The following is a 43,437-nucleotide window of genomic DNA, read 5'->3' on the forward strand; positions in this document are numbered from 1 at the left end:
GAGGAAGAGAATAATCTGCACGAAGAGAAAGACGAGGATCGCAAATGAAACGACGTGACACCATCGTGCGCTACACCGCGCCGGAACGTATCAACCACTGGATCACCGCCTTCTGCTTCATCCTGGCGGCGGTGAGCGGCCTGGGCTTTTTGTTCCCTTCCTTCAACTGGTTGATGCAAATCATGGGCACACCGCAGCTGGCGCGCATTCTGCACCCGTTTATCGGCGTGGTTATGTTTGCCTCGTTCATCATCATGTTTTTCCGTTACTGGCATCACAACCTAATCAATCGGGATGATATCTTTTGGGCGAAGAATATTCGTAAGATCGTCGTCAACGAGGAAGTAGGTGACACCGGGCGTTATAACTTCGGTCAGAAATGCGTTTTCTGGGCGGCGATTATTTTCCTGGTCCTGCTGCTGGTGAGCGGTGTGATTATCTGGCGTCCTTATTTTGCGCCTGCTTTCTCAATCCCGGTGATCCGATTCGCGTTAATGCTGCATTCATTTGCCGCAGTGGCGTTAATTGTGGTTATCATGGTGCATATCTACGCCGCCCTTTGGGTGAAAGGCACGATTACCGCCATGGTGGAAGGATGGGTTACCAGCGCCTGGGCGAAGAAACATCACCCACGCTGGTACCGTGAGGTCCGCAAGACAACGGAAAAGAAAGCTGAATGAGTATTCGCATAATCCCGCAAGATGAGCTGGGTTCGAGCGAGAAACGTACGGCGGATATGATTCCGCCGTTATTGTTCCCTCGGCTCAAAAATTTATACAACCGCCGCGCCGAGCGTCTGCGCGAGCTGGCAGAAAATAATCCGCTGGGTGATTACCTGCGCTTTGCTGCGCTTATCGCCCACGCCCAGGAAGTGGTGCTGTACGACCATCCGCTGGAGATGGATCTGACCGCGCGCATTAAAGAAGCCAGCGCACAAGGCAAGCCACCGCTGGATATTCACGTTTTGTCGCGTGATAAGCACTGGCAAAAGCTGCTGATGGCAATGATTGCTGAGCTGAAACCTGAAATGAGCGGCCCGGCGCTGGCAGTGATTGAGAATCTGGAGAAGGCATCAAGCCAGGAGCTGGAAGATATGGCCAGCGCGCTGTTCGCCTCTGATTTCTCGTCCGTCAGCAGCGATAAAGCGCCGTTTATCTGGGCTGCACTGTCACTCTACTGGGCGCAGATGGCCAATCTGATCCCGGGCAAAGCCCGCGCTGAATACGGCGAGCAACGTCAATATTGCCCGGTTTGTGGTTCTATGCCGGTGTCCAGTATGGTGCAAATTGGCACCACTCAGGGTCTGCGTTACCTGCACTGCAACCTGTGTGAAACTGAATGGCACGTAGTGCGCGTAAAATGCAGCAACTGTGAACAGAGCGGCAAACTGCATTACTGGTCGCTGGATGACGAACAGGCCGCGATTAAAGCCGAAAGCTGCGATGACTGTGGCACTTACCTGAAGATTCTTTATCAGGAAAAAGAACCGAAAGTTGAAGCCGTGGCAGATGACCTCGCCTCTCTGGTACTGGATGCGCGAATGGAGCAAGAAGGCTACGCCCGCAGTTCCATTAACCCGTTCCTGTTTCCGGGTGAAGGGGAGTAATCTCTGACGTTTTCCGGGTGACGCTGGTCGCCCGGATTACAGTTCATAGGGTATGACGATACCTGCTATTCCCGCAAAATCTCTCGTATTTTGCGAGGCGTTTTCCAGATATGATGTAACAGTTGCAGTTATTATAAGTTCAAGTAAAACAGCCTTGTATTAATACCAGAATAAGGGCATCTGTTTTTTATATTCAAGAATGAAAAAATTTTTGTCATTCCTTATGCTCCTGACACTCATCATCAACACCAACTACCTCCTCCCTTTGCCTCCCGCCTTTTGCCTTACGCACCGGGAATTGCTGACGTTCCAGATATTGCTCTACCGCTTCGCGTAAAATTGCAGATCGTGAAACCTTACGCCAGCCCCTAAGCTTGTTCAGCCGTTTAATTGCCTCTTCTGATAAATGAAGAAAAACCGTATTCATCACCATTACCAATACCTTACATATATTACTCATTAATGTATGTGCGAAAATTACGCCGAAAAATCATTTAAAAAAAGCGGATTTTTGCATGCTGTTTTGTTTTTGCGAGACGTTTTCCAGAAATAATAAGAACGTTGCAGTTGTTTCATTTGTTAATCAAAAATGGTTTGGTTATCGCCCAGGATGAGATATGGGTGCTATAAATATATTATATTCAGGGATATTTATTTTTTGATTGGGTCTTCATTTGCATAATCTGAATGGTGTACCCGAAAAACGTCAGCATCCTAACAGCACCAGGATTTAAGGTGAAATTTAACATCCATCACAGACCGGTCAATGCTGCCGCCAACCGGTCTTTACTTGCTCGTCGTTATAATTTTGTGGGTAACAGTTCGGGAAACAAGGAATTCCTTCCGGAACACCCCGGTATCATCCGATAGCATTGACGTCAATCATCAGCGCGACGGTGAGTTTTTTTAATCGAATCATAGGATGGTAACGTTAAGCACGATTACGGGTCATAGTAAAACTCCTGAGCAGGCGGCACTATGCCGCTTTCACAGGAGTTCTGAATGCTGGTGCTTTCTGTATGGCATAACCATGCCCCTCGCGGCTAAGTGCCTGCACACTTCTCTCTTTGTATGTCATTTTTGCAATGCATTGGCCGAATTCTGGTAATTCTAATGAGTTTTACTCTTCAGACTCCCATCCCTACGGTATACGAGTTAGATTCATGAATGAAATCGACATTTTTAAAAAACGAATCTTGTAAAACATCCGTGTTGATATTACCTTGCAACCCAACATTAAATTTGTTAGAGAGATGAAGAACTCGAATATCAAAAAGGTCTTTTAACATCATTAATTCTTCAGCTGTTAATGACTCGCAACTAAAATATCCCTGTTGATCAAAAAGGTTTTCAATTTCTCCATCATAGGCGAGGCGTTTTTCAATGAGTGTTTGCAACATCGAGTTGCCAAGAACAATGGATATCGTGCGATCTTTCGCAGATTTACACCCCATCACAACGGCAACATTCGTATCCCCCTCAGGGGTTTCATTTAACGCTGTTGCTAAAATGGTGGTCAAACACGCAAACGGTACTGTATTTCTTTCGTGGTTTAACTTATCTACCAATTCATTCCATTTATCAAAAACCGGCCGATATTTTGTTTGTACAGAATTACCCATGTGGCTAAATAATCCAGCCATACGATTTTTTATCATCTCGATATCCGGAGAGTCAGAAATACTTTTCGCATAATACGGGCCTGATGATGTTGCATACATTAAAGCAGCGCCCACACCTGTCACCATGATAGGTGCAACCACGGTTTTGGCAAAGGCGACGCTGCGATGGCTATGCGCTTCACAGTCTAAAGGAATATATTCCACTGGCTGCGGTAAATCCTGGCATGCCTCCCTCATCATTGCGGTATGTTTTACAAACAACGGTTTTTCATTGCCAAAAAAAACTTTCTGCTTAATTGCACTAAGAAAACGCAAATCAAAAATGATTGTTTTTGGTTTATTATTTTTTGGCACATTTCCTATTATCCCGCTAAGAACCTTCCTTGCTGCATGGAGATTTTTTTGCACAGCACATAACACAATTGACGAAGCCTTCTCTACTTCGTTATTGATTTTAATTTTAAAATCTGCCCGATATACGTTGACGGGCAATGTAAGTATATCTGGACTTACATCTTTGGCTGAGTATTTATTGGTGATCGACGGTCGTGAATCCACGAGAAAACTTAGCTGCAAATTATGCTCTATATTATCAGCTGTTTTTGTGGTGTGGTTAAACATAGAGATGCCACCTCTCATTCTTTCACACATATCCTCAACTTTTTCACTTCGTTCTTGTGGCAATTTGGCTTTAACGTTAATTTGATGATTTTTACCGGTGCATTCCTTTACTACAAGAGGAACGTTATCTAAAGTGCCATATAGGCTAATAACGTCACCAGAGTTTTTATCATGTAAGTAAGTTTGATTAATACTCGAGGCATTCACAAAGAGGTCAATATTATAACTGTTTATAACTTCACCTACATCAAATGTGTAGTGCTTACTCTGGAGGCTGCCATCCTTATTTAATTGTATATCAATCAATATATCCCCTGACTTTGTCACCATATCTTTGCCATAAACCATTTGCATAGCCATTTCGAGGAGGTTTTTATCTAACTGATTGCGGGCGTTGAGTAAGCGACTACCAAATAATTTATATACTGTTCCCGTCATTGCCAGCGCTGCGCTTTCTGGTACTTTGCGTTTCCACAGTGAGGTTTCTCTATTTTTGAACAGGTCATATTCATTATTACTCGACAACCCGAGTTTCAGTTCGTTAACACAATCGCACAGTTGCTCCTCACCTTCCATTTTAAGGCAAAGTGAAAAATGATTTAATAGCGTTTGCTTCGGTGATTCATTACTCGTTAGTTGTTTTTCTAAATTAACAATAGAATAACTTTCTTGTTTAATGAGATTAATATTGGCAACCATTACAGCCTCCTTCCCACGGTTTAAGAGCAAACATGCAACATAATTATTTATAACATCCAGAGCAGTAAATGAATGATACTGACAATGATGCCAGTCCATTATCTTTGCATAATGTTTGTTAGCTATAGATTTTAAAAATATTTATGAGAAAAGTATGGCACCAGAGGGGGTTTTGGCTATCAAAAATCGCTCAAACCTGAAGTAAGATGATGAATTAAGCATTATCGGCGATAATTGCCACTCACCTCTACAAATAATATTTAAATGCTCCTGAACAGTGATGTAGCAAGACACGTATGGTGCCAACGAAGAATAAAAATTTATAGCGTTCTTATTCAATATAACCGGAATAGTCAGGGGCTGATGTAAATGACCTGAATGAGTGAGAGAGGCTACACCGCCCCTCTCCATCAGCTACTCTTCTTCGTTCCCGCCCTCTTCATACGGGCCAAATGGCTTCGCGGGGAGAACGATATACGTACCTTCAAACACTGCACCCGGCGTCTCGTCGCCAAAGATTTCGACCTGCATCTGCACCCGTGCTTTTCGTCCGCGCGCCAGACGGTCGAGATCGCCACTTAAGGCACCGAGGTCGGCTACCGCATGAGGTTTGCCGCTAATCGGCTTGCTGTAGCGGATATGCGCATCCGCCAGAATAATCGTTCCGCCGAGGTGGCGTTCACGCAGCATCAGCCAGATAAGCCCCCAACCGGTAAGCGTTGCCAGTGAGAATAAACTCCCGGCAAACAGCGTGTGGTGCGGATTCTGATTGCCGGTTTCCGGCATGGTGGTGATAAATTTTTGCCCGGTATATTGCTGAATGCGCACGCCCATTTTTTCGCTTAGCGGGATATGTTCGTACCACGCCTGTTGCAGCTGCGCGCACCAGTCGCCGCGATGCAGAATGTCATCCAGAGTGGCGACAGGTTTTATCATCAAAAAATGGCGAATCGGCGTGGTGGTTGGCGTGGTGATTTCTCCCTGATTAACAAACCCCAGCTTGGCGAAAAACTCCACCGCGTCTTCGCGGGCGCTACAGGTCACGCGCTTAACACCTTCCTGACGCGCCACCGACTCCAGGGTCATCGCCATCAGCGTTCCTAACCCTTTGTCCTGCACGTCGGGATGAACGGCCATAAAGCGAATGGACGCTTCATTGTCGGCATTAATATACAGTCGGCCTACCGCCACCAGATTACCCTGCTCGTCGACGACCATCTGGTGATGCGCCATCGCATCCCACGCGTCGCGTTCCGAACCTTTCGGTTGATGCAGGGGCTTACGCAACATTTCCCAGCGAAACTGATAGTAACGCTCTAATTCTTCTTCTGTTTGTGGAACCCGAAGGTGATACATAGCGATACTCTCTCTTGTTTCCCGTGACAACCCTGGAAGCTGGCTCATACCTGCAACCAGAATGTTACGGGGCCATCATTGACCAGCGATACCTGCATATCCGCAGCGAAGCGTCCTGTTTGCGTGTTCATCTCTTGCTGACGGCAGCGTTCGACGAAATAGTCATATAACGCCTCTGCGCGATCCGGTGATGCGCCTTTGGAGAAACTTGGGCGCATCCCCCGTTCGGTATCTGCGGCGAGGGTAAACTGGGAAACCACCAGCACACTGCCGCCCGCCTGTTGCACGTTGAGATTCATCTTGCCATCGGCATCGCTGAAGATGCGATAGCCAAGCACACGCTCGCACAGACGGTTTGCTTTCTGTTCGTCGTCATCCTTTTCGACACCCAATAACACCAAAAGTCCCGCGCCAATTTCGCCCGTCACTTCTCCCTCCACGGTGACGCTGGCACGGGTTACGCGTTGAATTAATGCAATCATGGTTCGTCGTCTTCTTCTTGTTCAGCTGCTTGTTTTAGTTTGCGGTATTCCCCGAGAGTGACAGTAATTTCCGCGCCAAGCAAGACGATACACCACGTCCAGTAGACCCAGACGAAGAGAATGGGGATCACCGCCAGCACACCGTAAATGAGCTGATATGAGGGGAACATGGTGATATAAAGCGCGAAACCTTTCTTTCCTGCTTCGAACAGGAGAGCGGCGACAAACGCGCCGACAATCGCGTCGCGATTAGGTACGCGGATAGTAGGAACAATGCTGTAGAGCAACCAAAAGGAGATCCACGACAACAACAGCGGAAAAATACGCAGCACATTGTCAATGACAGTATTGAGATCGCTTGCCCAACGCAGAGAGAGCAGATAGGAGCTGATCGCCAGACTGGCCCCTGCCAGCAGCGGCCCCAGCGTTAAAATCATCCAGTACACGGCAAACGAGTAAATTTTTGGTCGCGCTCGTTTACTGCGCCAGATGGTATTCAACGCGCTATCGATGGAGTACATCAGCAATAATGCTGTGACGATCAGCCCACACGCCCCAACGGCGGTCATCTTGTTGGAATTGGCAACAAATTGTTCGATGTATCGCTGAATAACATCGCCAGTTGCGGGCAGAAAGTTGGCAAAAATGAAGTGACGCAACTGAATACTGACGTCGGAAAACATGGGAAAAGCGGCGAAAAGCGCAAAAACAACGGCAACCAGCGGCACAAGAGAGAGCAACGACACATAGGCAAGATTACCTGCCAGGGTTGTCATGTTGTCCTCATCAATGCGTTGCCAGAGTAGTTTTAGCCAGGCCCATAGTGGACGGGTACGGTGCCTGGCTTTGTCCTGAATGGTTTTTAGCATAACACCTTCGCGAAATAGTCCGGGATGGTGGTTTTATCTTTCACCAGAATGCTGGTAATGCCTAGCTGATTAGCTCCTTCTATATTATCGGCGTTATCGTCGAAAAAGACCGTATCGCTGGGTGAAAAACCTTCCGCCTGCAAAACATGCTGGTAAATTCGTGCTTCAGGTTTGCGCATCCCCAGATCTTGCGACAGATAGATATGGTCAGCAGCATCACGAATTTCCGGGTATTCCTCCGGCCAGAAGGTGGTATGTAGGCGGTTAGTATTGGAAAGCACCACCACACGATGACCCTGCTCACGCAGTTTATGCATGATGGCGATCACTTCCGGGCGCAGCGCGACAAACACCGCCTGCCAACCGTGGGAGAACTGCTCATAGCTTAGCGGCAGGGCCATCTCATGACACAGTGCCTCTGCAAACGCTTCGTCGCTAATTTCCCCGCGCTCATGCTGATGAAACGCCTCGCCCATGTGGAAACTCTTCTTAAGCGTAGCCAGGGGAACCCGCGTTAAATCGCTCCAGGCTCCCAGCACGCGGTTAAAGTCGATATCGACAATCACATTACCTAAATCAAAGATATAGAGCATTTTTGCCTCCTTTCGCGCCACAAGAAATTAACTGTAGCGGGAAAGGATGGGTTTGGCTATGTGGTCAGCTATGAAGCAAGGTCAACGGTCACAAAATTCTACGCGTCTTCCTGGGGAAGGATGATTTCAATTTGGCTGTCTTGTAAACGTGATTTTAGCGCAGCGGGCGGCAGCTCGTCGGTAAAGAGCGCAGTGACCTGTGCCACATTACCAATTTCAACCGCCGCCGAAGCATGATACTTAGTGTGATCGGCGACCAGCAGAATATTTCTCGCGTGCGCCATCATCGTTTTCACCACGTTAGCTTCGTTAACATCAAACTCCATCAACGCGCCATCGCTCTCAATCGCCCCAACGCTTGTTACCAGATAATCAGCCCGAAAATCGGCCACAAAGGAAGCCGCTGAAGGGCCAATGATCCCGCTATTATGAGAGCGCAACGTACCGCCGGGCACCATCACTTCAAAGCGCGGGTTGTGGTACAGAATATGCGCCACACGCAGGCTGTTCGTGATTATCCGCAAATGATTATGGTTAAGTAACGCCCGGGCGACATGTTCGACAGTCGTACCGATGGTGATAAATATTGTCGATCCATCAGGAATATAGTCTGCCACCGCTTCGGCAATCGCTTTTTTCTCTTCAGTTTGCGAAACCTCACGCTGTTCGAACGCCGTATTAACGACGCTGGAGGCCCGACCCGCGCCACCGTGATGGCGCGTGATCAGCCCTTGCTCGCTTAATTTACGAATATCCCGGCGGACCGTCTGCGTGGAAACATCCAGCAGATTTGCCAGCTCATCAATATTCATATACCCACGCTCGGCGATCAGCATGAGGAGTTGGTCGTGCCGCGGGTTACCGGTTAGTTCGGTAAGGCTCATGAAAATTCCTCGAAAAACCATCACCCTGGCATTTTATACAAAAAGTGACAAAAAAGATCGGGTTTGATCACAGTCAGGGATCCCGGCACGCCCACCGGGACGCGTGCATTTTAACGCCGCCACACCGCTGGCAAAGCGGACGGAATCCGCTAAATCTCCACCTGTTGCCAGCGCCACCGCCAATGCGCCGTGAAAAACATCGCCCGCACCGGTAGTATCTACCACATCAACTTTGAAAGCTGGCTGATGCTGTCGCCCGCCATTCTCCAGCCAGTCACAGCCTGCACTGCCCTGAGTAACATAGACATGTCCATTTGTGAGCGTTTGTGCCTGTTTTAGGGCACTCGCCATCTCTTTCACGCCCGTTAGCCGCGCCAGACCCGGTTCTGAAAAAGCAGCATGATCGCTTAACGCCACCAGCTCACTGATATCCTGCGGCGTAATATCACCGTCCAGCACGGTCATCACGCCCACCTGCCGCGCCAGAGTGAAGGCTTTTTTTGCGCCGTCGTGCCAGCGTACATCTGCCAGCACCACGTCCCACTGAGAGAAATCAATTTCCTCCAACCACTCTGCGTCAGGCAGCAGGTCCGGGCTGGGATAGTTAATGATGATTCGCTCGCCTTTGGCATCCACCATGATGGCGGATTGCGAAGATTTCGCCTGGTTATACCGCTTGGTGTAACGGGTGTTAACGCCCCAGGATTCCAGCTCTGCCAGCAGGCTGTTTCCCGTGTCGTCGTCACCGACGCGACCAATAAAATCGACCTGCGCACCCAGTCTGGCCGCCGCAACTGCTGCTGTAGCCGCTGGCCCGCCGCCAACTTCCGTATAATTTTTCGCCACGTATTTACCGCTCTCCGTCGGCAACCCTTCCACGTAATAGATGCGATCCATCACGGTAATTCCTACACAAGCAACACGAATCATGGTCATTCCTTAAGCATTTTGGGATGCGTTCATTTTAATTTCACCAATTGTTTAAAAAGTGACGGCTGTCAATTTTTTGACGATAAATTACAAATACGATCAAAAACAGACAAGCAAGGCATGTCATAAATGACAAAAAGTGACATCACTGTATTCAGGAGAGGGTTATGGCAGCAATCGCGTTTATCGGTTTAGGACAAATGGGTTCGCCAATGGCGAGCAATTTATTGCAGCAAGGGCATCAACTTTGCGTCTTCGATGTGAATGCCGAAGCCGTACAGCATCTGGTAGACAAAGGGGCGACTCCCGCTGCTAACCCAGCGCAGGCCGCTAAAGATGCCGAATTTATCATTACCATGTTGCCGAATGGCGATCTGGTGCGCAGCGTGTTGTTCGGTGAAAACGGCATTTGCGAAAGCTTATCTACCGATGCGCTGGTCATTGATATGTCGACCATCCATCCGCTGCAAACCGATAAATTGATTGCCGATATGCAAGCCAAAGGCTTCAGCATGATGGATGTTCCGGTTGGCCGTACTTCCGCAAATGCCATTACCGGTACTCTGCTCCTGTTGGCTGGCGGCACTGCTGAACAAGTTGAACGCGCCACGCCGATCCTGATGGCGATGGGCAGCGAGTTGATCAACGCGGGCGGTCCGGGCATGGGGATCCGCGTTAAGCTTATCAACAACTACATGAGCATCGCGCTCAATGCGTTGTCGGCAGAAGCCGCCGTTTTGTGCGAAGCCCTGAATCTTCCCTTCGATGTTGCCGTCAAGGTAATGAGCGGTACTGCCGCCGGTAAAGGCCACTTCACCACTTCCTGGCCGAACAAAGTCCTCAGTGGAGATCTTTCTCCCGCCTTCATGATCGATCTTGCCCATAAGGATCTTGGCATCGCCCTCGATGTTGCCAACCAGTTGCATGTGCCGATGCCGCTGGGGGCCGCCTCACGGGAGGTTTATAGCCAGGCGCGCGCAGCAGGTCGCGGTCGCCAGGACTGGTCCGCCATTCTGGAGCAGGTCCGTGTCAGTGCCGGGATGACTGCCAAAGTAAAAATGTAACGACTGGATAAAGGAATAAATGAATGAATAAGTACACCATCAACGACATTACGCGCGCATCGGGCGGTTTTGCCATGCTGGCAGTCGATCAGCGCGAAGCCATGCGCATGATGTTTGCCGCGGCTGGCGCACCCGCTCCAGTAGCCGATAGCGTTTTAACTGATTTCAAAGTTAACGCCGCGAAGACGCTTTCACCTTATGCATCGGCGATTCTGGTAGATCAACAATTCTGCTACCGCCAGGTGGTTGAGCAAAACGCGATTGCCAAAAGTTGCGCCATGATTGTCGCCGCCGATGAGTTCATCCCTGGCAACGGTATTCCGGTAGATAGCGTAGTCATTGACCGCAAAATCAACCCGCTACAAATCAAACAAGACGGCGGTAAAGCCTTAAAACTGCTGGTGCTGTGGCGTAGCGATGAAGATGCGCAGCAACGCCTGAATATGGTGAAAGAGTTCAACGAACTGTGCCATTCAAACGGTCTGGTGAGCATCATTGAGCCGGTTGTTCGCCCGCCGCGTCGTGGCGATAAATTCGATCGCGAACAAGCGATCATCGATGCCGCTAAAGAGCTGGGCGACAGTGGCGCTGACCTCTACAAAGTTGAAATGCCGCTTTATGGCAAAGGTCCGCAACAAGAGCTTCTCAGTGCTTCACAACGTCTGAATGACCATATCAATATGCCGTGGGTGATCCTCTCATCCGGCGTCGACGAAAAACTGTTCCCGCGTGCCGTACGCGTGGCAATGACAGCGGGTGCATCGGGCTTCCTGGCTGGTCGTGCCGTCTGGGCATCGGTTGTCGGTTTACCGGACAACGAACTGATGCTGCGTGACGTTTGCGCACCGAAATTACAACAACTTGGCGATATCGTCGACGAAATGATGGCTAAACGCCGTTAACATGAGGATACAAAAATGAAATGGTTTAACACCTTAAGTCACAACCGTTGGCTGGAACAGGAAACCGATCGCATCTTTGATTTTGGTAAAAATTCCGTAGTACCGACTGGCTTTGGCTGGTTAGGCAATAAAGGGCAAATCAAAGAAGAGATGGGCACCCATCTGTGGATCACCGCCCGTATGTTGCACGTGTATTCCGTTGCTGCGGCGATGGGTCGACCTGGCGCTTACTCGTTGGTTGATCATGGTATCAAAGCCATGAACGGCGCACTGCGCGATAAAAAATATGGCGGCTGGTATGCCTGTGTCAATGACGAGGGCGTGGTGGATGCCTCCAAACAGGGCTATCAACACTTCTTTGCCCTGCTGGGTGCCGCCAGTGCCGTCACAACGGGTCACCCGGAAGCGCGTAAGCTGCTCGATTACACCATTGAAATTATCGAGAAATACTTCTGGAGCGAAGAAGAGCAGATGTGCCTGGAATCCTGGGACGAAGCCTTCAGCAAAACCGAAGAGTACCGCGGCGGCAATGCCAATATGCACGCGGTGGAAGCTTTCTTGATTGTTTATGACGTAACGCATGACAAAAAATGGCTGGATCGCGCGATTCGCGTGGCTTCCGTCATTATCCACGACGTCGCCAGAAATAATCATTATCGCGTTAACGAGCACTTCGATACCCAGTGGAATCCGCTGCCAGATTACAACAAAGATAACCCGGCGCACCGCTTCCGCGCATTCGGAGGCACGCCGGGCCACTGGATCGAATGGGGCCGTTTAATGCTGCACATTCACGCGGCCCTGGAAGCCCGTTGCGAACAACCGCCAGCATGGCTGCTAGAAGATGCCAAAGGTCTGTTCAACGCTACCGTGCGTGATGCCTGGGCACCCGATGGCGCGGACGGGATTGTTTATACCGTTGACTGGGAAGGAAAACCGGTGGTCCGCGAACGTGTGCGTTGGCCTATCGTCGAAGCGATGGGTACGGCCTACGCGCTCTACACCGTCACTGGCGATCGCCAGTACGAAACCTGGTATCAGACATGGTGGGACTACTGCATTAAGTACCTGATGGACTACGAAAACGGTTCCTGGTGGCAGGAGCTGGATGCGGACAACAAGGTCACCACCAAAGTCTGGGATGGTAAACAGGATATTTACCACCTGCTGCATTGCCTGGTGATCCCGCGTATCCCGTTAGCACCAGGCCTGGCTCCGGCAGTTGCGGCGGGTCTGCTGGACGTGAATGCCAAATAACTGACTGAAAACCCTAACCCTCTCCCCAAAGGGGAGAGGGGACCGCCCGGCGCAGTTTTTTGGTTTGACATCAGCCTCATGGGAGGCTGTATGCCGTTTTTTAATTAAGGTGCCTCGTATGCAAATCACCAACATGCATTGCAGTGGACAAACCGTTTCACTTGCCGCGGGGGATTATCACGCGACTATCGTGACGGTTGGTGCTGGTCTGGCTGAATTAACTTTTCAGGGTTGTCATTTAGTCATCCCGCACAAACCCGAAGAGATGCCGCTGGCGCATCTGGGTAAAGTGCTTATTCCGTGGCCGAACCGGATCGCCAACGGCTGTTACCGCTATCGGGGACAGGAATATCAGTTACCCATTAATGAACATAGTTCAAAAGCCGCTATTCACGGGCTGCTTGCCTGGCGAGACTGGCAAATTAGCGAATTAACCGCCACCAGCGTTACCCTGACAGCTTTTCTACCGCCCAGTTACGGCTATCCGTTTATGCTGGCTTCGCAGGTTGTTTATTCGCTCAATGCTCGCACGGGCCTTTCCGTTGAGATCGCAAGCCAGAATATTGGTACTGTGACCGCACCTTATGGTGTGGGTATTCATCCTTATTTAACCTGCAACTTAACATCTGTTGATGACTATCTTTTCCAGCTTCCGGCAGAACAGGTTTATGCCGTCGATGAGCACGCAAATCCGACAACGCTTCACCACGTTGATGAGCTGAATTTAAATTTCACGCGGGCGACAAAAATAGCCGCGACAAAAATAGACCATACCTTTAAAACCGCTAATGATCTGTGGGAAATGACCATTACCCATCCACAGCAGGCGCTGTCGGTGAGTCTCTGTTCCGATCAACCCTGGGTGCAGGTTTATAGCGGCGAAAAATTACAGCGTCAGGGACTGGCAGTTGAACCTATGAGTTGCCCGCCTAACGCCTTTAATTCCGGCACCGATTTATTATTACTGGAACCAGGAAAAACGCATCGCCTGTTTTTTAATATTCACGGGCAGCACAATTAATTTCATTAAGAAAAAAACGAGATCATTGTTTAGGGTTGTATTTACACAACAGGAAATATTATGGACTTTTTTACGTTATTTTCGCCAGATGGGGCCATGCTGGAAACAAACGTGGTATGTATCGTTATCGCGTTGATGTTTCTTTATACCTTTGTGGGGATATGCGCGGGATTTGGTGGCGGTTTAACCACCATGCCACTCGTCACGTTAATGCTCCCCGTAAAAATGGCAACACCACTTTCGGTAATTGTCGGCACCGCAACCGCCTTGTACGCCACCTGGCTATCACGCAAAGAAACGGATTGGCGCTCGGCAATGGTGCTGATTATTTTCTCGTTTCTGGGAATACCCGTCGGTTTATATGCGCTGTCATATTTACCCGACCATTTTATGAAAGTGGGCTTAGGTGGATTTCTTATCCTCTACTCCTTTTACAGCATGTTTATTCCTCGCTTGCCGATTTATGACCGTAACTGGATCGCCGCACCTATCGGCGCAGTAGCTGGCGCATTAGGCGCGGCGTTCTCAACCAACGGACCGCCGATGGTTATCTACGGTATGCTGCGTAACTTAGGCCCGGCGGCATTTCGCGGCACACTGAACGCCTTCTTCACCGCAAACAACATCGCGGTGATCGGCGGGCTGGCGACCAGCGGAATTTTGACTGTTTCTATCTTTAAACTGGTGCTGTTTTGTATTCCCACCATGATCCTCGGTTCACTGATTGGACAATATGTGCATAAACGCATTTCGGTCAAAGTGTTTCGTGTGATGGTCTTTTTATTGTTGATTGCCTCCGGTTCTATGTTGATAAAAGGTGCGTTGGGAATTCCCGCCGCTGCCGCACTTCTGCCTCCGTTTACCTTGTTAGTTATACTGCAACTGGCATTTGGTAAAAAAGTGGCGGCAATCCGCCGGGCTGAAGAAAGTAAATAATCACTTGCGCGGGTTTTAATTTATACCCGCACACATTCTTTGATTAATGAAACCTGTAATAACAGGATGGCATGAAATATTAGTTTTATACTCTATGGAGATTATTTATGGATACGCCACGCCCACAGTTATTAGATTTTCAATTTCATCAGAATAACGACAGTCTTACCCTACGTTTTCATGGCCGTCTTATTTTAACCCATAGTAAAGATAATCCTTGTTTATGGATTGGCTCAGGTATAGCGGATATCGATATGTTCCGCGGTAATTTCAGCATTAAAGATAAATTGCAGGAGAAGATTGCGCTCACCGACGCCATCGTCAGCCAGTCACCGGATGGCTGGTTAATCCATTTCAGCCGTGGTTCTGACATTAGCGCCACGCTGCGTATCTCTGCCGACGATCAGGGCCGTTTATTGCTGGAACTACAAAACGACAACCATCACCACAACCGCATCTGGCTGCGTCTTGCCGCACAACCAGAGGACCATATCTACGGCTGCGGCGAACAATTCTCCTACTTTGATCTGCGCGGCAAACCGTTCCCGCTATGGACCAGTGAACAAGGCGTTGGTCGCAACAAACAAACCTATGTCACCTGGCAGGCCGACTGCAAAGAGAACGCGGGCGGCGACTATTACTGGACTTTCTTCCCGCAGCCTACTTTTGTCAGCACGCAGAAGTATTACTGCCATGTTGATAACAGTTGCTACATGAACTTCGACTTTAGTGCCCCGGAATACCATGAACTGGCGCTGTGGGAAGACAAAGCAACGCTGCGTTTTGAATGTGCTGATACATACATCTCCCTGCTGGAAAAATTAACCGCACTGCTGGGACGCCAGCCAGAACTGCCCGACTGGATTTATGACGGAGTAACGCTCGGTATTCAGGGCGGGACGGAAGTGTGCCAGAAAAAACTGGACACCATGCGTAACGCGGGTGTGAAGGTTAACGGCATCTGGGCGCAGGACTGGTCCGGGATCCGTATGACCTCTTTTGGCAAACGCGTAATGTGGAACTGGAAGTGGAACAGTGAAAACTACCCACAGTTAGATTCCCGCATCAAGCAATGGAAAGAAGAAGGCGTGCAGTTCCTCGCCTACATCAACCCGTATGTTGCCAGCGATAAGGACCTCTGCGCCGAGGCGGCTTCACACGGCTATCTGGCAAAAGATGCCTGTGGCGGTGACTATCTGGTGGAGTTTGGTGAGTTCTATGGCGGCGTTGTCGATTTGACCAATCCTGAAGCCTATTCCTGGTTCAAAGAAGTCATCAAGAAAAACATGATCGAATTGGGCTGCGGCGGCTGGATGGCAGATTTTGGCGAATACTTGCCGACCGATACGTACCTGCATAACGGCGTTAGCGCCGAAATTATGCATAACGCCTGGCCCGCACTGTGGGCGAAATGTAACTACGAAGCCCTTGAAGAAACGGGCAAGCTTGGCGAGATCCTTTTCTTTATGCGCGCCGGTTCTACCGGTAGCCAGAAATACTCCACCATGATGTGGGCAGGCGACCAGAACGTCGACTGGAGTCTCGACGATGGCCTGGCGTCGGTTGTTCCGGCGGCGCTCTCGCTGGCGATGACCGGGCATGGCCTGCATCACAGTGACATTGGCGGTTACACCACCCTGTTTGAGATGAAGCGCAGCAAAGAGCTGCTGCTACGCTGGTGCGATTTCAGCGCCTTCACGCCGATGATGCGCACCCACGAAGGTAACCGTCCTGGCGACAACTGGCAGTTTGACGGCGACGCGGAAACCATCGCCCATTTTGCCCGTATGACCACCGTCTTCACCACCCTGAAACCTTACCTGAAAGAGGCCGTCGCACAGAACGCGAAGTCCGGCCTGCCGGTTATGCGCCCGCTGTTCCTGCATTACGAAGACGACGCGCAGACCTACACCCTGAAATATCAGTACCTGTTAGGTCGCGACATTCTGGTCGCTCCGGTGCATGAACAAGGCCGTAGCGACTGGACGCTCTATCTGCCGGAGGATAACTGGGTCCACGCCTGGACAGGTGAAGCGTTTCGGGGCGGGGAAGTTACCGTTAATGCGCCCATCGGTAAACCGCCGGTCTTTTATCGCGCCGATAGCGAATGGGCGGCACTGTTCGCGTCGTTAAAAAGCATCTAATCACGTCCGCCCGTGGGGAAACTCACGGGCAAAGGGAGAACAACGATGAGTCACATCACAACGGAAGATCCGGCTACTTTACGTCTGCCCTTTAAAGAGAAACTCTCTTACGGTATCGGCGATCTGGCCTCTAACATCCTGCTGGATATCGGCACGCTTTATCTTTTGAAGTTTTATACCGACGTTCTGGGGCTGCCCGGCACCTATGGCGGCATTATCTTTTTGATCTCGAAATTCTTTACCGCCTTTACCGACATGGGTACCGGCATCATGCTGGATTCCCGACGCAAGATCGGCCCAAAAGGCAAGTTCCGTCCTTTTATTCTGTATGCGTCATTCCCAGTCACTTTACTGGCGATCGCCAACTTTATCGGTACGCCGTTCGATGTCACCGGTAAAACGGTGATGGCCACTATTCTGTTTATGCTTTACGGACTGTTTTTCAGCATGATGAACTGCTCCTACGGCGCAATGGTCCCCGCTATCACCAAAAACCCCAACGAACGCGCATCGCTGGCAGCATGGCGTCAGGGTGGCGCTACATTGGGCCTGCTGCTGTGTACGGTGGGATTCGTGCCGGTTATGAATCTTATCGAAGGCAATCAGCAACTTGGCTATATCTTCGCCGCCACGCTGTTTTCACTGTTCGGCCTGCTGTTTATGTGGATCTGCTATTCGGGCGTGAAAGAGCGTTATGTCGAAACACAACCTGCAAATCCGGCGCAAAAGCCAGGCCTGCTGCAATCTTTCCGTGCGATTGCCGGTAACCGCCCACTGTTCATTTTGTGCATTGCCAACCTCTGTACCTTAGGGGCGTTTAACGTCAAGCTCTCCATTCAGGTCTATTACACCCAGTACGTGCTTAACGATCCCATCCTGTTGTCATATATGGGATTTTTCAGCATGGGCTGTATTTTCATCGGCGTGTTCCTGATGCCTGGCGCAGTCAGACGTTTTGGTAAGAAGAAGGTCTATATCGGCGGACTGCTGATCTGGGTGCTGGGCGATCTGCTCAACTATTTCTTCGGCGGCGGCTCGGTCAGCTTTGTGGCGTTCTCCTGCCTGGCGTTCTTCGGCTCAGCGTTTGTTAACAGCCTGAACTGGGCGCTGGTTTCTGACACCGTCGAGTACGGCGAGTGGCGCACCGGTGTGCGTTCGGAAGGAACGGTCTACACCGGCTTCACCTTCTTTCGCAAAGTGTCTCAGGCGCTGGCTGGTTTCTTCCCCGGCTGGATGCTGACGCAAATCGGCTATGTGCCAAACGTGGCGCAGGCTGACCATACCATCGAAGGTTTACGCCAGCTGATCTTCATCTACCCAAGCGCACTGGCGGTAGTCACCATTGTGGCGATGGGTTGCTTCTACAGTCTGAACGAGAAAATGTACGTCCGCATTGTTGAAGAGATAGAAGCCCGTAAACGCACGGCGTAATTATAATAAACAACGCCCTGCGGGGCGTTATAAGGAGTGATTATGTCTGACCATAATCCACTGACATTAAGACTGAATCTGCGGGAAAAAATCGCTTATGGTATGGGCGACGTCGGTTCGAATTTAATGCTTAGCATCGGCACTCTGTATCTCCTCAAATTTTATACCGATGAATTAGGGATGCCTGCTTACTATGGCGGGATTATCTTTCTGGTGGCAAAATTCTTTACCGCGTTTACCGATATGCTCACCGGATTTTTACTCGACTCGCGGAAAAATATTGGGCCTAAAGGCAAATTTCGTCCCTTTATTTTATATGCAGCGGTTCCGGCGGCGTTAATTGCAACGCTCCAGTTTATCGCCACCACTTTTAGTTTGCCGATTAAAACGACGATTGCCACCGCGCTGTTTATGATGTTTGGACTTTCATACAGTCTGATGAACTGCTCGTATGGCGCGATGATCCCAGCAATTACCAAAAACCCCAATGAGCGCGCGCAGCTTGCGGCTTACCGCCAGGGTGGTGCAACCATAGGGCTATTGATTTGTACCGTAGCATTTATTCCATTGCAGTCGCTTTTTTCTGACTCCACTGTCGGTTATGCCTGCGCGGCACTGATGTTCTCCATTGGTGGCTTTATTTTTATGATGCTGTGCTACAGAGGCGTCAAAGAGCATTATGTGGACACGACGCCAACCGGACATAAAGCCAGTATTCTCAAATCTTTTTGCGCGATATTTCGTAATCCGCCATTGCTGGTTTTATGCATTGCTAACCTGTGTACCCTGGCGGCATTTAATATCAAACTGGCGATTCAGGTCTATTACACCCAGTATGTGCTGAATGATATTAACTTATTGTCGTGGATGGGATTCTTCAGTATGGGATGCATCCTCATCGGCGTATTACTGGTGCCACTAACTGTAAAATATTTTGGTAAAAAACAGGTTTATTTGGCTGGCATGGTGCTGTGGGCGGTGGGCGATATCCTGAATTATTTCTGGGGCGGTAACTTTTTCACTTTCGTCATGTTCTCTTGTGTCGCTTTTTTTGGTACGGCCTTTGTAAACAGCCTGAACTGGGCGCTGGTACCGGATACCGTAGATTATGGTGAATGGAAAACAGGTATACGTGCCGAAGGTTCTGTTTATACCGGTTATACCTTCTTTCGTAAAATTTCAGCCGCACTTGCTGGCTTCTTGCCAGGCATTATGCTGACGCAAATCGGTTATGTTCCCAACATCGCGCAAAGCGATGCAACATTACAGGGTTTGCGTCAGCTCATTTTTATTTGGCCTTGTGCGCTGGCGATAATTGCTGCATTGACGATGGGATTCTTTTACACGCTCAATGAGAAACGTTTTGCGTTAATTATTGAGGACATCAACCAACGTAAAAATAAAGAGATTGAGACAAAAGAAAAAACTGCTTCCGTAACGTTATAAATGTCAATAGCCGCTATTTCCATCCTGATGGGTGGCGGCCCCCCTACGTTAAAAAAATGGACTTATTATGAAAAAGATTAATGCAATAATTTTATTATCTTCTCTGACCTCTGCATCGGTATTCGCTGGCGCATATGTTGAAAACAGGGAGGCATATAATCTCGCCTCCGATCAGGCAGAAATTATGCTACGTGTAGGTTATAACTTCGATATGGGCGCGGGTATCATGTTAACCAATACCTATAATTTTCAGAGAGAAGATGAGCTTAAACATGGATATAACGAAATCGAAGGCTGGTATCCGTTATTTAAACCAACCGATAAATTAACCATCCAGCCAGGTGGCTTAATTAATGATAAAAGCACCGGTTCCGGTGGTGCAGTATATCTGGACGTCAACTATAAATTTGTACCATGGTTTAATCTGACAGTGCGAAATCGCTATAACCATAATAACTACAGTTCAACAGATTTGAACGGGGAGCTGGATAATAATGACACCTATGAAATTGGTACCTACTGGAATTTCAAAATCACCGATAAATTCTCCTATACATTTGAGCCACATTATTTCATACGCATAAATGACTTCAATAGCAGCAATGGAAAAGATCATCATTGGGAAATCACTAATACCTTCCGTTACCGTATTAATGAACACTGGCTGCCTTATTTCGAATTACGCTGGTTAGATCGTAATATAGAACCATACCATCGCGAGCAAAACCAGATTCGTATCGGGACGAAGTATTTCTTCTGATGTGAAACTGCCGGATGCGGCGTAAACGCCTTATCCGGCCTACGGTTGATACGGTTTTCATTGGCCGGATTAAACACATCCGGCCATTAATCAAGCTTCAGCCGCCAGCATCTCTTTCTTACGTTGGCTAATACGCTTAACCAGCATTACGGAAACCACCGCACCACAGAATGCGAAGCAGGCCATAATGCCAAACACGATTTTGTAGCCAATAATCCCCGGATTTAAATCCAGAATGTAACCATACAGACTGAAGCAGAACATCGCCGGGGCGTAACCGATAAAGCTACCCAACGCCATCGCCGCGCCTGTTTTATTTTCAGCAATTTTTGCTTCGCCGATAGGTGCAAAAAATACGGCTCGCTGTGTAAAGACTATCGCGCCAAAGCCTAATGTACAGGCCATCCCTAAATAGACCGGCATACTTTCGTGCGGCAGCATAATCAACAGTACGAGCGCAGCGGTACTGATGATAAAGGTGTAGCATAGATATTTACTCGGCGATTTCAGGATCTTATCTGAAATCATGCCACCAATCGGTCCACCGATCATTTTCAGACAGTATTGGTTAATGATGCCGTAAGCACCCACCAGCGCAACGGGCAGCAGATAGATGTTTTTCAGGAATGGAATGAAGAATGTCAGGCCACAGTAAACCGCGTAAACGAAGAAGACGTTGAAAGCGATAAGCCAGATGGTTTTATCTCTCAGCACCGAAGTCATACTGGTGTTTTGCGATGCTTCGTCTTCTTTTTTCACCTCCACGGACGGTGCCTCTTCTTTGTCATTGAGTACAAAGAAAATGATAACGCCCACGGCAATCACAATAAGGGAATAGAACCAGATACCCGCTTTAAAGCCCAACAAGCCACTGCCAAACCAGGTAAATACTGCCAACGCAGAAAATGCCACCACAGTATCGACAATTCCACGCCCTGTTTCGAAGAAGCCAAACAAACGACCTTGTTGTTCGCTATTGCCCAGTCGACTTACCGACTTGAGCAAGACAGGCCAGTTCATCATGTCGCAGGTAACGCCAAATAGCGCCCAGACAAAGAGGATGCCCCAATACCCCGGCATTGTCGTCAAATAAACACCCAGTAATCCCGTCACAATGAGGGAGAATGACATGGTGTATCTGCGCGGTAGTTTATCGGCAAAATAAATAGACAGAAAAAAGCCCACTGTGGTGACAAATGAGTTTACCGACATAGCATTACCAATTTGACCATTGGTCAAATGGAAATATTCCTGCATCGGGATATAAAACGCATCTTTCAACGACGGTAATTTATAAATTGTACCGCCACACAGTGTTAATAGACTAAATAACGCCCATTTCTTTTTCGTGAGCATAACATCCCCTAAGCGATTTTGAAAATCACTGTTCTAAAGGCAATAAGATACCGGCCATTCTTATGGAATGGTTTTTATTAACAGCGGATGAGTTAAAGCTTATTAGTGGTTCAGAAGATGGCTTGCCTCTTGTTTGATTTGTTGTAGTACGTTACGCACATGATTTATCTGATTAATTGCATCTTCTTTTTCTTTACGTAACCGCGCATCCAGTAAATGATTTTGTGGTAGTGGTGTTTCACTCATCTGGCGATAAGGGATCCACGGATTATCATCTTCGTCTTCAAAGCGGAACGCCGGAGCATAATAATCAACCTCTTCTTCCAAGCCATATGCCGTCACCTGTGGCTCATCATCACCCAAGCAGATAAGGTGCGTTAATAATTCTTTAAATGGCATATCTCCCTGACCTGAAATACAGGCTTTATGTCCCAGACCACCTTGTTCTTTAACAATCAAGGCATCTTTGATATGCACCTGAGTAATATGTGGTGCCATCGTTTTTAAAGCGTCTATGGGATGCTCATTCGCATTGATCATATTCGCAAAATCAAACAGTAAGGAAAGTGATTTCATCTCACTGTCTTTGACCAGCGACACCAGTTCATGGCTTTTTAAATCTTCATGCTGTTCGATCGTAAAGGTCAGGCCGCTGTCCCTATATGTTTCCCGAACATAGGCAATATCGTTAGCAATGATCGATAATACGTCGCGTAAATTACCTTCATAACGCGGATAAAAACGCACGGACGATGCCCCGGTTTTCAACGCAATGGCGACGGCTTCGTCAATAGATGCCTTATCTGAAGCGCTGGTTTCAATATGAATATCAAGGTTCAGATGGCGGGCTTTATCGCCAAAGGCAGAGAGTTCTTTATCTGCCATATTGCCCAAAGAAAAACGTTCGCCATCCAGAACATGAATTTTTACGCCTCGCAGATTATTTTCACTCGCAATATCAAGTAAATCAGCTGGCAATACTCTTTCCAGCCGCATATTTAAATGAAAAGCGTAGGCATGCAAATAAAGAGGAAGAGTATCGACACGTTGTAGAATCTTTCTTGCGTTATTTATTGTCACCATAAAACACCTACAGATTAATGATGAGATCCACGGCCTCAAATCGCCAATATTCAATATCTATCTGGACAATATTGCCTTGCTGGTCGGCGCGATGTTTTTCAATTAAGATCGCAGGCATGCCCGCTGAACCGCCAAGAAACTTACTGATATCACCCGGCATTCTGACGGGTTTGAAAAGCAATTTTTTTACTACCGTCTCTTTTTGGTAGCATTTTTCCCAGACTGAAGAAAATGAGTGGTTTTCAAGTTGCTCTATAAAACCTGGGGCAACTTCAGGATTAATATATGTTTCGTGATAGAAAACTTTATGTCCTTCCAGCGCCCCCCAGCCGGTAATGCGATAGAGTTCAGTTGATGGCGTCACTGCAACCAGTGGCGCGAGCGTCTCGGGAATGTCGCTGGTACGGCTTTTCTCAGTAAAGCCCCAGGAAGGTTCCCGCCCTTGCTCAATTGCGGCCCGCTGAAAGCTCGCCGACAGCTCCGGACTGTAATTAAATCGCGGCTGAGTCACGAACCACCCTTTACGATCCTTACGGAAAATTTTGGATTCTGCCTCAAGGTTCAGCAACGCCTGGCGTAACGTCATACGTTTAATGCCCAGCAACTCTCCCAGCTCTCTTTCTGAAGGGAGTTTTCCACCCGGCGTGGTGATGCCATCTTTCAACCACCGATCCAGTTTCTCTTTTGCATTTTCTACGGTGGATTGATTCTCCGCCATTGTTTAATCCTTTTGGTTTAAACCAGATGAGGCATCTTACGCTTACGCCAAAAAAGAAAGCAATTAACAGCGTATGACTTTGCAGATAATTGTGACAAAGCTCTCTATTGACGTAACCACAAACTTATAAGGGAGATACTCGCACTGGTGAGAACTTACGACAGGCAAAAAAAAACCTGCCATCGCTGGCAGGTTTTTATGACTAAAAAACGAAATTAATCGTCTTTCGGTGCGCGGTTGGCACGACGACGATCGTTTTCCGTCAGGTGACGTTTACGAATACGGATAGAGGTCGGAGTCACTTCTACCAGTTCGTCATCATCGATGAACTCCAGCGCTTGTTCCAGCGTCATGCGGATAGGCGGAACCAGAACAACGGCTTCGTCAGTACCGGAAGCACGCATGTTGGTCAGTTTCTTACCGGTCAGGCAGTTTACAGTCAGGTCGTTAGAGCGGCTGTGAATACCGATAATCTGACCTTCGTAAACTTCTGCACCGTGACCGAGGAACAGCTTACCGCGATCCTGCAGACCGAACAACGCGAACGCTACCGCTTTACCCTGACCGTTAGAGATCAGTACACCGTTCTGACGCTGACCCACTTCACCCGGACGTACGTCGTCATAGTGGCTGAAGGTGGAGTACAACAGACCCGTACCAGAGGTCATGGTCATGAACTCAGAACGGAAGCCAATCAGACCACGGCTTGGGATCACGTAGTCGAGACGTACGCGGCCTTTACCGTCTGGATTCATGTTTTTCAGGTCGCCTTTACGTTCGCCCAGCGCCTGCATCACAGAACCCTGATGCTGTTCTTCAACGTCCAGAGTCACGTTTTCATACGGCTCTTGTTTACGACCGTCGATTTCACGGAAGATAACTTTCGGACGGGATACCGCCAGTTCGAAACCTTCACGACGCATGTTTTCGATAAGAACAGACAAGTGCAGTTCGCCACGACCAGAAACGCGGAACGCATCGGCGTCTTCAGTTTCTTCTACGCGCAGCGCAACGTTGTGTACCAGTTCTTTGTTCAGACGATCCAGGATCTGACGAGACGTTACGAACTTACCTTCTTTACCGCAGAACGGCGAGGTGTTAACGCAGAAGAACATAGAAACGGTCGGCTCATCAACGGAGAGTGCCGGCAGCGCTTCAACGTTTTGCGTGTCGCAAACGGTGTCAGAAATGTTCAGTTCGCCCAGGCCCGTGATCGCCACGATATCGCCAGCTTCCGCCAGATCGGTTTCGATACGTTCCAGACCGAGGTGGCCCAGCACTTTACCGACTTTCGCGTTGCGGGTTTTGCCTTCGCTATCGATGATAGTGACCTGCTGGTTCGGCTTCACTTTACCGCGCTTGATGCGGCCAATGCCGATAACGCCAACATAGCTGTTGTAATCGAGCTGAGAAATCTGCATCTGGAACGGACCGTCAAGGTCAACGTCCGGCGCAGGAACGTGGTCAACAATTGCCTGATACAGCGGGGTCATGTCTTCCGCCATATCTTCGTGGTCCAGACCGGCGATACCGTTCAGCGCAGAAGCGTAAACGATCGGGAAGTCCAGCTGCTCGTCGGTCGCGTCGAGGTTAACGAACAGGTCGAATACCTGATCCACAACCCAGTCAGGACGCGCGCCAGGGCGGTCAACTTTGTTGATAACAACAATCGGCTTCAGGCCATAAGCAAACGCTTTTTTGGTTACGAAGCGCGTTTGCGGCATCGGGCCGTCAAATGCGTCAACCACCAGCAGCACTGAGTCTACCATGGACATTACACGTTCAACTTCACCACCGAAGTCGGCGTGCCCCGGGGTATCAACGATGTTGATACGGTAATCATTCCATTTGATAGCGGTGTTTTTCGCGAGGATGGTAATCCCACGCTCTTTCTCCAAATCGTTGGAGTCCATCACGCGCTCTTGGGTTTCGGCACGAGAGTCGAACGTACCGGATTGTTGGAGCAGCTTGTCTACCAGGGTGGTTTTACCATGGTCTACGTGCGCGATGATGGCGATATTACGCAATTTTTCGATCACAACTTTGCCTCAGGCATTAGAAATAGCGCGTTATTGTACACGGATTAATCGCACTACAAAACAGGATCACAAACATCCTCCGCAAACAAGTATTGCAGAGTCCCTTTGTGATCGCTTTCACGGAGCATAAAAAGGGTTATCCAAAGGTCATTGCACCAATATGGTGCTTAATGTTTCCATTGAAGCACTATATTGGTGCAACATTCACATCATGGTGCAGCCCTTTTGCACGATGTTAAGCATGATAACGCCTTTTAGGGGCAATTTAAAAGTTGGCACAGTTTTCGCTTTATCTTTTTTACGGCGACACGGCCAAAATAATTGCAGATTTCGTTACCACGACGACCATGACCAATCCAGGAGAGTTAAAGTATGTCCGCTGAACACGTACTGACGATGCTGAACGAGCACGAAGTGAAGTTTGTTGATTTGCGCTTCACCGATACCAAAGGTAAAGAACAGCACGTCACTATCCCTGCTCATCAGGTGAATGCTGAATTCTTCGAAGAAGGCAAAATGTTTGACGGCTCCTCGATTGGCGGCTGGAAAGGCATTAACGAATCCGACATGGTGCTGATGCCAGACGCATCCACCGCAGTGATTGACCCGTTCTTCGCGGACTCTACCCTGATTATCCGTTGCGATATCCTTGAACCAGGCACCCTGCAAGGCTATGACCGTGACCCGCGTTCCATCGCGAAGCGCGCTGAAGATTACCTGCGTTCTACTGGCATTGCCGACACCGTACTGTTCGGGCCAGAACCTGAATTCTTCCTGTTCGATGACATCCGTTTCGGCGCGTCTATCTCCGGTTCTCATGTTGCCATCGACGATATCGAAGGTGCATGGAACTCCTCCACCAAATATGAAGGTGGTAACAAAGGTCACCGTCCGGCAGTGAAAGGCGGTTACTTCCCGGTTCCGCCGGTAGACTCTGCTCAGGATATCCGTTCTGAAATGTGTCTGGTGATGGAACAGATGGGCCTGGTAGTTGAAGCCCATCACCACGAAGTAGCGACTGCTGGTCAGAACGAAGTGGCAACCCGCTTCAATACCATGACCAAAAAAGCTGACGAAATTCAGATCTACAAATATGTTGTGCACAACGTGGCGCACCGCTTCGGTAAAACCGCGACCTTTATGCCAAAACCGATGTTCGGTGATAACGGCTCCGGTATGCACTGCCACATGTCACTGTCTAAAAACGGCGTCAACCTGTTCGCGGGCGACAAATATGCAGGTCTGTCTGAGCAGGCGTTGTACTACATTGGCGGCGTAATCAAACACGCTAAAGCAATTAACGCCCTGGCAAACCCGACCACCAACTCTTACAAGCGTCTGGTCCCGGGCTACGAAGCACCAGTAATGCTGGCTTACTCTGCGCGTAACCGTTCTGCGTCTATCCGTATTCCAGTGGTTTCTTCTCCGAAAGCACGTCGTATCGAAGTACGTTTCCCGGATCCGGCGGCTAACCCGTACCTGTGCTTTGCTGCCCTGCTGATGGCCGGTCTTGATGGTATCAAGAACAAGATCCACCCAGGCGAAGCCATGGACAAAAACCTGTATGACCTGCCGCCAGAAGAAGCGAAAGAGATCCCACAGGTTGCAGGCTCTCTGGAAGAAGCACTGAACGAACTGGATCTGGACCGCGAGTTCCTGAAAGCCGGTGGCGTGTTCACTGACGAAGCCATTGATGCGTACATCGCTCTGCGTCGCGAAGAAAATGACCGCGTGCGTATGACTCCGCATCCGGTAGAGTTTGAGCTGTACTACAGCGTCTAATAGTTGAAGTTGTACTACCCGGTGCAAAGAAGGCCGGGATTTAGTTGCCGTGGAAACTTTCAGCCCATCTCTGCATGGGCTTTTTTCTCCGTAACTTCTTTGATGCTTCGCGCTTTTTATCCGTAAAAAGCTATAATGCACTAAAATGGTGCAACCTGTTCAGGAGACTGCTTTATGGCAACAGGCACGCAGCCCGATGCTGGGCAGATCCTCAACTCGCTGATTAACAGTATTTTGTTAATTGATGACAACCTGGCAATCCATTACGCCAACCCCGCCGCGCAACAACTGCTCGCCCAAAGCTCCCGCAAATTGTTTGGTACGCCGTTACCGGAACTGTTGAGCTACTTCTCATTAAATATCGAGCTGATGCAAGAAAGTCTGGAGGCGGGGCAAGGTTTTACCGATAACGAAGTGACGCTGGTCATCGACGGGCGCTCGCATATCCTTTCTGTGACGGCCCAGCGTATGCCGGACGGCATGATCCTGCTGGAGATGGCACCGATGGATAACCAGCGCCGCTTAAGTCAGGAACAGCTACAGCACGCCCAGCAGGTTGCTGCCCGTGATTTAGTGCGCGGCCTGGCGCATGAGATTAAAAATCCGCTTGGCGGTTTACGTGGTGCAGCGCAGTTGCTCAGCAAAGCATTACCTGACCCGTCACTGCTGGAATATACCAAAGTGATTATCGAACAGGCGGACCGGCTGCGAAATCTGGTCGACCGTCTGTTGGGGCCGCAGCTGCCTGGTACGCGCGTTACCGAAAGTATTCACAAAGTGGCTGAACGCGTGGTGACGTTGGTGTCGATGGAACTGCCGGACAACGTGCGGTTGATTCGTGATTACGACCCCAGCCTGCCGGAACTGGCGCACGACCCGGATCAAATTGAACAGGTATTGCTGAATATTGTGCGCAATGCACTACAGGCGCTGGGGCCGGAAGGTGGTGAAATCATTCTGCGTACCCGCACCGCGTTTCAACTGACCTTACACGGCGAGCGCTATCGGCTGGCAGCGCGGATTGATGTGGAAGATAACGGGCCAGGCATTCCGCCTCATTTGCAGGATACGCTGTTTTACCCGATGGTCAGCGGCCGCGAAGGTGGCACCGGGCTTGGCTTATCCATCGCCCGTAATTTGATTGATCAGCATTCAGGCAAAATTGAATTTACCAGTTGGCCAGGTCATACCGAGTTCTCGGTTTACCTGCCTATCAGGAAATAAAGGTGACGTTTATGCAACGAGGGATAGTCTGGGTAGTCGATGACGATAGTTCCATCCGTTGGGTGCTTGAACGTGCGCTCGCTGGAGCGGGTTTAACCTGTACGACATTTGAGAACGGCGCGGAAGTACTGGAGGCGCTGGCGAGCAAAACGCCGGATGTGCTGCTTTCAGATATCCGTATGCCGGGAATGGACGGGCTTGCGCTGCTCAAGCAGATTAAACAGCGCCATCCGATGCTTCCGGTCATCATTATGACCGCACATTCCGATCTGGATGCTGCCGTCAGCGCCTATCAACAAGGGGCGTTTGATTATCTGCCCAAACCGTTTGATATCGACGAAGCCGTGGCGCTGGTTGAGCGCGCCATCAGCCATTATCAGGAACAGCAGCAACCGCGTAATGTTCAGCTTAACGGCCCGACGACCGATATCATCGGCGAAGCGCCAGCCATGCAGGACGTGTTCCGGATTATCGGTCGGCTTTCACGTTCTTCTATTAGCGTGCTGATTAACGGCGAATCCGGCACCGGTAAAGAACTGGTCGCTCATGCCCTGCATCGCCACAGTCCTCGAGCCAAAGCGCCGTTTATCGCGCTGAATATGGCGGCTATCCCGAAGGATTTGATCGAATCAGAACTGTTCGGTCACGAGAAAGGCGCGTTTACCGGCGCGAATACTATTCGTCAGGGGCGTTTTGAACAGGCCGATGGCGGCACGTTATTCCTCGATGAAATTGGCGATATGCCGCTCGATGTACAGACGCGTTTGCTGCGCGTGCTGGCAGACGGTCAGTTTTATCGCGTTGGCGGCTATGCGCCGGTGAAAGTGGATGTGCGGATTATCGCTGCGACCCATCAGAATCTCGAACAGCGGGTACAGGAAGGCAAGTTCCGTGAGGATTTGTTCCACCGCCTGAACGTTATCCGCGTTCATCTGCCGCCGCTGCGCGAGCGTCGGGAAGATATTCCCCGTCTGGCGCGCCATTTTTTACAGGTTGCCGCGCGCGAACTGGGCGTAGAAGCGAAGTTGCTGCACCCGGAAACCGAAGCCGCTTTGACGCGTCTGGCATGGCCGGGTAACGTGCGCCAGCTGGAAAACACCTGCCGTTGGTTAACGGTGATGGCCGCCGGGCAGGAAGTGTTGATTCAGGATTTGCCTGGCGAACTGTTTGAATCAACGGTTGCGGAGAGTACTTCGCAAATGCAACCGGACAGTTGGGCAACGCTGTTAGCGCAGTGGGCAGACAGAGCGCTGCGTTCCGGTCATCAAAATTTGCTTTCCGAAGCGCAGCCTGAGCTTGAACGGACGTTACTGACGACCGCGTTGCGACATACGCAGGGGCATAAACAGGAAGCTGCGCGGCTACTTGGCTGGGGGCGTAACACCCTGACGCGGAAGTTAAAAGAGCTGGGGATGGAGTGATTCACAGCTTGTGTGTAAAGATTGATTATTGAGCGCAAATTGCTTGTATTTTGCGCTTTACTGTTCCGATAAGTTCAGTATGATCTTGCCCGGAAAACGGGGAGAGTCATTATGCTGGAATCAATAATTAATCTGGTATCGAGTGGCGCAGTTGACAGCCACACACCACAAACTGCTGTTGCTGCCGTGCTGTGTGCCGCGATGATTGGGCTGTTTAGCTGAAGCTCGTTGTTTATGCCGGATGCGGAGAAAGTCGTAGGCCTGATAAGACGCGACCAGCGTCGCATCAGGCATCATGCTCAGATGCCGGATGCCGGATGCCGGATGCCGGATGCCGGATGCCGGATGCCGGATGCCGGATGCCGGATGCCGGATGCAGCGTAAACGCCTTATCCGGCCTACAAAAGCAATAATTTCAACAGGTTTTCTTAACCAGCGCATCAAGCAATCTTGTTCTCAGCACATTGATGGCGCTTTCGTTTTCTACTTTGTAAACGAAGCGCCATTCACCATTTAAATCACCCGTGAGAACTGCTGCATCCGCGCTTTCTGGCGCAGATAGGTATCAAAGCACATGCAAATATTGCGGATCAGCAGGCGACCTTTCGCCGTTACCTGAATCCCCTTCTCATCCACATCCACCAGCCCATCTTTTGCTAACGGGGCAAGCAGCTTGAGATCTTCTGCAAAGTAGTCAGCGAAGAGCAAATCCCACTGTTGCTCAATAGGGGCGTAATCCAGACGGAAGTTGCAGATGAGCGACTTAATCACATCGCGACGAATACAGTCATCACGCGTTAGCGCAATACCACGCCACAGCGCATTGCCTTGTTCATCCACTTGCTGATAGTACTGCTTCAACTCTTTCTGATTCTGCGCGTAGCAGTCGCCAATCATGCTGATGGCTGAAACGCCCATCCCCAGCAGATCGGTATCGCCCTGAGTGGTGTAGCCCTGGAAGTTACGATGCAGCACGCCTTCACGCTGGGCCACCGCCAGCTCGTCATCCGGGCGAGCAAAGTGATCCATCCCGATAAACTGATAGCCCGATTGCGTCAGGAAGGCGATGGTTTCCTGCAGGATATCGAGTTTTTGCTGCGGACTCGGCAGGTCAGCATCTTTGATTTTACGCTGAGCAGCAAAAATGGTCGGCAAATGCGCGTAGTTAAAGACACTCAGGCGATCGGGGTTAAGTTCCGCCACGCGTTTCAGGGTAAAGGCGAAACTCTCCGGCGTTTGTTTCGGCAGGCCGTAAATCAGGTCAATGTTGGTGGAAGTAAAGCCAATCTCACGCGCATGGTTAAGCAGTGCAAAGATGAACTCTTCATCCTGCTCGCGGTTAACCAGACGTTGCACTTCTTTGTTGAAGTCCTGCACGCCCATGCTCAGGCGATTAAAGCCTTCAGCGCGTAAATGATCGAGTACATCCAGTTCTATTTCGCGCGGATCGACTTCGATCGAAATCTCCGCATCGGCATTGAACTGGAAGTTTTCGCGCAGCAGCTTCATCAGGCGGCTGATTTGCGCTTTGTTCAGATATGTCGGCGTTCCACCGCCCCAGTGCAGCTGGCTCACCTTGCGCCCGGCAAAAAGCGGTGCACGATGGACGATTTCTTGCTCCAGTGCGTCCAGATACTGATCGGCCTTGTGCTGCTGGCGAGTAACAATCTTATTGCAACCGCAGAAGTAACAAAGCTTATGGCAGAACGGGATATGTACGTAGAGAGATAATGGACGCTCAGGATAGCGCGCCACGGCTTGTAAAAACGCCTGTTCGCCGAAGTCTTCTGAAAACTCCAGCGCGGTCGGGTACGAGGTGTATCGTGGCCCGGAATAGTTATATTTCTGGATCAGGGCCAGATCCCAGTCGATTTGCTGTACAGACATGCTCACTCCTTCCGATGGCGTCTCTGGCGGCTACGGCGTACCGGCGGATGCCCGTTTCGAGTCATCAGCCGGTTGCGCAGCCACTTTTGTCGCCGCGACAACCGCTGTAGTTTAACGAATAACCACACCAGATAACATATAACCAGAAGGGTTATCAGCAGAACGGGAAGGCCCACGGCGGCAATCCGTTAGTTGCCCCGCAGCAGACGCATCATGTCTTCTTGCTTCTCGTCTTCTTCCTCTTCTTCGTCATCGTCATAAGAGAGGCCGAGTTTCTGCATCAACTCATCAATACGATCCAGTTTAGCATCAACCCAGGATTGCTCTTCGGCGCTCAGGGTTTCGCCTGCCTCCAGACGTTCCAGCAGCGCATCCAGACGCTCATCCGTTTCCAGTAACTCCAACTCCGCCTGCGGTGAAAGCATAGGTTTCTCACTCTTCGGTTTGTGCTGTTTGGTGACTTTTTCAGTCACGCCCAATGGAATAGGGGTTTTACTGCCAATACGTGGATCTTTCGGTGCGTTCTGGCCTTTGCTGCCTGACGTGGTGTTACCGCCCGTTGCGCGGCTGCCCGGCGCATGACCACGACGTTTTTTCTGACGCTTGCGGTCACGAGCTTCCTGATCCAGCTCCTCGCGTGTTTTTCGACGCGCTTTTGCATGACCTTTGCTGCGTGAGTTTGAAGATGATGGTTTCATAATGGTTCGTCTTTTAGCCGTTTTATTCAGTATAGATTTGCGGCGGAATCTAACAGAAAGCAAGCAAAGAAAAAAGGCGACAGATTACTCTGTCGCCTTTTTTCCTGACTCATAACCCTTAACGGGTCTTACAATCCTTGCAGGCCGCCAACACACCCTGTTTTTCCATTAGCCGGAACAATCCGTGTTGATTCCATTTCCGTTTAATTACGTCTCCGGACGTTTGTCTTCCTGACAATCCTCTGTCTTCGCCTCCTGGCGCTCCTGACCCTCATCCTGAGTCATTGTTCCTGTTAGCGTCCTCGCTCTATGGGTGCTACTTTACGCCTTTGCTTTAAACAAACAATCAACCGCCATCAGTATTTGCACATTTTCAGAGTTTTATATAAAAGCAATTAACTGATTTATATGACTTATTTGACATGCATCGCAGAATTTTCTCTGCTATTTCGCATAAAGACTATCGGCAATGTCTCACAAAGCGTATGGCTTTTACTTACAACGCTCACGCCGAAAAATCCGCCTTTTATTATGGTTCAGGTATAATCGCCGCAAAGCTTTGACTGACGGAGACGACCGCTTTGACTAATTTGAATTATCAACAGACGCATTTTGTGATGAGTGCGCCTGATATTCGCCACCTACCTTCCGATACCGGAATTGAAGTGGCTTTTGCAGGCCGTTCCAACGCAGGTAAATCCAGCGCGCTGAACACGCTGACTAACCAGAAAAGCCTGGCGCGGACCTCAAAAACCCCAGGGCGCACCCAGCTTATCAACCTGTTTGAAGTGGCTGACGGCAAGCGTCTGGTTGACCTGCCCGGCTATGGCTACGCGGAAGTCCCGGAAGAGATGAAGCGCAAATGGCAACGCGCGCTCGGCGAGTACCTCGAAAAACGTCAGAGCCTGCAAGGCCTGGTGGTACTCATGGATATTCGCCATCCGTTGAAAGACCTCGATCAGCAGATGATTGAGTGGGCGGTAGACAGTAATATCGCCGTACTGGTGCTGCTGACTAAAGCGGACAAACTGGCAAGCGGCGCACGTAAAGCGCAATTGAATATGGTGCGTGAAGCGGTGCTGGCGTTTAACGGTGATGTGCAGGTTGAAACGTTCTCTTCACTGAAGAAACAAGGCGTGGACAAGCTGCGGCAGAAACTGGATACCTGGTTTAGCGAGATGCAGCCTGTAGAAGAAACGCAGGACGGCGAATAATTTTCTTGCCTTAATGCTTGTGCCGGATGTGGCGTATCCGGCCCGTAAATTCAATAGATTACACTTCTACCGTTGGCCTGATAATCAGGGCGCATCAGGCATTACGGATCTTTTCTTTCGCCCAATAAAAAACGCCCCAGTCATTACTGACTGGGGCGGCTAAAATATTCAGCCAAATCCGATTACGTGAAGTAAAAGGTCTGAAAGATAGAACATCTTACCTCTGTACCCTACGCGACTAACTTTACTCTTTTTTGTTCAGTTCAGAAAGCATTTTTTGTAATTTTTTTTCAGTTGTTGCATAGGAATTTCTAATAGCCATCACAAAACGTGACAGCTTATGTTGCTTACTTACGAAAAAAGGGCATGTTCAGGCGAATCTTAGTGCGCCTGATCCCAGTTTTCGCCACTCCCCACTTCCACCAGCAACGGCACATCCAGACGGGTACAGTTTTCCATCAGTTGATGAATCTGTTTCGCGACGGCATCGACATCATCTTTATGAACTTCAAATACCAGTTCATCGTGTACCTGCATAATCATACGCACACGCGGTTGCTCAGCTTGTAACCACGCATCAACGGCAATCATCGCTCGTTTGATAATGTCGGCGGCGGTTCCCTGCATTGGCGCGTTAATGGCTGCACGTTCAGCCGCTGCACGACGAGCACCATTGCTGGATTTGATATCCGGCAGATACAGACGGCGTCCGTCCAGCGTTTCAACGTAGCCCTGTTCTTTCGCCTGCGCACGGGTGCGCTCCATATACTCCAGCACGCCTGGGTAGCGTTCGAAGTAAAGGTCCATGTACTTCTGCGCTTCTTTACGTGGAATGTTCAATTGTCGCGCCAGACCGAAAGCACTCATGCCATAAATCAGACCAAAGTTGATCGCTTTCGCGCTACGACGTTGCTCGCTGGTGACGGTTTCCAGTGGCAAACCAAACACTTCTGCCGCCGTAGCCCGGTGGATATCTTTTCCTTCCGCGAATGCGGTCAGCAAGCCTTTGTCACGCGAGAGATGCGCCATAATGCGCAGTTCAATCTGCGAGTAGTCCGCCGAGACAATCACATAATCTTCTGGCGCAATAAACGCCTGGCGGATACGGCGACCTTCTTCGTTACGCACGGGTATGTTTTGCAGGTTAGGATCGGTTGACGATAAACGTCCCGTTGCGGTTACTGCCTGGTGATAAGAGGTATGTACACGCCCGGTTTTCGGATTGATCATCAGCGGCAGCTTGTCGGTGTAGGTCGATTTCAGCTTCGCCAGACCACGATACTCCAGAATCACTTTTGGCAACGGATAGTCCAGCGCCAGTTCTTCCAGTACCTCTTCCGACGTTGACGGCGCGCCACCCGGTGTTTTCTTCAGCGGCTTAATACCCTGTTTTTCAAACAGAATAGTTTGCAACTGCTTGGTGGAAGAAAGGTTAAATTCTTCACCTGCAATTTCATGCGCTTTCTTTTCCAGCTCAGCCAGACGTAGAGTGAGCTCTTCAGAATGATTATGAAGCACTTTCGGATCGATCTTCACACCGTTACGTTCAATGCGTGAAAGCACCGGCACCAGCGGCATTTCGATGTTCTCGAAGACGTTCAACGGCCCTTTGTGTTTTTGCAGATCCGGCCACATTTTCAGATGCAGCTGCAAGGTGACATCGGCATCTTCGGCTGCGTAACGTCCGGCCTCTTCGAGGGCAATCTGGTTAAAGGTCAGTTGATTTTTGCCTTTACCCGCAATCTCTTCAAAAGTGATGGTTTTGTGCTTCAACCAACGTTCCGCGAGGCTGTCCATATCGTGACGCCCGGCAACGCTATTGAGAATGTAGGATTCAAGCATGGTATCAAACGCAATCCCACGCAGCTCAATGCCGTAATTCGCCAGAATACCGCGATCGTATTTCAGGTTTTGCCCAACCTTCAGCGCCTTTTCATCTTCCAGCAGCGGTTTTAGCAACTCGAGTGCACGCTCGCGAGAGATTTGATCGGGCGCATCAAGATAATCATGAGCAACCGGAATATATGCCGCTACGCCTGGCTCGATAGCAAAAGAAAGCCCGACCAGGTTAGCAGAGATGTTATCGAGGCTGTCGGTTTCTGTATCAAAGGCAAATACCGGCGCTTTTTCCAGCTTCGCAATCCACGCTTTCAGTGTTTCTTCATCAAGGATGGTGACGTAGTTGTCATACGAAATCACCGTTGCCGTCACTTCTGGCGCTTCGTCTGCAACACTGGTTTCCTGCGGCCTGGCTGCGGGTTTCGCCCCTTTAGCCTGTAGCCATTTGCCCGCTTCGACATCAGCAGTCCAGCGTTTGAACTCATACTTTTTGAACAGCCCTAACAACTCTTCTGCCGCCGGTTGCTGCACTTCCAGTTGTTCACAGGTCAGCTCTAGTTCAACGTCGGTTTTAATCGTCGCCAGCTGGTAAGAGAGATAAGCCACTTCTTTGTTTTGCTCGAGCTTCGCCGCCATTGTTTTCGCGCCACGGAAGCTTAACCCAGCAATTTTTTCTGGCTCGGCATACAGCGTATCCAGTCCGCCAAGACCTTGCAGCAATGCTTGCGCGGTTTTTTCACCGACGCCCGGTACGCCAGGGATGTTATCAGAGGAGTCACCCATCAGCGCCAGGAAGTCGATGATCAGTTCTGGCGGCACGCCGTACTTATTCACCACCTCTTCCGGGCCGAGGATGGTATTCGTCATGGTATTGATAAGCGTAATATTTGGCGTCACCAGCTGCGCCATATCTTTATCGCCTGTGCTTATCAGCACCGGACGCCCGGCTTTTTCGGCTTCCCGCGCCAGAGTACCGATAACGTCGTCCGCTTCTACGCCAGAAACCGCCAGCAGCGGCAGTCCCATCGCTTTAACCATCGCGTGCAAGGGTTCGATTTGTGCACGCAGATCGTCCGGCATTGGCGGGCGATGTGATTTGTAATGTTCAAACAGTTCATCACGAAAGGTTTTTCCCTTGGCGTCAAAGACCACCGCTGCATGCGTCGGTTTATATTGCATGATCAGACTGCGCAGCATGTTGAGGACACCATACATCGCACCGGTCGGCTCGCCTGCGCTGTTAGTCAGCGGGGGAAACGCGTGATATGCGCGATAAAGATAAGATGAACCATCTACAAGGATAAGTGGATTTTGGGGGATCTGAACCATAATGTCCGTGCCTGTTTATCAGATTATGGGTAAAGGATGCCACAGACAGGATGAAAACATGAGTTTTTCACCGCTTTTCGTGAAAATCTTTTGTAGATCTTCTGGATCGCTCGCAAATCGTCATGTGGATAACTTTGTGCATAAATTATTTACATCGCTTTTAATTTATTATCATGCTTTTTACAGCATGATGTTTGTCTTTGCTTTTCATACATTTAAATATAAAGCCATCCCTAATAATTGTGATAATGGGATTTTTTCTAATGTGGATAGATATGAATTATTTTTCTCCTTAAGGATCATCCGTTATTTGGGGCGTTTTCTGCTAAAATCGGCGCCTTGCGCTTCTTTAGCGCACTGTCTATGGCTAACCTTTTGAATAAATTCATTATGACGAGAATACTCGCTGCGATAACCCTTTTGCTGAGTATCGTATTGACCATTTTGGTCACTATTTTTTGCTCCGTCCCGATCATCATTGCCGGGATTGTAAAACTATTGCTACCTGTGCCAGTCATTTGGCGAAAGGTTTCGCGTTTTTGTGATTTTATGATGTATTGCTGGTGTGAAAGTCTGGCGGTATTACTGCATCTGAACCCACACCTGCAATGGGAAGTTCACGGGCTGGAAGGGTTAAGTACGAAGAACTGGTATCTGCTTATTTGTAACCACCGTAGTTGGGCAGATATTGTCGTACTGTGCGTGCTGTTTCGTAAGCACATTCCGATGAATAAATATTTCCTCAAGCAGCAGCTTGCCTGGGTGCCATTTCTTGGCCTGGCATGCTGGGCGCTGGATATGCCGTTTATGAAGCGTTATTCCCGCGCTTATTTATTACGTCATCCGGAACGACGTGGTAAAGATGTTGAAACCACCCGGCGTTCTTGTGAAAAGTTTCGCCTGCACCCCACCACCATTGTCAATTTCGTTGAAGGCTCCCGTTTCACGCAAGAAAAACATCAGCAAACCCACTCCACTTTTCAAAACTTGTTGCCACCAAAGGCGGCAGGCATTGCGATGGCGCTAAATGTACTGGGTAAACAATTCGATAAACTGCTTAATGTTACGCTGTGTTATCCGGACAATAACCGTCAGCCGTTCTTCGATATGTTAAGCGGTAAACTGACGCGAATTGTCGTACATGTGGATTTGCAGCCTATTGCCGATGATTTACATGGCGACTACATCAATGACAAAAGCTTTAAGCGCCATTTTCAGCAATGGCTGAACTCACTGTGGCAGGAAAAAGACCGGCTTCTGACGTCTCTCATGTCATCGCTGCGTCAGAATAAGTAGATTTTACTCGCCTCTGAATGAGCAGAGGCGAGCGAGTATTTTAATGAACAAAACGTCCGGCACGAGACATAAATTCTTCTTCGCTCATCTCCTGTCCGTTAAAAACAACTTTACCCGGTGTATAACGCAGTTGCAGCGAGGCGGTATTGTTGTCAATCTTGATTAACTGCAACATTTGACCTAATGTCATCATCCCGCTGATTTGTTTATCAGCCTGCTTTTGCGCTTTTTCCGCATCCATGCCTTCAGATAAATTAAGCTGTTTTGCGGTTTCTGTGACAACATTAAGCGGTAACTTCACGTCAAAATTGAGCGATTTAATATCTTTGTTTGTGGATGATGAAGATTTGGCTGGGTCGGCAATACTGATATCCAGATTGGCATTTAGTTCGCCGAGTGCGTTCTTCCATCTTACCGGTTGTTTAATGGTCGGCTCACTTTTTTGTAATAACGGTAAATACTCTTTGAACAATGCAGCATTCACTTCTTGCAGAGCAACTTCATCGTTTGCTAACTCAGGGTGTGCAGCAAGCTGCTTCTGCATCGCAATGTTATACTGAATGATAAATTGGCGCACCGCTGAGGGATCAATAGATTCCGCAATCAAGGACCACTCACCACTACCGAGTTGCTGATTCCCTTTTGTTAACTTATCAAGTTCGTAGGTCAGATTGACATTGATATAATCTTTGTCTTTAACGCGATCCAGCCTGGTTTTTGCAACGAAAGCATCGATTTGGGCAACGTCTTCTCCCTGATTGATAATGTTAATCTGATTGAATTTCGACTCGCTTTCGCCAACCGGAAATTTCTTTTCTTCTAATCGCGTCAGAGAATCAATGGTAAAACTTTTCGCCGTTACTTTGTTCAATGGCGATAATTCCAGAACAATATCTTCGACTTTGCCTTCAATATCCAGGTTAGACAATGAGCTACCATCACCATTAAAAGTAAACTGGCCTTCACCAAAAGAAAACTTTCCATATTTTGCAGGGGCAACATCTAATGTCGTGGAGAATGAGCCACCAAACGCGAATCGCAATGTCGCTTCCACGGGCGATTTATTTTTTGCGGCGATAAATAGCGGTTGTGTCAGTTCATTATTCACTAAGTTCACTTTTGCCGCTGCCAGTGCGGGGATGACATTACCACGCATTAACATTGTGATGGGCAACGGACCGTGCTCAACATCCACATCAAATGCAACTTTCTGGCCTGGCTTGATATTGAGATCGGGTGCACCGTTATCAAATGTCATTTGCATTTGAAAATGAGAATTAAAAAAGCCTTTGTCAAAGTTTTTATAACTTAACGTCATATCGTAGGCATGTTCACCTTTCTTTTTAGCATCGTTAAAATCTTTAATGAACTTTTCGACACCAGGCTGAATTTGCGTACCTGTGTACCATGTGCCACCACCCCAGATTACGGCTAACGCAACAATAACACCTGTAGCTGACTTACGTATCATATAAATATTCCCTGATAAAACAGCAAAACTTTGAATATCCACTTATGCTGAAATAATGTCCAGCGGCAGGACGCATTATCAGAATGTATTTATATTTATTAAATAATAAAAAAAGCCCGTGAATATTCACGGGCTTTATGTAATTTACATTGAATTATTTTTTCTCGGACAGATATTTCACAGTATCAGCATACTGCTGAACAAAAACATCCATATTGCTGGTATCCATACCCTGCGGATTCAGCTGATATTTACCGTTAACAAACATCGCCGGAACGCCACGCAATTGCACGTCAGCTGCAGCTTTTTCCTGCTGAGCGACCAGGGATTTCACCACGAAGCTGTTCCACGCCGCGTCGTACTCTTCACCTTTAATACCTGCGTTGATAAATACATCGCGGATATCAGATGCTGAACGAATGGTCTGGGTTTTCTGTACGCCTTCAAACAGCGGAACAGTGACTTTGTCTTCCACGCCCAGTGCCATCGCCACTGCCCATGCCTGAGTCAGATCTTTGCCCAGGTCACCCCCCATGAAGTTGACGTGGTATTTAGTCATCTTCACGCCTTCCGGCAGTTTTTTCTTCACGTTATCAGAAATATGCAGAACTTCTTCAAACTGATAGCAGTGCGGGCAGAAGAAAGAGAAAAACTCCAGCACTTGCGGCGCGCCAGCTACCGGTTTTTCCAGGGTAGTGTACTGTTTACCATCTTCATACTGCGCCGCCGATGCGCTAAACGCTAAAACTAAACCAGCCAGCGCCAGCCAAATCTTTTTCATGATCTACTCTCTCCGATTAATACATAGGTGTTAATTGCAAAGGGGGTTCTTGTAGAACTTTTGCCTGTTCTATAAAAGTCGCCGTCTGTCGCAGCCAGTAATCTTCCCCGGTTAACCACGGGAAATTTTTCGGGAACGCGGGATCAGCCCAACGCCGCATTAGCCAGGCAAGATAATAAACCAAACGCATGGCGCGTAAAGGTTCAATCAGTCCGATTTCAGCGGTGTCGAACTCGCTAAATTCTTCATAAGCTTCAATAATAGTTTCCAGTTGCATCCGCTGCTCGGCTTTATCGCCATTGAGCAACATCCACAAATCCTGAACGGCTGGACCATTACGTGCATCATCCAGATCAACGAACATTGGACCATCACGCCAGAGAATATTCCCGGCGTGGCAGTCTCCATGTAGCCGCAGAACGGTGAAATCTTCCCGCCAATGTGCTGTAACGGCGGCGATCAGCTCATCTGTCGCTTTCAGGAATGCCGCTTTCAACCCGGAAGGTATCAGTGTAGCGTCCTCAAACAGCTTGCGTGGCTCAATGAGATATTCATTCAGACCGATGGTCGGGCGATGGATAAAAAGCTGTTTGCGCCCCGTCTGGTGCATACGCCCTAAATAACGCCCAACAGCTTCCATCTGATCGATATTATCAGCTTCGAACTGGCGACCACCGACGCTTGGAAAAACAGCGAAATAAAATCCCTGATGATTCAATAAAGTCTGACCGTTAAAGGCCACAGGCGCTGCGACCGGAACTTCATCGTTAACCAGCTGCAACGCAAATTGATGTTCTTCGAGGATTTGATCGGCTGTCCAACGTTCAGGGCGATAAAATTTGACGACAAAACGTCGACGATCTTCGTCCTGAAATTGATAGACACGGTTTTCATAGCTGTTAAGCGGGGTAAGACCGGAATCCACCCGGATCCCATGCTCAAACAGAGCGTCCATGATGGTATCCGGGTGTAGTGTCTGGAAAGTAAAAGCGCTGTTGTTCATCCCATCATCCGGAAAACATTACGAATGATGAAGGATATCATTTCACGATGATTTTGGTGGCACCGCTTACAAGCTTTTACTCTTTAATTACGCCGCGAGCGCGTAACAGCGCCGTTTTGAAATCTTCTTCATAATCTTTCTGCAAACCCGGGATCACCGCATCTTTCGCGGAATCACGCATTTTCAGGTGATAGATCAGAATGTCATCCGTCAAATCCGCCAGTTCGCCGTCAAAACCTGACTCTTTCGCCAGTTTCTGCAAAAATTGCAGCAGGTTAAGGTCTGGCTCTTTTTGCCAGGCTGGCTGGAGGAGTTCAATAACTTCATTCAGACGTTTACATTTCATAGTAATGCTCCTTACTCTTGAGACAGACACGTTAGCAGGGTCAATCCCACAATAAAAGAGGCGATATCGGTGAATCTGATGACGACGATAACAGGCGTTGTGCTGGCGGGCGGTAAAGCCAGACGAATGGGCGGCGTAGATAAAGGATTGCTTGAATTAAACGGCAAACCATTATGGCAACATGTCGCTGACGCGCTTATGACGCAACTCTCTCACGTCGTGGTTAATGCTAATCGTCATCAGGAAATCTATCAGGCAAGCGGTCTGAAAGTGATTGAAGATACACTGGCGGATTACCCAGGCCCTCTGGCAGGAATGCTTTCAGTAATGCAGCAGGAAGCGGGGGAGTGGTTTTTGTTTTGCCCATGCGATACGCCTTACATTCCCCCTGATTTAGCTGCCCGGCTTAATCATCAGCGCAAAGATGCGCCTGTCGTGTGGGTCCACGACGGTGAACGCGATCACCCGACTATTGCTCTGGTAAACCGCGCAATTGAGCCTTTATTACTGGAATATCTGCAAGCAGGAGAACGCCGGGTAATGGCATTTATGCGTCTGGCTGGCGGTCACGCGGTCGATTTCAGCGATCATAAAAAGGCATTTGTAAACGTGAATACGCCAGAGGAGCTTGCCCGATGGCAGGAAAAACGATGATACCGTTACTCGCCTTTGCCGCGTGGAGCGGCACTGGAAAAACTACGCTGCTGAAAAAACTGATCCCGGCATTATGCGCCAGAGGGATTCGTCCAGGGCTGATTAAGCATACGCACCATGATATGGATGTTGATAAACCGGGCAAAGATAGCTATGAACTGCGCAAGGCTGGCGCGGCACAAACCATCGTTGCCAGCCAGCAGCGATGGGCCTTGATGACGGAAACACCAGACGAAGAAGAGCTGGATCTACATTTTCTCGCAAGTCGAATGGATACCTCAAAGCTGGATTTGATTCTGGTCGAAGGGTTTAAGCATGAAGAGATCGCAAAGATTGTGCTGTTTCGCGATGGAGCCGGACATCGACCGGAAGAATTAGTGATAGACAGACATGTTATTGCTGTAGCCAGTGATGTGCCGCTTAATCTTGATGTCGCGTTACTGGATATTAATGATGTTGAGGGGCTGGCTGATTTTGTGGTGGAGTGGATGCAAAATCAGGACGGATAAGCAAGAGTAGTCTGGATCAGACGCGCCAGCGTCGCATCCGACCTTTTTCTGCACCAGCGCAAAAAGGCCATCCTGACGGATGGCCTTCTGCTTAATTTGATGCCTGGCAGTTCCCTACTCTCGCATGGGGAGACCCCACACTACCATCGGCGCTACGGCGTTTC

General features: G+C 49.2%; 40 protein-coding genes and 2 pseudogenes. 20 read left to right on the plus strand and 22 right to left on the minus strand.

Annotated elements, in window-relative coordinates; translation table 11 throughout:
* The first annotated feature begins 44 nt into the window (after positions 1-44).
* Together fdoI and fdhE are read left to right on the plus strand one after the other, a co-directional pair.
* Complete coding sequence (gene fdoI, locus ATB02_RS22205; RefSeq protein WP_105272247.1) at positions 45-680, plus strand: formate dehydrogenase cytochrome b556 subunit; 636 nt, start codon at positions 45-47, stop codon at positions 678-680.
* On the plus strand, positions 677-1,606 hold the full coding sequence (gene fdhE / locus ATB02_RS22210) for a formate dehydrogenase accessory protein FdhE (protein ID WP_105272248.1): 930 nt from the start codon (positions 677-679) through the stop codon (positions 1,604-1,606). Before fdoI ends, fdhE begins: the two co-directional genes overlap by 4 nt.
* 214 nt (positions 1,607-1,820) lie before the next feature.
* On the opposite strand, the gene ATB02_RS22215 is transcribed toward fdhE, so the two are convergent.
* The 9 genes and pseudogenes from ATB02_RS22215 to yihV form a co-directional block, all read right to left on the minus strand.
* A complete protein-coding gene (locus ATB02_RS22215) occupies positions 1,821-2,039 on the minus strand; it encodes a ribbon-helix-helix domain-containing protein (RefSeq protein WP_123059859.1) in 219 nt (72 codons plus the stop codon).
* A 694-nt stretch (positions 2,040-2,733) separates the two neighbouring features.
* On the minus strand, positions 2,734-3,648 hold the full coding sequence (locus tag ATB02_RS26795; RefSeq protein WP_241957645.1) for a transposase: 915 nt from the start codon (positions 3,646-3,648) through the stop codon (positions 2,734-2,736).
* Positions 3,649-3,660: 12 nt separating this feature from the next.
* Positions 3,661-4,548 (minus strand): annotated as a pseudogene (locus ATB02_RS26800) (hypothetical protein); the annotation flags it as partial.
* A gap of 414 nt (positions 4,549-4,962) precedes the next feature.
* The gene (fabY, locus tag ATB02_RS22230) at positions 4,963-5,904 is read right to left on the minus strand and encodes a fatty acid biosynthesis protein FabY (RefSeq protein WP_001297068.1); all 942 of its coding nucleotides are present in this window, start codon (positions 5,902-5,904) and stop codon (positions 4,963-4,965) included.
* Between the two features lie 44 nt (positions 5,905-5,948).
* Positions 5,949-6,386, minus strand: a complete 438-nt coding sequence (gene dtd, locus ATB02_RS22235) for a D-aminoacyl-tRNA deacylase (RefSeq protein ID WP_000560978.1) — start codon at positions 6,384-6,386, stop codon at positions 5,949-5,951.
* Positions 6,383-7,255 (minus strand): virulence factor BrkB family protein, encoded by an 873-nt coding sequence (locus ATB02_RS22240; protein ID WP_000920762.1) that lies wholly within the window; start codon positions 7,253-7,255, stop codon positions 6,383-6,385. Before ATB02_RS22240 ends, dtd begins: the two co-directional genes overlap by 4 nt.
* Entirely contained in the window at positions 7,249-7,848 is a 600-nt protein-coding gene (gene yihX / locus ATB02_RS22245) for a glucose-1-phosphatase (protein ID WP_001315111.1), read from the minus strand. The genes ATB02_RS22240 and yihX overlap by 7 nt, the downstream gene beginning before the upstream one ends.
* A 98-nt stretch (positions 7,849-7,946) precedes the next feature.
* Positions 7,947-8,732, minus strand: a complete 786-nt coding sequence (locus tag ATB02_RS22250; RefSeq protein ID WP_000059678.1) for a DeoR/GlpR family DNA-binding transcription regulator — start codon at positions 8,730-8,732, stop codon at positions 7,947-7,949.
* Between the two features lie 33 nt (positions 8,733-8,765).
* Positions 8,766-9,662, minus strand: coding sequence for a sulfofructose kinase (gene yihV / locus ATB02_RS22255; protein ID WP_088542136.1), 897 nt, complete (start codon positions 9,660-9,662; stop codon positions 8,766-8,768).
* 167 nt (positions 9,663-9,829) lie between these two features.
* Here yihV and yihU point away from each other — a divergent pair, with 167 nt between their 5' ends.
* From yihU to ompL, 9 genes are all read left to right on the plus strand, one after another.
* Entirely contained in the window at positions 9,830-10,726 is an 897-nt protein-coding gene (gene yihU, locus ATB02_RS22260) for a sulfolactaldehyde 3-reductase (RefSeq protein WP_000718879.1), read from the plus strand.
* Between the two features lie 23 nt (positions 10,727-10,749).
* Positions 10,750-11,628 (plus strand): sulfofructosephosphate aldolase, encoded by an 879-nt coding sequence (gene yihT / locus ATB02_RS22265; RefSeq protein WP_105272250.1) that lies wholly within the window; start codon positions 10,750-10,752, stop codon positions 11,626-11,628.
* Between the two features lie 15 nt (positions 11,629-11,643).
* The gene (gene yihS / locus ATB02_RS22270; RefSeq protein WP_000870914.1) at positions 11,644-12,885 is read left to right on the plus strand and encodes a sulfoquinovose isomerase; all 1,242 of its coding nucleotides are present in this window, start codon (positions 11,644-11,646) and stop codon (positions 12,883-12,885) included.
* A 118-nt stretch (positions 12,886-13,003) separates the two neighbouring features.
* Entirely contained in the window at positions 13,004-13,906 is a 903-nt protein-coding gene (locus ATB02_RS22275) for an aldose-1-epimerase (protein WP_123059860.1), read from the plus strand.
* A gap of 60 nt (positions 13,907-13,966) precedes the next feature.
* Positions 13,967-14,842 (plus strand): sulfite exporter TauE/SafE family protein, encoded by an 876-nt coding sequence (locus ATB02_RS22280; RefSeq protein WP_000345431.1) that lies wholly within the window; start codon positions 13,967-13,969, stop codon positions 14,840-14,842.
* 107 nt (positions 14,843-14,949) lie between these two features.
* Complete coding sequence (gene yihQ, locus ATB02_RS22285; protein ID WP_105272252.1) at positions 14,950-16,986, plus strand: sulfoquinovosidase; 2,037 nt, start codon at positions 14,950-14,952, stop codon at positions 16,984-16,986.
* A gap of 45 nt (positions 16,987-17,031) precedes the next feature.
* Positions 17,032-18,417 (plus strand): MFS transporter, encoded by a 1,386-nt coding sequence (locus tag ATB02_RS22290; protein ID WP_105272253.1) that lies wholly within the window; start codon positions 17,032-17,034, stop codon positions 18,415-18,417.
* 42 nt (positions 18,418-18,459) lie between these two features.
* Positions 18,460-19,863 (plus strand): MFS transporter, encoded by a 1,404-nt coding sequence (locus ATB02_RS22295; protein WP_105272254.1) that lies wholly within the window; start codon positions 18,460-18,462, stop codon positions 19,861-19,863.
* A 67-nt stretch (positions 19,864-19,930) separates the two neighbouring features.
* Complete coding sequence (ompL, locus tag ATB02_RS22300; protein WP_105272255.1) at positions 19,931-20,623, plus strand: porin OmpL; 693 nt, start codon at positions 19,931-19,933, stop codon at positions 20,621-20,623.
* Positions 20,624-20,713: 90 nt separating this feature from the next.
* Here ompL and ATB02_RS22305 read toward each other — a convergent pair whose 3' ends face one another.
* The 4 genes from ATB02_RS22305 to typA form a co-directional block, all read right to left on the minus strand.
* Positions 20,714-21,979: an MFS transporter gene (locus tag ATB02_RS22305; protein ID WP_105272256.1), complete on the minus strand. Its 1,266-nt coding sequence runs from the start codon at positions 21,977-21,979 to the stop codon at positions 20,714-20,716.
* Positions 21,980-22,081: 102 nt separating this feature from the next.
* Entirely contained in the window at positions 22,082-23,062 is a 981-nt protein-coding gene (locus ATB02_RS22310) for a sugar phosphate isomerase/epimerase family protein (RefSeq protein WP_105272257.1), read from the minus strand.
* 7 nt (positions 23,063-23,069) lie between these two features.
* Positions 23,070-23,780, minus strand: coding sequence for a GntR family transcriptional regulator (locus tag ATB02_RS22315; RefSeq protein ID WP_105272258.1), 711 nt, complete (start codon positions 23,778-23,780; stop codon positions 23,070-23,072).
* A 215-nt stretch (positions 23,781-23,995) separates the two neighbouring features.
* Positions 23,996-25,819 (minus strand): ribosome-dependent GTPase TypA, encoded by a 1,824-nt coding sequence (typA, locus tag ATB02_RS22320; protein ID WP_000570668.1) that lies wholly within the window; start codon positions 25,817-25,819, stop codon positions 23,996-23,998.
* 372 nt (positions 25,820-26,191) lie between these two features.
* On the opposite strand from typA, the gene glnA reads away from it, so the two are divergent.
* From glnA to ATB02_RS26370, 5 genes are all read left to right on the plus strand, one after another.
* A complete protein-coding gene (gene glnA, locus ATB02_RS22330; protein ID WP_001271704.1) occupies positions 26,192-27,601 on the plus strand; it encodes a glutamate--ammonia ligase in 1,410 nt (469 codons plus the stop codon).
* 174 nt (positions 27,602-27,775) lie between these two features.
* The gene (gene glnL / locus ATB02_RS22335) at positions 27,776-28,825 is read left to right on the plus strand and encodes a nitrogen regulation protein NR(II) (RefSeq protein WP_000190577.1); all 1,050 of its coding nucleotides are present in this window, start codon (positions 27,776-27,778) and stop codon (positions 28,823-28,825) included.
* An 11-nt stretch (positions 28,826-28,836) separates the two neighbouring features.
* Positions 28,837-30,246: a nitrogen regulation protein NR(I) gene (gene glnG / locus ATB02_RS22340; protein WP_001188777.1), complete on the plus strand. Its 1,410-nt coding sequence runs from the start codon at positions 28,837-28,839 to the stop codon at positions 30,244-30,246.
* A gap of 111 nt (positions 30,247-30,357) precedes the next feature.
* Positions 30,358-30,468 (plus strand): YshB family small membrane protein, encoded by a 111-nt coding sequence (locus tag ATB02_RS22345; RefSeq protein WP_000893994.1) that lies wholly within the window; start codon positions 30,358-30,360, stop codon positions 30,466-30,468.
* A 12-nt stretch (positions 30,469-30,480) separates the two neighbouring features.
* Complete coding sequence (locus ATB02_RS26370; protein ID WP_157945216.1) at positions 30,481-30,630, plus strand: hypothetical protein; 150 nt, start codon at positions 30,481-30,483, stop codon at positions 30,628-30,630.
* 129 nt (positions 30,631-30,759) lie between these two features.
* Here ATB02_RS26370 and hemN read toward each other — a convergent pair whose 3' ends face one another.
* The 3 genes and pseudogenes from hemN to ATB02_RS26805 all read right to left on the minus strand — a co-directional run bounded on the left by hemN (position 30,760) and on the right by ATB02_RS26805 (position 33,116).
* The gene (gene hemN / locus ATB02_RS22350; RefSeq protein ID WP_000116110.1) at positions 30,760-32,133 is read right to left on the minus strand and encodes an oxygen-independent coproporphyrinogen III oxidase; all 1,374 of its coding nucleotides are present in this window, start codon (positions 32,131-32,133) and stop codon (positions 30,760-30,762) included.
* 188 nt (positions 32,134-32,321) lie between these two features.
* The gene (gene yihI / locus ATB02_RS22355) at positions 32,322-32,831 is read right to left on the minus strand and encodes a Der GTPase-activating protein YihI (protein ID WP_105272259.1); all 510 of its coding nucleotides are present in this window, start codon (positions 32,829-32,831) and stop codon (positions 32,322-32,324) included.
* 118 nt (positions 32,832-32,949) lie between these two features.
* Positions 32,950-33,116, minus strand: a pseudogene (locus tag ATB02_RS26805) (hypothetical protein).
* Positions 33,117-33,412: 296 nt separating this feature from the next.
* Between ATB02_RS26805 and yihA the strand changes: the two are divergent.
* Positions 33,413-34,045, plus strand: coding sequence for a ribosome biogenesis GTP-binding protein YihA/YsxC (gene yihA, locus ATB02_RS22360; protein WP_000183349.1), 633 nt, complete (start codon positions 33,413-33,415; stop codon positions 34,043-34,045).
* 168 nt (positions 34,046-34,213) lie between these two features.
* Here the strand turns inward: yihA and ATB02_RS27125 are convergent, their stop codons facing one another.
* Positions 34,214-34,261, minus strand: a complete 48-nt coding sequence (locus ATB02_RS27125; protein WP_071892919.1) for a spot 42 RNA, inhibition of DNA synthesis — start codon at positions 34,259-34,261, stop codon at positions 34,214-34,216.
* 165 nt (positions 34,262-34,426) lie between these two features.
* Positions 34,427-37,213, minus strand: a complete 2,787-nt coding sequence (polA, locus tag ATB02_RS22365; protein ID WP_000250021.1) for a DNA polymerase I — start codon at positions 37,211-37,213, stop codon at positions 34,427-34,429.
* 363 nt (positions 37,214-37,576) lie between these two features.
* Here polA and ATB02_RS22375 point away from each other — a divergent pair, with 363 nt between their 5' ends.
* Positions 37,577-38,509 carry an acyltransferase gene (locus tag ATB02_RS22375; RefSeq protein WP_105272261.1) on the plus strand — a complete coding sequence of 311 codons (933 nt, stop codon included), beginning with the start codon at positions 37,577-37,579 and terminating at the stop codon, positions 38,507-38,509.
* A 40-nt stretch (positions 38,510-38,549) separates the two neighbouring features.
* Here ATB02_RS22375 and ATB02_RS22380 read toward each other — a convergent pair whose 3' ends face one another.
* The 4 genes from ATB02_RS22380 to ATB02_RS22395 all read right to left on the minus strand — a co-directional run bounded on the left by ATB02_RS22380 (position 38,550) and on the right by ATB02_RS22395 (position 42,110).
* Positions 38,550-39,980, minus strand: a complete 1,431-nt coding sequence (locus tag ATB02_RS22380) for a YdgA family protein (protein WP_105272262.1) — start codon at positions 39,978-39,980, stop codon at positions 38,550-38,552.
* 154 nt (positions 39,981-40,134) lie between these two features.
* Positions 40,135-40,761: a thiol:disulfide interchange protein DsbA gene (gene dsbA, locus ATB02_RS22385; RefSeq protein WP_000725337.1), complete on the minus strand. Its 627-nt coding sequence runs from the start codon at positions 40,759-40,761 to the stop codon at positions 40,135-40,137.
* Between the two features lie 16 nt (positions 40,762-40,777).
* Entirely contained in the window at positions 40,778-41,764 is a 987-nt protein-coding gene (gene srkA, locus ATB02_RS22390; protein WP_001065497.1) for a stress response kinase SrkA, read from the minus strand.
* A gap of 76 nt (positions 41,765-41,840) precedes the next feature.
* Positions 41,841-42,110, minus strand: a complete 270-nt coding sequence (locus ATB02_RS22395) for a YihD family protein (RefSeq protein WP_001295263.1) — start codon at positions 42,108-42,110, stop codon at positions 41,841-41,843.
* A 69-nt stretch (positions 42,111-42,179) separates the two neighbouring features.
* Here ATB02_RS22395 and mobA point away from each other — a divergent pair, with 69 nt between their 5' ends.
* Entirely contained in the window at positions 42,180-42,764 is a 585-nt protein-coding gene (gene mobA, locus ATB02_RS22400) for a molybdenum cofactor guanylyltransferase MobA (RefSeq protein WP_105272263.1), read from the plus strand.
* Positions 42,746-43,273: a molybdopterin-guanine dinucleotide biosynthesis protein MobB gene (gene mobB, locus ATB02_RS22405; protein WP_000907615.1), complete on the plus strand. Its 528-nt coding sequence runs from the start codon at positions 42,746-42,748 to the stop codon at positions 43,271-43,273. The genes mobA and mobB overlap by 19 nt, the downstream gene beginning before the upstream one ends.
* The last annotated feature ends 164 nt before the right edge of the window (positions 43,274-43,437 follow it).

The sequence above is a fragment of the Escherichia sp. MOD1-EC5189 genome, from assembly GCF_002966045.1.
GTDB lineage: Bacteria > Pseudomonadota > Gammaproteobacteria > Enterobacterales > Enterobacteriaceae > Escherichia > Escherichia coli_F.

Excerpts from the sequence above, each read along its gene's own strand:
- ATB02_RS26370 (WP_157945216.1), top strand. The coding sequence starts at position 30,481 with ATGCCGGATGCGGAGAAAGTCGTAGGCCTGATAAGACGCGACCAGCGT.
- yihX (WP_001315111.1), bottom strand. The coding sequence starts at position 7,848 with ATGCTCTATATCTTTGATTTAGGTAATGTGATTGTCGATATCGACTTT.
- ATB02_RS22290 (WP_105272253.1), top strand. The coding sequence starts at position 17,032 with ATGAGTCACATCACAACGGAAGATCCGGCTACTTTACGTCTGCCCTTT.
- srkA (WP_001065497.1), bottom strand. The coding sequence starts at position 41,764 with ATGAACAACAGCGCTTTTACTTTCCAGACACTACACCCGGATACCATC.
- ompL (WP_105272255.1), top strand. The coding sequence starts at position 19,931 with ATGAAAAAGATTAATGCAATAATTTTATTATCTTCTCTGACCTCTGCA.
- mobB (WP_000907615.1), top strand. The coding sequence starts at position 42,746 with ATGGCAGGAAAAACGATGATACCGTTACTCGCCTTTGCCGCGTGGAGC.
- yihV (WP_088542136.1), bottom strand. The coding sequence starts at position 9,662 with ATGATTCGTGTTGCTTGTGTAGGAATTACCGTGATGGATCGCATCTAT.
- glnG (WP_001188777.1), top strand. The coding sequence starts at position 28,837 with ATGCAACGAGGGATAGTCTGGGTAGTCGATGACGATAGTTCCATCCGT.
- ATB02_RS22345 (WP_000893994.1), top strand. The coding sequence starts at position 30,358 with ATGCTGGAATCAATAATTAATCTGGTATCGAGTGGCGCAGTTGACAGC.
- ATB02_RS22310 (WP_105272257.1), bottom strand. The coding sequence starts at position 23,062 with ATGGTGACAATAAATAACGCAAGAAAGATTCTACAACGTGTCGATACT.
- fabY (WP_001297068.1), bottom strand. The coding sequence starts at position 5,904 with ATGTATCACCTTCGGGTTCCACAAACAGAAGAAGAATTAGAGCGTTAC.
- ATB02_RS22375 (WP_105272261.1), top strand. The coding sequence starts at position 37,577 with ATGGCTAACCTTTTGAATAAATTCATTATGACGAGAATACTCGCTGCG.
- fdoI (WP_105272247.1), top strand. The coding sequence starts at position 45 with ATGAAACGACGTGACACCATCGTGCGCTACACCGCGCCGGAACGTATC.
- ATB02_RS22295 (WP_105272254.1), top strand. The coding sequence starts at position 18,460 with ATGTCTGACCATAATCCACTGACATTAAGACTGAATCTGCGGGAAAAA.
- yihQ (WP_105272252.1), top strand. The coding sequence starts at position 14,950 with ATGGATACGCCACGCCCACAGTTATTAGATTTTCAATTTCATCAGAAT.
- polA (WP_000250021.1), bottom strand. The coding sequence starts at position 37,213 with ATGGTTCAGATCCCCCAAAATCCACTTATCCTTGTAGATGGTTCATCT.
- glnL (WP_000190577.1), top strand. The coding sequence starts at position 27,776 with ATGGCAACAGGCACGCAGCCCGATGCTGGGCAGATCCTCAACTCGCTG.
- ATB02_RS22275 (WP_123059860.1), top strand. The coding sequence starts at position 13,004 with ATGCAAATCACCAACATGCATTGCAGTGGACAAACCGTTTCACTTGCC.
- yihI (WP_105272259.1), bottom strand. The coding sequence starts at position 32,831 with ATGAAACCATCATCTTCAAACTCACGCAGCAAAGGTCATGCAAAAGCG.
- ATB02_RS22380 (WP_105272262.1), bottom strand. The coding sequence starts at position 39,980 with ATGATACGTAAGTCAGCTACAGGTGTTATTGTTGCGTTAGCCGTAATC.
- ATB02_RS22315 (WP_105272258.1), bottom strand. The coding sequence starts at position 23,780 with ATGGCGGAGAATCAATCCACCGTAGAAAATGCAAAAGAGAAACTGGAT.
- ATB02_RS22240 (WP_000920762.1), bottom strand. The coding sequence starts at position 7,255 with ATGCTAAAAACCATTCAGGACAAAGCCAGGCACCGTACCCGTCCACTA.
- hemN (WP_000116110.1), bottom strand. The coding sequence starts at position 32,133 with ATGTCTGTACAGCAAATCGACTGGGATCTGGCCCTGATCCAGAAATAT.
- ATB02_RS22250 (WP_000059678.1), bottom strand. The coding sequence starts at position 8,732 with ATGAGCCTTACCGAACTAACCGGTAACCCGCGGCACGACCAACTCCTC.
- ATB02_RS22280 (WP_000345431.1), top strand. The coding sequence starts at position 13,967 with ATGGACTTTTTTACGTTATTTTCGCCAGATGGGGCCATGCTGGAAACA.
- dsbA (WP_000725337.1), bottom strand. The coding sequence starts at position 40,761 with ATGAAAAAGATTTGGCTGGCGCTGGCTGGTTTAGTTTTAGCGTTTAGC.
- ATB02_RS22305 (WP_105272256.1), bottom strand. The coding sequence starts at position 21,979 with ATGCTCACGAAAAAGAAATGGGCGTTATTTAGTCTATTAACACTGTGT.
- dtd (WP_000560978.1), bottom strand. The coding sequence starts at position 6,386 with ATGATTGCATTAATTCAACGCGTAACCCGTGCCAGCGTCACCGTGGAG.
- yihS (WP_000870914.1), top strand. The coding sequence starts at position 11,644 with ATGAAATGGTTTAACACCTTAAGTCACAACCGTTGGCTGGAACAGGAA.
- yihT (WP_105272250.1), top strand. The coding sequence starts at position 10,750 with ATGAATAAGTACACCATCAACGACATTACGCGCGCATCGGGCGGTTTT.
- fdhE (WP_105272248.1), top strand. The coding sequence starts at position 677 with ATGAGTATTCGCATAATCCCGCAAGATGAGCTGGGTTCGAGCGAGAAA.
- yihU (WP_000718879.1), top strand. The coding sequence starts at position 9,830 with ATGGCAGCAATCGCGTTTATCGGTTTAGGACAAATGGGTTCGCCAATG.
- ATB02_RS22215 (WP_123059859.1), bottom strand. The coding sequence starts at position 2,039 with ATGGTGATGAATACGGTTTTTCTTCATTTATCAGAAGAGGCAATTAAA.
- ATB02_RS22395 (WP_001295263.1), bottom strand. The coding sequence starts at position 42,110 with ATGAAATGTAAACGTCTGAATGAAGTTATTGAACTCCTCCAGCCAGCC.
- glnA (WP_001271704.1), top strand. The coding sequence starts at position 26,192 with ATGTCCGCTGAACACGTACTGACGATGCTGAACGAGCACGAAGTGAAG.